Genomic DNA, 57,671 nt, shown 5'->3' with positions numbered 1-57,671 from the left:
GCGCACCATCCAGAAGCTCCGCGACCTCATCGACAAGGCCCGCCGCGACCCGGACGCCCCGTCCTGCCTCCGACCGCCCACCCGCCCGGCGAGGGCCGCCTTCGCCGCCGCCGCGTCCTCCACCCCCAACGACCCCTGCAACCTCTACCGCGACCTCGACGACCTCCCGTTCGAGAAGCTTGAGGACATCGAGAAGCGGTACGGCACGGAGGTCGCCGACGGCGTCGAGTACAACTGGGGGAAGATGCAGGAGAAGGACGCCGACGGCTTCCCGACGAAGAACGCCAAGGACCACGCGATTCCCGGTATCGGCACGAACGTCGAGGAACTGGCGAAGTACTGGGCGAAGTGGCGTGGCAAGGAGACCCACATCGACCCCGTCACCAAGCACACCGTCGCCTACGACGACACCAAGGGCGTGGTCATCATCATCCTCACGGGCCGGAACATCCACGGCTACAAGATGACCCACGACAAGTTCCTGTCGAAGTTCCTTCCGTTGCCGCCGAAGCCGTAGGGGATGATCACACACACCATGGACACGAAGATCGACCTGACGGCCGAGGGGGAGGCGTTCACCGCGCGTCTCACCTGGGCACAGGCCCGCCTGATGCGCGAGGCGCTGGAGTGGTGCTCGGACGACCGCTACACGGACACGGCGGTCGCGGTACGGCTGCACGCCGGCCGGGGTGAGGTCCGACGGCTGGCCGACCGGCTCGCCTGCGAGCCCGGTTCCACGCTGACCGTCGTGCTGAGCCTGGACGAGCTGCACGTGATCCACGCGGCGCTGACCGGCCTGACCACGACCTTCCTCTCGGACCGGGGCTTCTCGGTGGAGAGCTTCCGGGAGCGGATCGGCTTCTTCCCGGAGAACGTCGAGACGGTGGCGGTCTCGCTGGTGCTCGCCGCGTCGGCCGCGTCGGAAGGAGGGCCCGCAGCATGAGGACCTTCACCCGGGCGACCAAGGTGGGCGAGTCCTACCGGCTCTACCTCAGCTGGGTGCAGGCGGACCTCATGGTCCGGGCCCTGCGCGTGCTGGCCGAGCAGGACGTACCCGAGGCCGTACTCGCCGTACGGCTCCTGGCGGACCGCGAGGATGTCACCGGCCTGATCGACCGGCTCACCCCACCCGACCGGTCCCCCCGGGACGTCACGCTCACCTCGCGTGAGCTGCACGTCATCCATTCCGCACTGGTGAACCTGCCGCTGAGTCTCAGCACGAAGGCGGGCGTCTCCGAGGAACGGATCCACGAGGAGACCACCTTCTACCGCGAGAACTTCGAGGGCATGGCCCTCGGCCTCCTCGCGGCGGTCTCCGGCGCGGCCGGCTCCTAGGGGAACGCCGGTGGCCCTCCCCCATACCCCGGAGGAGGGCCACCGGCGCACCGGCCGGGCGCGGCGTGATCTGTGACCCCTGTCACTGGCGCCTCCTACAATGCGGGGAACCCACACCACCGATGGAGAGGCACGGGATTTTGCTGCCCTCGGAACCGCCACCCCCGCCCCCCGATCCGGACCCCGCACCGGATCCCGCACCGGCACCGGCCCCAACGCCGGCCCCGGCAGCGGCAGCGGGCCCGGAATCCGGTTCCGAGCCGGCGCCCTTACCCCCACGGCCGTCCCGCGTACGCCGGGCGCGGGAGTGGTTCGACGGCCTGTCCGAGATCGGCAAGGCCACCATCGTCGCCGCCGTGATCACGACCGTCGGCGGAGGTGTCTTCGGCGTCGTCAATGCGAGCATCGCGGTGCTGGCCGGTGGCGACAAGGACGACAAGCCCGGCGCGGCGGCCTCACCGAAGCCCTCACCCAGCGACCGTCCCTCGGGACCCGGCGCGGGCGAGGGCGAATCGAGCGCGGAGCCGAACACCCGTCTCACCGACTGCCGGAACTCCACCGACCAGTGGAATCGGCTCCCGGAGATCCCCGGAGCGAAGGATTTCGCCCCCATGACCCAGCGCGTCGACTTCGCCGACATCAACGGCGACGGACGCGACGACTACCTGGTGGTGGACGCCGGCACCGGAGCGGTGAGGGTGTGGGAGAACCGGGGGACCAAGAGCGGCGCGGGCTTCGCCTGGGGGCCCGGCTCGCACCTCATCACCGCCACCACCCTCGCCCCCGGGAGGGAGTACGTCGACTTCGCCGATGTCGACGGCGACGGTTTTGACGACCATCTGGTGGTGAACAGCGAGAACGGTTCGGTCAGGGCGAGGAAGAACCATGACGGCCGCCTTTCGGGCACGGAATGGAAGGCCGACGCCAAGGCCCTCCACAAGAAGGGAACGAACCCCGGCATTGTGTTCGCCGACATCGACGGCGACCGACGGGACGACTACCTGGCGTTCGATCTGGCATCCGGCGATGTGGCGGCGCTGCTGGGACTCTTCGACCGTTCCGGCCCCCGGCCCGACCCGGAACACCTCGCCCAGGTCGTCACCGTCGACCTGGGCGAGGGAGAACGACTCGCCTTCCACAACGTCGACTGCGACAGCCGCGCGGACGCCCTGATCAGCGATGAGAACGGCCCGCTGAGGGCCCGGATGCACCTCGACCACGACGGCGGTGGAGGCCTCGTCTGGGCGGAGGAGAAGCAGATCGCCACCGGAGACGAACTCGACCGCCGGACCCAGTACCGCGATTTCGCCGACCTCGACGGGGACGGCCGCGCGGACTCCCTGTGGGTGAACCGCACGACCGGGGAGGTCACGCCCTGGCTCAACCGGGGCGGCGACTGATCGCCTGAGACCGTCGGCCCTCCTCCCCGCGCGGGGAGGAGGGCCGTCGCGTCATACGGCCCGGCTCTTCGCGAACGACACGAAGTGGGACCACTGGGCGGCGGGGAAGACGAGCGCGGGGCCCGCCGGGGACTTGCTGTCACGTACGGGGACGCGACCCGACGCGGCGGCCACCAAGGGAGCCCACTCCACGCAGTTCGGGCCGGTGACGCCGGACCTTCGATCCGAACAGATGTCGGGCACTCCTTCTCGGCTGAACCTTCTTCGATCTTCCCACTCCGGCTCCTCCCACAATCCATCCCGGGACAGAAATCCCTGGAAATCCGGTGGACAGAGGAAGACTCTGGGAGTGAACTCATTGATCACAAGGGGAAGTTGGAAAAATACTCCGCACGAACGACCCTTCCGAACGAATTCACTTCCCACTTAAACGCAACCATCCAGTTGCGGTATTCGCCATGCAGTGCAACCCTGAAATTGCACCCCACAACCAGGAGGCACCGCCATGAGCACCAAGGACCGGATCGAGAAAGAGATCTTCATCGCCGCACCCCCCACCCGCGTATGGGCGGTGATCACCGAGCCCGAGCACGTCGGAAGCTGGTTCGGCCAGGGCGAGCCAGCCCCCGTCGACCTGCGCCCCGGCGGGACGATGTTCCTCGACCACGGGGAGTACGGCCAGTTCCCGACGACCATCGTGGACGTCGACCCGCCACGCCGCTTCTCGTACTACTGGGCCTCCGCGTACCCCGGCGAACAGGCCACGCCCCAAAACGCCACCCTCGTGGAATTCACGCTCACCCCCGAGGGCGACGGAACCCGCCTCCACGTCGCGGAATCCGGATTCGCCGCGCTCACCATTCCCGAGAACCGTCAGGAAACCGCCTCGTACGAGAGTCATGACGGCGGCTGGGCCGGGCAGGTCGAGAACATCCGGGACTACACGGAGAAGCTGGCCGGATGATCACGGGCGACGCCGAGGTCTCCCAGGTGCTGTCCGCGCTGGCGGATCCCACCCGGCGGCGGATACTCGACGCGCTGGTGCGGCAGGGCGGGTCGACCGCGACCGTGCTGGCGGAGGAGTTGCCCGTCACCCGGCAGGCGATCGTGAAACATCTGGGGGTGCTGGCCCGGGCCGGTCTGGTGGTCGCGCGGCGGGAGGGACGGGAGGCCCGGTACAGCGTGGTGCCGGGGCCGCTGGACGCGACCGCGCGGTGGATGGAGCGGACGGCCTCGATCTGGGGCTCCCGGCTCGCGGCGATCAGAAAAATCTCGGAAGCCACCGACCGGCAGGCAACCGATCATGGCCGGAATCCCTCATGAGAAATGGAACCGCCCCCGTCCCGGCGTGGGGGCCGAGACGGGGGCGGGTTCTTGGGGGCTGTGATCAGCCCGGCTGGGCAGGTCAGCCCATGTGCGGGTAGGAGTAGTCGGTCGGCGGGACCAGCGTCTCCTTGATGGCGCGGGTCAGCGTCCAGCGCATCAGGTTCTGCGGGGCGCCGGCCTTGTCGTTGGTGCCGGAGGCGCGACCGCCACCGAACGGCTGCTGGCCGACGACCGCACCGGTCGACTTGTCGTTGATGTAGAAGTTGCCGGCGGCGAAGCGCAGCTTCTCCATCGTGTACGCGGCGGCGGCACGGTCGTTGGAGATGACCGCACCCGTCAGCGCGTAGTCGGAGACCGACTCCATCTGGGTCAGCATGGCGTCGTAGCCGTCGGCCGACTCGTCCTCGTAGACGTAGACCGCGAGGATCGGGCCGAAGTACTCGGCCTTGAAGACCTCGTTCTCCGGGTCGGTGCACGCGATGACGGTCGGGCGGACGAAGTAGCCCACCGAGTCGTCGTAGGTGCCACCGGCGATGATCGTGCAGGTCGGGTCGGCGGCGGCGCGGTCGATCGCGGCCTTGTTCTTCGCGAAGGAACGCTCGTCGATCACGGCGCCGATGAAGTTCGACAGGTCCGTGACATCACCCATGGTGATGCCGTCGACCTCGGCAGCGAACTCCTCCTTGAAACCGGAGTTCCAGATGGAGGCCGGGACGTACGCGCGGGAGGACGCCGAGCACTTCTGGCCCTGGAACTCGAAGGAGCCACGGGTCAGTGCGGTCTTCAGGACAGCGCGGTCGGCGCTGGGGTGCGCGACCACGAAGTCCTTGCCGCCGGTCTCGCCGACGATGCGCGGGTAGGAGCGGTACTTCTCGATGTTGTTGCCGACCGTCTTCCACAGGTGCTGGAAGGTGCGGGTCGAGCCGGTGAAGTGGATACCGGCCAGGTCGCGGTGGTTCAGGGCCACCTCGGAGACGGCGATGCCGTCGCCGGTCACCAGGTTGATGACACCCTTCGGCAGGCCGGCCTCCTCCAGGAGCTGCATCAGCAGCACGGCGGAGTGGGTCTGCGTCGGGGACGGCTTCCACACGACCACGTTGCCCATGAGGGCCGGGGCGGTCGGCAGGTTGCCGGCGATCGCGGTGAAGTTGAAGGGCGTGATCGCGTAGACGAAGCCCTCCAGCGGGCGGTGGTCCATGCGGTTCCACACGCCGGGGGCGTTGGCCGGGGGCTGCTCGGCGAGGATGTCGCGGGCGTAGGCCACGTTGAAGCGCCAGAAGTCGATCAGCTCACAGGGAGTGTCGATCTCGGCCTGCTGCGCGGTCTTGGACTGGCCCAGCATCGTGGACGCGGCCAGCGTCTCGCGCCAGGGGCCGGCCAGCAGCTCGGCGGCGCGCAGGATGATCGCGGCGCGGTCGTCGAAGGACATCGCGCGCCACGCGGGGGCGGCGGCCAGGGCGGCGTCGATCGCGTCCTGGGCGTCCTGCTGGGTGGCGCCCGCGAAGGTGCCGATGACGGCCTGGTGGTTGTGCGGCTGCACGACGTCGACGCGCTCGCCGCCGCCCATGCGCTTGACGCCACCGATGGTCATCGGCAGCTCGATCGGGTTCTCGGCCAGCTCCTTGAGCTTCGCCTCAAGACGGGCGCGCTCGGGGCTGCCGGGGGCGTATCCGTGTACCGGCTCGTTGACCGGCGCGGGGACCTTGGTCACTGCGTCCATGGGTCTCGTAACTCCTTGACCTAGTTCTTGGTGATCATCGAGCGGACGAAGAAGAGCAGGTTGGCCGGCTTCTCCGCGAGGCGGCGCATGAAGTAGCCGTACCAGTCCGTGCCGTACGCGGTGTAGACACGCATGCGGTGGCCCTCGGCGGCGAGCCGCACGTGCTCCTCGCTGCGGATGCCGTACAGCATCTGGAACTCGTACTCGTCCAGCTTGCGGCCCGCTCGGCGGGCAAGCTCCTGGGTGATGGCGATCAGGCGGGGGTCGTGGGACCCGATCATCGGGTACCCCTCGCCGTCCATCAGGGTCTTCAGAATGCGGACGTACGCCTGGTCGATCTCCGCCTTGACCTGGTAGGCGACCTCGGCGGGCTCCTTGTAGGCGCCCTTCACGATCCGGACCCGGCTGCCGTTGGCGGCCAGGCGGCGGGCGTCCTCCTCCGTACGGAAGAGGTACGCCTGGATGACGCATCCGGTCTGCGGGAAGTCCTTCCGCAGCTCCTCGTGGATGGCGAACATCGAGTCGAGGGTCGTGTGGTCCTCGGCGTCCAGGGTGACCGTGGTGCCGATGGCTGCGGCGGCCTCGACGACGGGGCGGACGTTGGCGAGGGCCAGCTCGTGGCCGCCCTCCAGCGCCTGGCCGAACATGGACAGCTTGACCGACATCTCGGCCCGCTCGCCCAGACCCAGCTCCTTGAGCTGCTCGATCAGCTCCAGGTAGGCGTCGCGCGCCGCGTGGGACTGCTCCACGGTGGTGATGTCCTCACCCACCACGTCGAGCGTGATCTCCAGGCCCTTGGCCGCGAGGTCCCGGACGATCGGGACGACCTGATCAACGGTCTCACCGGGGATGAAACGGTTCACCACGGGCTTGGTCACCGGCGCTGCCGAGACAATTTTGCGCATTCTGTCGCTGCGCGACGCGGCGAGAATCACGGGACCCAGCACTGGGCACCTCCACGGAAAGAACGAGACGGGTGCGAGCGATCCGGAACGGCGACGGCGAACAGCCGGCACACCTCCGGTCACGACACGAAGAACCACCGTGAAATTTAAGGATCGCTTCTTTGTGCGGCCATCGACAGCTGTCACGTATCCGTGGCCCGGATCTCAGACACTTGTCTGAAGGGCGTGCCAGAATGTCCGGGTGAAGGGCGATTACCAGGATCTGGTGGACGAGATCTCGGCGCTGCTGGCGGCCCCGGCCACGCTGGAGAACCGCGATTTCGGGCTGATCGCCTTCGGGGCGCACGACAGCGACGACGACAGCGCGATGGACCCCGTACGCACCCGATCCATCCTGACCAGGACGTCGTCACCGGCGGTGCGCGCCTGGTTCGAGGGGTTCGGGATCACCCGGGCGACCGGGCCGGTACGGATCCCGGCGGCGCCCGAGGCGGGCGTCATGCGGGACCGGATCTGCCTGCCGGTACGGCATCGGGGGGTCGTCCTCGGCTATGTCTGGCTGCTGGATTCGACGCCCGGGCCGACCGAGGAACAGCTTTCGGCGGCGATGGCGGTCACCGTCCGGATCGGCTCCCTGCTCGCCGACGAGGAACGGGCGGGAGCGGACGTCTCCCGGGAGCTGCGGGCCGTCCTCACGGCCGAACGCGGCTGGCAGTACGACATGGCGGTGGCGGCCCTCGGGACGGCGCTCGGCGGGGACGAGCGGGGGCCGACCGGGCCGCACGCCGTGCTCTGCGTGAGGCCCTGGCCAGGGGTGGACGCGCCCTCCGCGCGCTCCCTGCCGGGGGTCGCGGCGCTGTGCGTGATGGCGGGGGCGTGGACCGCCGGGCGGGACGAGCTTCCCGACGGCGGGGTGGAATCACCCGACCGGAGCAGCGCCGGCCCCGGCTCCGAGGGGCCGTCCGCCCTCGCCGTGCTGGTGCGGCTGCGGGCCACGGACACCCGGGGACCGGCCGTGACCGTCGCGGAACGGCTGCGCGCGGGCGCGGGTGAGCGTTCGACCGTGGGGATCGCCGCGCCCCGGCAGGGGCTGACCGGGCTGAACGCGGCCTGGCGGGAGGCCTCGGCGGCGGCCCGGGCGGCGGGGGCCGGTCCCGGGGCGGTGGCGCAGTGGGCCGACATCGGGCCGTACCGGCTGCTGGCGGCGCTGCCGGCGGACCAGGCGCGGGACCCTGCGGTACGGGCGCTCCTGGAGCCCGCGCACGCCGAGCTGGCGCGGACCGCCGAGGTGTTTCTCGACTGTGCGGGGCAGGCGGGGCGGACGGCGTCCGTCCTCGGGATCCACCGGCAGACGCTGTACTACCGGCTGTCGCGGGTGGAGCAGCTGACGGGGCTGCGGCTGGGCGAGGGCGAGGACCGGCTGCTGCTGCACATGGCACTCAAGGCGGCCCGGCTGCCTTAGACCCCCGTCCGGGCCTCGCGCTGCCCGCCCGCGTCGGTACGTGTGCGTGACGCTCGTCCGGGGCCTGCGGTGGCCCGCCCGTGTCGGTACGGGGTCCCGCACCCTTTTACCCCCGGCTTGGGGTACCGGTCTGCTGCGCTGGCTTCGTGGGTGGGGGGTGCAGGGTCGCCCCCGCAGGGGATCGGCGGTAAGTCCGGCGTGCGCTGACCGTAAACCTTCGGTCCGCCGACCCCGAGGAGGTGAGCCCGGAGGCCACCACCAACCCGCACCACACCCGGGGCCGGGACCACCCGAACAAATCCAGCCCGTCCGGCGCTTGAGGACGGACCCAGCACCCTGCCCCGCCGCACAGGCGAAAAACCCCGCAGCGTGCGGGCCCTCGTCGGGGACCAGTCCCCGAACCCCTGCGCCTCAAACGCCGGCGAGGCTGGATTTTGCCCAGGTCGCCGCAGGGGCGGACAGGCCCCCGGGCACACGGCATGTGCGGCCTCTCGTCGGGGGCCGGCCCCCGAGGCCCCCGCGCCTCAAACTCCCCCAGACTCCGTCCGGGGGGACCCCCACGAGGCTGGATTTTGCTCGGGTAGGCCGATGCTGAGGCGGGTTTGTGCGGGTCGGCCCGGGACCGGGTGGTGGTGCGGGTTGGCGGGGCCTCCGGGCTCACCTCTTCGGGGTCGGCGAGCGTACTCACCAGGTTGGGTGCGGGTCGGCCTCCGCCGATCCCCTGCGGGGGCGACCCCGCACCCCCACCCACAGACCACGCAAAGGGCAGCCGGTACCCCCGGCGGGGGAAAGACGGGCGCGGGACCCCGTACCGACACGGGCCGGACAGCCGGGACCCCGGACGAGCGCCACCCGCCCGCATCGACGCGGGCCCCGCAGCGCAAGGCCTGACCGAGAGGCCGACACGGGCGGGCCCGGCGCACCGTGTGGGTGGGCCGGGCCCGGGGGATCCGCGCGGGTCGCGGAGAGGGATCAGTCGACGAGATTCACCGAACGCGCCGAAGCCGCGCCGATCTCGTCGGAGATCTCCGCCACGACCCCCGGCGGCACCGTGTCGTCCACGGTGAGGACGACCAGCGCCTCGCCGCCCTCCTCGTGCCGGGAGACCTGCATGCCGGCGATGTTCAGGCCGGCCTCGCCGAGGATGCGGCCGACGGTGCCGACGACGCCGGGGCGGTCCTCGTAGCGGAGGACGAGCATGTGGTCCGCGAGGGCGAGGTCGACGTCGTGGTCGCCGATGGCGACGATCTTCTGGTGGTTCTTGGGGCCGGCCAGGGTGCCGGAGACCGAGATCTCCTCGCCGCCCGAGAGGGTGCCGCGGACGGTGACGACGTTGCGGTGGTCCGGGGACTCCGAGCTGGTGGTCAGCCGGACCTCGACTCCGCGCTCCTGGGCGAAGAGGGGCGCGTTGACGTAGGAGACCGTCTCGTCGACGACGTCCTCGAACACGCCCTTCAGCGCGGAGAGTTCGAGGACCTTGACGTCGTGCTGGGTGATCTCGCCGTAGACCTCGACGTCGAGGCGGACGGCGACCTCGCCGGCGAGCGCGGTGAAGATGCGGCCGAGGCGTTCGGCGAGCGGCAGGCCGGGCTTGACGTCCTCGGCGATGACGCCGCCCTGGACGTTGACCGCGTCGGGGACGAGTTCGCCGGCGAGGGCGAGACGGACGGAGCGGGCGACCGCGATGCCGGCCTTCTCCTGGGCCTCGTCGGTGGAGGCGCCCAGGTGCGGGGTGCAGACGACCTGGTCGAACTGGAAGAGCGGGGAGTCGGTACAGGGCTCGGTGGCGTAGACGTCGAGGCCCGCGCCGGCGACCCGGCCCTCCTTGAGGGCGGAGTACAGCGCTTCCTCGTCCACGATCCCGCCGCGTGCGGCGTTGACGATGCGGACGGTGGGCTTGACCTTGTGCAGGGCCTCGTCGCCGATGAGCCCGAGCGTCTCGGGGGTCTTCGGGAGGTGCACGGTGATGAAGTCGGCGACGGCGAGCAGCTCGTCCAGGCTCAGCAGCTTGACGCCCATCTGCGCGGCGCGCGCGGGCTGGACGTAGGGGTCGTACGCCACGATCTTCATGCCGAACGCGGACATGCGCTGGGCGACCAGGACGCCGATGCGGCCGAGGCCGACGACGCCGAGGGTCTTCTCGCTCAGCTCGACACCGGTGTACTTGGAGCGCTTCCACTCGCCGTTCTTCAGGGCGGTGTTGGCCTGGGGGATGTTCCGCGCGGTGGCGACCAGGAGGCCGCAGGCCAGCTCGGCGGCGGTGACGATGTTGGAGGTCGGGGCGTTCACGACCATCACGCCGGCCTTGGTGGCGGCGGACACGTCCACGTTGTCGAGGCCGACACCGGCGCGGGCGATGACCCGCAGCTTGCGGGCGGCGGCGATGGCCTCGGCGTCCAGCTTGGTGGCGGAGCGGACCAGGACGGCGTCCACATCGGCGAGGGCCGGGAGCAGCTGGGCGCGGTCGGCGCCGTTGCAGTGCCGGATCTCGAAGTCCGGGCCGAGCGCGTCCACCGTGGCGGGGGACAGCTCTTCGGCGATGAGTACCACTGGCTTCTGGCTGGGGTTCGAGCTCACGTGAGTCCTCACATGTCCATGGGGGCCCCGCCCGTGCTCCCGGAGTCACAGGGGGAGGCACGGCCGTCCCGACGGCCGCAGGCGGTGGAGGGGCAAGCCGCGTGGAAGACGCACGACACTGTGGGCCTGACGCGTGTGTTGTTGAGCAGTGTAGTGGTGATCGGGGCCGCGTCTTGCGCCATTGCGGCAGGATCACCCGTCCGGGGCCGGACGAAGTGGAGAGGTCCGCGCGGGGGCGGCGACAGCGGGCGGGGCGCAATGGCGAAGGGCCGGGACTGTGGCGTCCCGGCCCTCGCTCGTGCCTACTTGTCGTCGTTGTCGACCCAGCTCATGAGCTTGCGCAGCTCCTTGCCGGTGGTCTCCAGCAGGTGGCCCTCGTCCTGCGTCTTGTACTCGTTGTACTTCTTCAGGCCACCGTGGTACTCGTCCATCCAGGTGCGGGCGAAGGTGCCGTCCTGGATCTCGGTGAGGACCTTCTTCATCTCGGCCTTGGTCTGGTCGTTGATGATCCGCGGGCCGGTGACGTAGTCGCCCCACTCGGCGGTCTCGGAGACCGACCAGCGCATCTTCTCCAGGCCGCCCTCGTACATCAGGTCCACGATCAGCTTCAGCTCGTGGAGGCACTCGAAGTACGCGATCTCGGGCTGGTAGCCCGCCTCGACCAGGGTCTCGAAGCCGGCCTTGACCAGGGCGGCGGTGCCGCCGCAGAGGACGGCCTGCTCGCCGAAGAGGTCGGTCTCGGTCTCCTCGGTGAAGGTGGTCTTGATGACGCCGGCGCGGGTGCCGCCGATGCCCTTGGCGTAGGAGAGGGCCAGCTCGAACGCCTTGCCGGTGGCGTCCTGCTCGACGGCGGCGATGCAGGGGACGCCGCGGCCCTCCTCGTACTGGCGGCGGACCAGGTGGCCGGGGCCCTTGGGGGCGACCATGGCGACGTCGACGCCCGCCGGGGGCTTGATGAAGCCGAAGCGGATGTTCAGGCCGTGGCCGAAGAAGAGGGCGTCGCCGTCGTTGAGGTGGGGGGCGATGGACTCCTCGTAGACCTGGCCCTGGATCGGGTCCGGCACCAGGATCATGATGACGTCGGCCTCGGCGGCCGCCTCGGCGGGGGTGACGACCCGCAGGCCCTGCTCCTCGGCCTTGGCCTTGGACTTGGAGCCCTCGTGCAGACCGACGCGGACGTCGACGCCCGAGTCACGCAGCGACAGCGCGTGGGCGTGGCCCTGACTGCCGTAGCCGATGACCGCGACCTTGCGGTTCTGGATGATGGACAGATCGGCGTCGGCGTCGTAGAACAGCTCGGCCACTGGGATATCTCCTTGGTGTACAGGTGTACCCCCCACCGTACGGGGGGACGGGATGAGAACGATCTCGGGTCCGGTATCCGGCGGTCCGGGCCGGTCGCGGCGGGGCCGATCGGGCGCCGCGGGCCGGGTGGTCCGCTGGTCGCGGGTCACCGCTTGTGGCGGTTGTGCCGCTGGTGGCGGGGTGGGGCCACCGGATATCGGTCGGGTACTGCGGGCCGGTCGGGCATCGGGTGGTGCGGGCCGGGGTCGGGCGTCGGGTACTGCGGGGCGGTCAGGCTTCGGGTACCGCGGGCGGGTCAGGCTTCGGGTGGTGCGGGCCGGGTCAGGCGCTGCGGTCGAGGGCGCGCAACGACCGGTCGGTGATGGAGCGGGCCCCCCGTCCTATGGCGATCGTGCCGGACTGGACCAGTTCCTTGATGCCGAACTGCTCCAGCATCTTCAGCATCGCCTCCAGCTTGTCGCTGGAGCCGGTGGCCTCGATGGTGACGGCGTCGGGCGAGACGTCGACGGTCTTGGCGCGGAAGAGCTGGACGATCTCGACGATCTGGGAGCGGGTCTCGTTGTCGGCGCGGACCTTCACCAGGACCAGTTCGCGCTGGATGGCGGCGCTGGGCTCCAGCTCCACGATCTTCAGGACGTTGACCAGCTTGTTGAGCTGCTTGGTGACCTGCTCCAGCGGAAGGTCCTCGACATTGACCACGATGGTGATGCGGGAGATGTCGGGGTGCTCGGTGACGCCGACCGCGAGGGAGTCGATGTTGAAGCCCCGGCGGGAGAACAGGGCGGCGATCCGGGCCAGGATGCCGGGCGTGTTCTCGACCAGGACGGAGAGCGTGTGCTTGGTGGACATGGGGGTCATACCTCTTTCTCGGCTCTCGCGGTCTCAGTCGTCTTCGCCGTCGCCGAAGTCGGGGCGGACCCCGCGGGCGGCCATGACCTCGTCGTTGGAGGTGCCGGCGGCGACCATCGGCCAGACCATGGCGTCCTCGTGGACGATGAAGTCGACGACGACGGGGCGGTCGTTGATCGCGTTGGCCTCGGCGATGACCTTGTCCAGGTCCTCGGGGGACTCGCAGCGCAGGGCGACGCAGCCCATGGCCTCGGACAGCTTGACGAAGTCGGGGACGCGGGTGCCGCCGGTGGGCTCTCCCTCACCGGCGCCACCGGAGTGGAGGACGGTGTTGGAGTAGCGCTGGTTGTAGAAGAGGGTCTGCCACTGGCGGACCATCCCGAGGGCGCCGTTGTTGATGATGGCGACCTTGATGGGGATGTTGTTCAGGGCGCAGGTGGTCAGTTCCTGATTGGTCATCTGGAAGCAGCCGTCGCCGTCGATGGCCCACACCGTACGGTCGGGCCGGCCGGCCTTCGCGCCCATCGCGGCGGGGACGGCGTACCCCATCGTCCCGGCGCCGCCGGAGTTCAGCCAGGTGGCGGGCTGCTCGTACTCGATGAAGTGGGCGGCCCACATCTGGTGCTGGCCGACGCCCGCCGCGTAGATGGTGTCCGCCGGGGCGAGCTGTCCGATGCGCTGGATGACCTGCTGCGGCGAGAGGGTCCCGTTCTCGGGCTGCTCGTAGCCGAGGGGGTAGGTGTCGCGCCAGCGGTTGAGGTCCGTCCACCACAGGCCGTAGTCGCCGACGTGGCCGTCGCTGTGCTCGGCCTGGACCGCCTGGACGAGGTCGGCGATGACTTCGCGGGCGTCGCCGACGATGGGGACGTCGGCGGCGCGGTTCTTGCCGATCTCGGCGGGGTCGATGTCCGCGTGGACGATCTTGGCGTGCGGGGCGAAGCTGTCGAGCTTGCCGGTGACGCGGTCGTCGAAGCGGGCTCCGAGGGCGACGATCAGGTCGGCCTTCTGGAGCGCGGTGACGGCGGTGACCGAGCCGTGCATGCCGGGCATGCCGACGTGCAGGGGGTGGCTGTCGGGGAAGGAGCCCAGCGCCATCAGGGTGGTGGTGACGGGGGCTCCGGTCAGCTCCGCGAGCACCTTCAATTCGGCCGTGGCACCGGCCTTGATGACGCCGCCGCCGACGTACAGCACCGGGCGCTTGGCCTGGACGATCAGCTTGGCGGCCTCGCGGATCTGCTTGGCGTGCGGCTTGGTGACCGGGCGGTAGCCGGGCAGGTCGAGCGCGGGCGGCCAGCTGAAGGTGGTGCGCGCCTGGAGGGCGTCCTTCGCGATGTCGACCAGGACCGGCCCGGGGCGGCCGGTGGCGGCGATGTGGAACGCCTCGGCGATGGTCCGGGGGATGTCCTCGGCCTTGGTGACGAGGAAGTTGTGCTTGGTGATCGGCATGGTGATGCCGACGATGTCCGCCTCCTGGAAGGCGTCGGTGCCGATGGCCTTGGAGGCGACCTGGCCGGTGATCGCGACGATCGGGACGGAGTCCATGTGGGCGTCGGCGATGGGGGTGACCAGGTTGGTGGCGCCCGGCCCCGAGGTCGCCATGCAGACGCCGACCCTGCCGGTGGCCTGCGCGTAACCGGTGGCCGCGTGGCCGGCGCCCTGCTCGTGCCGGACCAGGACGTGCCGCACCCGGGTGGAGTCCATCATCGGGTCGTACGCGGGGAGGATCGCGCCGCCGGGGATGCCGAAGACGGTGTCGGCCCCGACCTCTTCCAGCGAGCGGATGAGGGACTGGGCGCCCGTCACGTGCTCGACGGCGGGGACGGTGGGGTGTCCGCCGTTACGGGCCCGCGGCTGCGGATGGTGGGCCCCGGTGGCCTGCTCGGTCATCGGCATTCTCTTCTCGAAGCTGAGGGGCTGACGCTGAGGGTGAAGCTCGGTTGACGCTGAGGGTGACGCTGCTGGCTCTGCTGGTGCTGCTGGTGCTGCTGTCTCTGCTGGTGCGGCTCGTGTCGCTGGTGTGACCGGTGCGGCACGGGTACTGCGGGGTTCGGCGGGGTCTGACGGGTGCTTTGCCGGGTTTCTTGTGCTTGGGCGAGGGTGTCGGTGCAACAAAAAACCCCTCGTGCCGTGAGGCAAGCGAGGGGAGCGCGTCGGAGTGGGACAGCGGGGGCCTGGACCAGGTCCCCGCTCAGCCGACGCGCTTGCCAAGTACGAGAATTCGGGTGCGCATGGCTCCGACCCTCCCCCTGACGCGTTGTGCCTGTCAAGCGGATGGGATGCGGGTCTCACTATTTGGTCCACTGGGGGTGTTCGACCCGCCAGCGGTGCGGGACCGGCAGCGCGAGGCCGCCGGGCACCGTGAAGTCGTCCCTGACCAGGGCCCGGCGCAGCCGGTACTCGTCCAGCAGCCCGGCGAAGGCCATGCCCTGGCCATGGGTGCACCCCATGGCCCGCAGGGCGATGATCTGCTCCGGGGCGTCCACGCCGTCGGCCACCGACTGGAGACCGAGATCACAGGCGATCCGGAGCAGCCCACTGGTGATCTTGTGCAGCCGGGCGGACTCCACGATCCCCTCGACCAGCTCGCGGTCGAGTTTCAGCATGTCGACCGGGAGCCGGCGCAGGGCGCTGAAGGCGGCGTGGCCGCTGCCGAAGCCGTCGAGCGCGATCCGCACACCGAGCCGGCGCAGGCCCGCGAGCCGCTGCTCCAGCTCCTCGAACGGGATCCGGGGGTCGTTGTCCGACAGCTCGACGATGAGCGCGCCGGACGGCAGCCCGTACCGCGTGAGCAGGGCCTCGACCGTGGCCAGTGGCAGGGAGCGGTCGAGCAGTCGACGCGCGGAGACCCGGACGGACACGGGGACCCGATGTCCCAGCCGGTCCCGCTCGGCGGCCTGCTCCACCGCCTCCTCCAGCAGCCAGCGGCCCAGCTCGGCGGTGCGGTCCGCGTCGCCGGAGACCCGCAGGAACTCGGCCGGGGTGAAGAGGATCCCCTGCGCGGAGCGCCAGCGCGCCTGTGCGGTGATCGCCTCGATCCGGCCGGTGGTGAGGCTGACCACCGGCTGGTGCAGCAGCGCGAACTCGCCCTCGTGCAGGGCGCTGCGCAGCCGGGCGGCCAGCTCGCTGCGGCGTACCACCTCGGCCTGGAGCTGGGGCGCGTACAGCTCGACCCGGTCCTTGCCGCCGGCCTTGGCCCGGTACATCGCGAGGTCGGCGTTGCGCATGAGGTCGGTGGGGGTGATGCCCTTCTCGGCGAAGGCGACGCCGATGGAGGCGGCCACCCGCACGTCCTGGCCGTCGATGCGGTACGGCTGGGAGAGCGTGAGCCGCAGCCGTTCGGCGATCTCCACCACCTGGCTCTCCCGGGACGCCTGGTCGCGCAGGCCGTCGCCGAGGATGAGCGCGGCGAACTCGTCCCCGCCGAGCCGGGCGGCGGTGTCGCCGGAGCGGACCGAGTCGCCGAGCCGGTGGGCGGCCTGGATCAGCAGCTCGTCGCCGGCCTGGTGGCCGAGGCGGTCGTTGACCCCCTTGAAGCCGTCCAGGTCGATGAAGAGCACGGCGGTGCCGGGGTCGCCGGCCCGGCGGCCGGTGAGCGCCTGGCGGACCCGCTCGGTGAACAGGGCCCGGTTGGGCAGGTCGGTGAGCGGGTCGTGCTCGGCGCTGTGCTGAAGCTGGGCCTGGAGCCGGACGCGTTCGGTGACATCCCGGCTGTTGAAGATCAACCCGCCCTGGTGGCGGTTGACGGTGGACTCCACATTGAGCCAGTCGCCGGCGCCCGAGCGGAAGCGGCACTCGATCCGGGCGGTGGGCTCGTCGGTGGCGGCCGCAGCGAGGAATCTGCGGACCTCGTGCAGGACGCGGCCGAGGTCGTCGGGGTGGATCAGCGCGGAGAGCGGTGTCCCGATCAGCCCCTCGGCGTCCCGGCCGTAGACCCCGCTGGCCGCGGGGCTCACATAGCGCAGGGTGCCGCCGGGCGCGGCAATCATGATCACATCGCTGGAGCCCTGGACCAGGGAGCGGAAGTGGTTCTCCTTCTGGGCCAGCTCCTGGGTGAGGGCGATGTTGTCCAGGAGCATGATCCCCTGGCGGACGACGAGGGCGAGGACGACCCCGCAGCCGGTGAGGACGACGACTCGGTCGACGGTGCGCCCCTGGACGACGTTGTAGAGGATGCCGAGGGTGCAGACCGCGGCGGCGAGGTAGGGCGTGAGCGCGGCGAGCGAGCCCGCGACCGGGCGGCTGGGCCGGGGCCGGGGCGGGCGGACGGGCTTCGGCGGCTCGGCGCAGCGGCGGGCGCCCCAGGGCGCGTACGCCAGCAGCAGCGAGCCGGCGAACCAGCCCGCGTCCAGGAGCTGTCCCGAGCGGTAGCTCTCGCGCAGCAGCGGGGAGGTGAAGAGCGCGTCGCACAGGACGGTCAGGGCGAGCGCGCCGATGGCGGTGTTGATGGCGGAACGGTTGGCGGCGGAGCGCCGGAAGTGCAGTGCCAGGACCATGCTGACCAGCACGATGTCCAGAAGCGGATAGGCGAGGGAGAGCGCGGCGGGTGCGACGCTCTCGCCCTGGACGCGGGTGGTGTGGGCGAGCGCGAGGCTCCAGGAGAGGGTCAGCAGCGAGCCGCCGATCAGCCAGGCGTCGAGGGCGAGACAGACCCAGCCGGCCCGGGTGACGGGGCGCTTGGCGAGGACGAGGAGGCCGATGATCGCGGGCGGGGCGAAACAGAGGAAGAAGAGATCGGCGAGGGACAGGCCCGGCACATCGCGGTCGAGGACGACCTCGTACCAGCCCCAGACCGCGTTGCCCGCGCTGGCCATGGCCGACGAGAGGGCGAAGAGCAGCCAGGCGGGGCGGTGCCGGGGCGGGCTGCTGCGGGCGTAGAGGAAGCAGGAGACGGAGGCAACCAGAGCACCGGCGCTGAGGCCGAAGTCCCCCATGATCACCGCGAGTTCGCGGGAACCCCAGCCGACGGCGGCGCCGACGGCGTATCCGGCACAGATCACCGCGAGGGCCAGCTGCGCGAGGAGTCCCGTGACGCTCGGGACCGAACCCCGCGCCAGCAGCGCCCCGGGCGCGCTCACCGCCCCGCTCCCCACGCGAGCGGGGGCTCCGCCGTGGCCTGCGGGCGCTCCACCGCGGCGGGTGGAGCGACCGGAGCAGGGGGCGGCGGAGCGGCCGCGCCAGGGGGCGGCTCCACGGCCGCTCCGGGGGCGAACGGTCGTCGCCTCCATCCCCACCAGGTCGGATCTTTGGTCCATTGGCCGTGCATCGCCCGTCGCCCCCCTCGAAGTCTGATCGGCAGTCAGGTCGCAATCCGCACCGCCACATGCTCCGGTGCGGCCCCCAGGTCCGGACGATACACCAGGACCGTCACTCAGGGACATAGCTCCTCTACTCTCAGTGACCATCATTCGCCACGCTGGCACGCGGAGCGATCGGATGACTTCGCAGAGTTTCCGGATGTGACGACATCGGGGCGCAACCGAACGGCATGGGTGCGGCACTGGGGCGGCGTGCCGCTGCCATGGTGCCCGGGGACGGCGGGACCGGGGAAGGCTGGAGTTATTCGGTGGTGAGTACGACGTTGGCCAATTCATCACCCGCCGCGAAGCGCCGCAACTGGTCCGCGAGGAGCCGTCGGGCCCGCGGGAAGAAGGCCGAAGTGGAGCCACCGACATGGGGACTGATCAGCACCCCAGGAGCGTCCCAGAGGGGGTGACCGGAAGGCAGCGGCTCGGGATCGGTGACATCGAGTGCGGCGGTGATCCGGCCGGTTTTCACCTCCGCGAGCAACGCCTCGGTGTCCACGACGGGCCCCCGGGCGACATTGACCAGAAGTGCCCCGTCCTTCATCCGCGCCAGGAAGTCGCGGCTGACCAGGCCCCTCGTGGCAGCGGTCAGAGGGGTCGAAAGGATCACTACATCGGCTTCCGGGAGCAGAGAGGGCATTTCGCTCAGCGGGCGCACCTCCCCGTGCGCCGTGGTGCGGGCGGAGCGCGCGACGCGCACGACCCGCGCGCACTCGAACGGAATCAGACGCTCCTCGATGGCCGCGCCGATCGCCCCGTACCCCACGATCAGTACCGAACGGTCGGCGAGGGCGGGGTGGAAGCCGCTCCGCCAGTCGTGGGCGTCCTGGCGGCGCACGAAGCCGGGCAGCCCGCGCAGCGAGGCGAGGGTGAGGGCGAGGGCCAGCTCGGCGGTGGACGCCTCGTGCACCCCCCGGGCGTTGCAGAGGCGTACGCCGGAGTGCATCGTTCCGAGGGCGGAATCGAGATGGTCGGTGCCTGCGGAGAGTGTCTGAATGACCCGCAGGGAGGTCATCCCGGGGAGCGGGCGGGTGACGGTCTCCACTCCTTTGAGGTACGGGACGGTGTAGAAGACGCAGTCGGCCGGGTCCGCCGGAAAGTCCGGGCCGCCGTCCCAGAAGCGGTAGCGGAAGCCCGCCTCGGCGGGCGAGGGCAGTCCCGGGAGCTCCTCGACGGGGTACGGAAGCCATATGTCGGTCGTCATGGACACGAGGGTAGGCCGTGTCCCGCGGATCGGGCCGGGGGTGGGGCGTCCGGTGCGGAGAGGGGTGCTCCGCATTGGTTAGTTTGGTGGGCGGCCAAGGGAGGGGTACGGGAGTTGGAGCGCAGGACACTCGGTGCGTCGGCTCTGGAGGTGGGTGCGGTCGGGCTCGGCTGCATGCCGATGAGCTGGGCGTACACCACCTCCCAACAACGCGGGGAACGGTCGGTGCGCACGGTCCACGCCGCGCTGGACGCGGGCTCCACGCTGTTGGACACGGCCGATATGTACGGGCCCTTCACCAATGAGCTGCTGATCGGGCGGGTGCTGCGGGAGCGGCGGCGGGACGCCTTCGTCTCGACCAAGGTCGGGCTGCTCGTCGGGGACGGGCATGTGGTCGCGAACGGGCGGCCCGGCTATGTGCGACGGGCGTGCGACGCGTCGCTGCGGCGGCTCCAGACGGACGTCATCGACCTGTACCAGCTGCACCGGCCGGATCCCGAGGTCCCGGTGGAGGAGACCTGGGGCGCGATGGCCGAGCTGGTGAGCGCCGGGAAGGTACGGGCGCTGGGCGTGTGCGCGATGGGGGTACGGGAGACGGGCGCGCGGGCCGTGGGGACGCGGACCGCCGGAGTACGGGCGGGGGGCGTGCGGACGGCGGGCGTGCGGACGGCGGGCGCAGGGACGGCGGGCGCGGCGCGGGGCGGCGGGGGGCAGGGCGTGCGGTGGGGGGCCCGGGAGCCCGGCCGTGCGGACGATCTCTACGAGGGAACGATCCGCCAACTGGACCGGCTCCAGCAGGTGTTCCCGGTGAGCGCGGTCCAGGCGGAGCTGTCGGTGTGGTCGGCGCGGGCGCTGGGGCGGCTGCTGCCGTGGTGCGAGGCGCGCGGGGTGGGGTTTCTCGCGGCGATGCCGCTGGGGAGCGGGTTCCTCACGGGGACGATGACGCCGGGGCAGGGGTTCGAGCCGGACGACGCGCGGGCGCGGCACCCGCGGTTCACGGCGGAGATGATGGCGGCGAACCAGCCGCTGGTGGCGGGGTTGCGGCGGATCGCGGAACGGCACGGGCCGGGGTGGACGCCGGCGCAGGTGGCGCTGGCGTGGGTGCTGGGGCGGGGGCGGAACGTGGTGGCGGTGCCGGGGGCCAAACGGGTGGAGTGGGCGGTGGAGAACGCGGGGGCGGCGCGGCTGGGGCTTTCGCCGCGGGACGTGTGGGAGATCGAGGGGCTGCCGGAGGCGCTGGGGTCCTGGGACTGAGGGCGGGCGGGGCGGGGCGAGGCGGGGCGGGGCGAGGCGGGGCGGGGCGTTGGGTCGGCGGTCGGGTCGGGGCGGGTGACGGGTCGGGGCGTTGGTCAGCGTGTTGGCCTGGGCATTGGTCAGCGTGTCGCCCGGGGCGTGGACCTGCGCCTTTCGGAGCGTCGGGCGTGGAGTGGGAACCTCCGGGGGCCGGGCGGCGTATGAAGGGCGGGGAGCCGGGCAGGACCGGCGGCCACGGGGAAAGGAAGCGCACCATGGGAGCCAGGGGACCAAGGGGACTTGGGCGACTTACGCGACTGACAGGACTCACGGGACTTGCGCGACTCACGCGACTCGTCGATCGGGCAGGGCCGCGCTCGCGGAGAGCCGGCGGGGCGGGTGGGGCGGTCGTGGTGGCCGCGGTGGTGGCACTGCTGGCCACGGGGTGCTCGGGCGACGAGGGCGGGGGCGGGGGCGGCTGGCCGTTGGCGGAGAGTTCGTCCCCGGCGCGGGCCTCGCCGTCCGGTCCGGCATCGGGGTCGGCGCCCGGGGAGCCGCCCGCCCCGTCCGGATCGGGCTCACCGCCGGCGCCCCCGCCGGCGCGGGGATCGGTCCGGGTGGCGGACACGCTCACCGAAGGGCTGAAGTCGCCCTGGGGCGCGGCCGCCCTGCCCGATGGGGATCTTCTGATCTCCTCGCGGGACGAGGCCACGATCACCCGGGTCGACACGGAGACCGGACGGAAGACGGAGATCGGCTCGGTGCCGGGGGTCTCGTCCGGCGGCGAGGGCGGCCTGATGGGGCTGGCGCTCTCCCCCTCCTTCGCCTCCGACCGCCAGGTCTACGCGTACTTCACGACCGGCTCGGACAACCGGATCGCCCGCCTGCGGTTCGACGAGCGCGCGCCCGCGGGCCGGCAGCTGGGCGCACCGGACACGGTGCTGCGGGGCATCCCCAAGGGCGGCATCCACAACGGCGGACGGATCGCGTTCGGCCCGGACGGGATGCTCTACGCGGGGACGGGCGAGGCGGGTGAGACCGGGCTCTCGCAGGACCCGAAGTCCCTGGGCGGCAAGATCCTGCGCATGACCCAGGAGGGCCGCCCCGCCCCGGACAACCCGGACTCCGGATCGCTGGTGTACTCGCTCGGCCACCGGAATGTGCAGGGCCTGGCGTGGGACGCGGAGGGCCGGCTCTGGGCGGCGGAGTTCGGGCAGAACACCTGGGACGAGCTGAATCTGATCGAGCCGGGAAAGAACTACGGCTGGCCGGAGGCCGAGGGCAAGGGCGGCGGCCCGCGCTTCGTGGACCCGGTGGCCCAGTGGCGCACGGAGGAGGCGTCGCCCAGCGGTATCGCGTACGCCCGTGGCTCGATCTGGATGGCGGGACTCCGGGGCGAACGGCTGTGGCGGATCCCGCTCGACGGACCGGAGCCGGTGGCGCGGCCGGAGGCGTTCCTGACGGAGAAGTACGGCCGGCTGCGCACGGTGCTGCCGGCGGAGGCCTCCGGGCTCTGGCTGATCACCAGCGAGACCGACGGCAGGGGGTCCCCCGGCGGCGGTGACGACAGGGTCCTCCGGCTGGAGGTGACCTGAGCCGTGTCGTCCGGGGCGAGCCTGCCGGGCCCGGACCGATCCGAAAGGGAGCACTTACGCTGGAAAACACACAGGGCGCACCGGACTGAGGCCAGGGGGCAGAACCGATGTTCAACGTCTTCGAAGAGATCTTCGCGCCGGGCAGCAAGCATCTGACGGACGAAAGGAAGAGGCTGGAGCTGACCCGGGAGGACGCCGGCTCGGCGGACCCGTGCAAGGGCCCCATCGACCTCTCGTCGGGCGTGGTCCTGGTCCGCCGCGAGGAGCCCGTCGACGCGGAGGCCCAGGATCCCCCGCCGGCCCCCTGACCCCGCCCGACCGCCGACAGATGCACCGGTGGCCCGTACCTGTACGCATGAGCCCTCGCGCTGCCCGACCCGCGTCGATCCGGAGACCTCGGCCTCCCGTCCAGGGCCCTGGCCGCCCAACCGGTGTCGGTACGTGTGGGCGGCGCTCGTCCGGGGCTCCGGTGGCCCGCCCGCGTCGGATACGGGGTCCCGCACCCTTTTCTTCCCGTCCGGGGTTCCGCCCTGCCTGGCCCGTGTCGACGGGGTGGCCCACACCCCTTCTTTCCCCCGGCTCGGGGTACCGGCCGCCTCCGCCGGCTTCGTGGGTGGGGGGTGCAGGGTCGCCCCCGCAGGGGATCGGCGGCAAGTCCCGCTCGCGCTGACCGTGGGCCTTCGGTCCGCCGACCCCGAGGAGGTGAGCCCGGAGGCCCCCACCAACCCGCACCACACCCGGGGCCGGGACCACCCGAACAAACCAGCCTCGTGGGGGTCCCCCCCCGGACGAAGTCTGGGGGAGATTGAGGCGCGGGGGCCTCGGGGGCCGGCCCCCGACGACAACCCGCGCAAAAGACGACCCGCACCCCCAGTCGTCAGGCCGACACTCGATCGTCCGGACCGGACGAGGAAGGAAAGAGCCGCAACCGGTGGGCCAGCGCAGCGGCCTCGCCCCGGCCCGAGACGCCCAGTTTGGCGAGGATGTTCGAGACATGGACGCTGGCGGTCTTGGGTGAGATGTACAGCGCCTCGGCGATCTGGCGGTTGCTGCGGCCGTCGGCGACCAGGCGCAGCACGTCCTCCTCGCGCGGGGTCAGCCCGAGGCCGGGCCCCTGTCGCGGGGCGATGGCGGGGGCGGAGTCGCCGGAGGCCAGGGTGAGGCGGGCGCTCTGGGCGGTGAGGGCGATGTCCTCGGCCAGGGGGCGGTCTCCCACCCGCTGGGCTGTCGCGGCGGCCCGGCGGAGCAGCGCGGTGGCCTGTTCGCGGTCCACCGGCAGCAGGGTCTGGGCCCGGCGGGTGCGGACCATGGCGTGTTCGCGGGGGAAGCCGACCCCGTCGAACGCGGCGTCGGCCTCGGCCCAGTCCGCGGCGGTGTCCTCGCCGGTGGCGCGGCGCAGCTCGGCCCGGACCCAGGTCTCGTGGGCCTGCCACACGGGGACTGCCGCGGCCAGCGTGGTGACGGTGCGGCGGATGAGGTCCAGGGCCTCGGCCCGGCCGGGCTCGGCGGCGGGCAGCCCCCGGGTGTCGGCCTCCAGGGTCGCGGCGGCGCGTACCAGTGGCCAGGCGTAGCGGTGGACGCAGGGCTGCACGCCGTCGCGGACGGCGTCGGCGAAGGCGGCGCGGGCGTCGGCCACCCGGCCGTCGGCTGCCGCGATGCCCAGTTCGACGCGGGCAAGCGGCAGGGAGGACTGGGGCATGGGGTCGTGGGTACCGAAGTGGGCTCGGGCGGCGGCCAGTTGTCCGGCCGCGGCGGCGGCGTCGCCCCGGGCCAGGGCGAGGAGGGCGAGCTGGACGGCGGCGTAGCCACGGGGGCGGGGGCTGAGGGCCTTGCGGACGGCCTGTTCGGCGGCGGTGACGGCGTCGTCCCAGCGGCCGAGGGAGTAGCAGGACTCGGCGAGGTAGCCGAGGATCCAGGCCTCGGAGTCGAGCAGGCCGTAGTGGTGGGTCAGCGCGATGCCTTCGGTGATCAGGTCGACGGCCTGCTGGGAGCGGCCGAGTCCTTCGAGTACGGCGGGGAGGTTCACATGGAAGCGGCCGATGAGGCTGGGCAGCCCGAGGCGGACGGCGCGCTCCCGGGCGGCGTGGATCTCGGCGAGCCCGCCGTCGATGTCGCCGGCGTCGGTCATCAGGACGCCCAGGATGAAGCGGGCCTTCAGCTCGATCTCCTCCTCGGAGACCATGCGGGCGTACGAGACGGCCCGTTCGGCGGTCTCCAGGCTCTCGGGACCGGGGGCGTGCAGCCGCTGCCAGCCGACGACCTCGGCCAGGACCTCGGCATGCACGGCGGACGGCGGCAGGCCGCGTACGAGGGACTGTGCTTCGGCGAGTTCGGCCCAGCCGTCGCCCCGGCCGAGGGCGGAGACCAGCCGGTAGCGCTCGACGGCGAACCAGGCGGCACGCAGCGGGTCGCCCTCGTCGACGGCCATCCGGCGGCCTCGGGTGGCGATCTTCAGGGCCCGCTCGCGTTCGCTGCTGAGCCGGCCGGCGACGGTGGCCTCCGCCATCAGGTCGAGGAAGCGCAGGGGGGTGGCCGGGTCGCAGCCGCAGGCCGGGTAGACCTCGGCGTAGTCGAGGGGGCGCAGGCCGCCGCGGATGTCGTCGGGGGCGGCGTCCCACAGCTCCATGGCCCGCTCCAGGAGCCGCAGCTGCTCCGCGTAGGCATGGCGGATGCGGGCCTCGACGGAGGCGCGCAGGACGGCGGGGAGTGCCTTGGCGGGGACCTGGGCGTGGTACCAGTAGCTGGCGAGGCGGGTGGCCCGCTCGTCGTCCCGGACCAGGGCCGGGTCGGCTTCCAGCGCCTCCGCGTACCGGCGGTTGATGCGGGGGCGCTCACCGGGCAGCAGATCGTCGGCGACGGCCTCCCGGGCGAGGGAGTGGCGGAAGCGGTAGCCGTCGCCGTCCGTGGTGGCCAGCAGGATGTTCGCGCCGACGGCGGAGCGCAGCGCCTCGATGAGGTCGTCCTCGGAGAGCCGGGTGACGGCGAGCAGCAGCCCGTACTCCACGGTGGAGCCGCCCTCGGCGACGATCCTGGCCACCTTCTGCGCGTCCTCGGGCAGGGCCTCGACGCGGACGAGGAGGATGTCGCGCAGCGAGTCGGGCAGGCCGCAGGGGCTGCCGTCGGCGATGCTGCGGGCCAGTTCCTCGACGAAGAAGGCGTTGCCGTCGGAGCGGTCGAACACCCGGTCCACCATGGTGGCTTCCGGTTCGGCGGCGAGGATGCCGGCGAGCTGGTGGTGGACCTCGTCGCGGGTGAAGCGGGTCAGCTCGATCCGCTGGACCGTGCGCATCCGGTCGAGTTCCGCGAGGAAGGGGCGGAGGGGGTGGCGGCGGTGGACGTCGTCGGAGCGGTAGGTGGCGACGACGACGAGCCGGCCCCGGCGGAGAGTTCGGAAGAGGTAGGCGAGGAGATGGCGGGTCGAGGCGTCCGCCCAGTGCAGGTCCTCCAGGACGAGGACGACGACATGGTCGGCGGCGATCCGCTCCAGCAGCCGGGCGGTCAGCTCGAAGAGGCGGGCCCTGTCGTCCTCGCCCCGGCCCGCGTCACCCCGGGGGCTCCGGGGGGCCAGCTCGGGCAGGAGCCGGGCCAGCTCGTCCTCCTGGCCGAGGGCGGCGGCGGCCAGCTCCTCCGGAAGCAGCCGGTGCAGCGTGCGCAGGGCGCTGGAGAACGGGGCGAACGGCAGCCCGTCGGCGCCGATCTCGACGCATCCGCCGACCGCGACGACGGCGCCCCGGCGGCGGGCCTCCGCGAGCGCCTCCTCGATCAGCCGGGTCTTTCCGACGCCGGCCTCCCCGCCGACCAGCAGCGCCTGCGGCTCCCCCTGGCCGCCCGAGCCGGGGCAGCCGACACGGTCGAGCGCGCCGGTGAGCACGGACAACTCACCGGCGCGGCCGACGAACACCGGACTGACGGACCTGGTCTCCACGGTCCCGAGCATCGCACAGCGGTCCGACAGCGCGGCCCGGGGGCTCCGGGCCAGGACGAGGGCGGACACGGCTCAGGCGGCCGGCGCGTACCGCTCACGATCGCCGCCGGGCCGTCCCTCGCCGTCGCCGCCGTCCCCGTCCCGGGCGGCCGCCCGGCGGGCCTTGCGGACGCTGCGTGCCAGGCGGTATGCCTCGGCCTCCTGGACGAGTTCGGCGTGGCGCAGGCGCGGGGCGTGCGGGAGCTGGTGGTGGGTGGTGTCGAACACGGTGTCCTCCTGGACGGATCGAGTGCGGCGGGTTGCCGTGGCACCAATCTCGTCGGCCAGGGGGGTGCGGCGCATCGGGAGGGTTCCGCATGTTCCCGGGGGGTGGGGCCTTAGGCGTGCGTGGGGGAGGTCCGCCCGGCGCCTAAGGCCCTCCGGGTGCGGGCCGTCTCCTGAGGCGCCGGCCCACGCCTGGCGGGGGTCGGCCTTGCGCAGTCCGCCCGCGTCGGTACGGTTTGCTCGCGCTCGTCCGGGGTCCCGGTGGCCCGTACCTGTACGAGGTCGGCCTCGCGCTGCCCGCCCGTGTCGGTACGGGTACGTCGCGCTTGTCCGGGGTCCCGGTGGCCTGGGCCGCGTCGGAACGGGGTCCCGTACCCTCCTTCCCCCCGCCGGGGGTACCGGCCACCCTCCGGCTGGTCCGTGGGCGGGGGTGCAGGGTCGCCCCCGCAGGGGATCGGCGGAGGCCGACCCGCACGGGACCTGGTGAGTACGCTCGCCGACCCCGAGGAGGTGAGCCCGGAGGCCCCGCCAACCCGCACCACCACCCGGCGCCGGGCCGACCCGCACAAACCCGCCCCGTCAACGTCGCCCCGCACAAACCCGCCTCGCCGACGATCACCCGGCAAAAACCAGCCTCTTGGGGGTCCCCCGGACGAAGTCTGGGGGAGATTGAGGCGCGGGGGCTCGGGGGCTGGCCCTCGACGCGGGGCCGCACATGCCATGTGCCCGAGAACCTGTCCGCCCCTGCGGCAACCCGGAAAACTCAGCCTGGCCCGCGATGAGCCCGCACAAATCCCGCCTCGCCGTCGACCCGAGCAAAAACCAGCCTCGCCGGCGATTGAGGCGCAGGGGTTCGGGGACTGGTCCCCGACACAGGCCCGCACACTGCGGGACGTTCGCCTGTGCGGCGGGGCAGGGTCCTGGTCCGTCCTCAAGCGCCGGACCGGCTGGATTTGCTCGGGTGGTTGTCGGGGGCCAGCCCCCGAGGCCCCGCGCCTCAATCTCCCCCAGACTTCGTCCGGGGGGACCCCCACGAGGCTGGTTTTGTTCGGGTGGTCCCGGCGCACCGTGTGGTGCGGGTTGGCGGTGGCCTCCGGGCTCACCTCCTCGGGGTCGGCGGACCGAAGGCCCACGGTCAACGCACGCCGGACTTACCGCCGATCCCCTGCGGGGGCGACCCTGCACCCCCCACCCACACAGCCGGCACAGCAGACCGGTACCCCGAGCCGGGGGAAAAGGGGTGCGGGACCCCGTACCGACACGGGCGGGCCACCGGAACCCCGGACGAGCGCGACGGCCTCGTACCGACCCGGGCCGGCCACCGCGACCCGTCAGGAGCCCGCCTTCGGCAGGGCGAGGAAGAGGTCGAAGTACATGCCCACCGCCAGAAACGCACCGATCGCGCCGAGCACCGCGCCCGCGATCGCCCATGCGCGGACCCACGCGGGGCGTTCGGGGCGGGTGAGGACGGCGATGGCGATGATCAGGGCGATCAGGGCGAAGACGCCGTTGACCAGGGCGGTGGTGTGCCAGGCGTCGCCGTAGATCGCGGAGATCTGGGCGGCGGGCGTGCCGCCCTGGGAGGTTTCGAGCTGGCCGATCAGGGTCTGGCGTTCGGCGGCGATCCGGCCGATCCAGCTGCCGCTGAGGCCGACCATGCCGAGTGCGGCCGCGACGACAGCGCCGGCGGCGGAGAGCAGTCCCGCCGCTGACGAGGTGGCCTCGGCCTCGTCGGCGAGGTCCGCGTCGTCGTCCCTGTCCGCCGCGTCGTTCTCGGCATCGTTCTCGGTGTCGTTCTCCAGGACGTCCGGGGTGTCCGTCCCGGTCGGTGCGTCGCTGGTCTTGTCGGTCTTCGTGAGGTCCATACGGCGCACGCTAGGCGGCCCGTCTGAGAGGGGCCTGAGAGGGACCTGAGAGGCGGCGGCAGGGGGAGGCGGTCAGGCGCGGGCGCGCAGTTCGCGCCACTCGGGTGCGAGCACGGACCAGATCTCCAGGTCGTGGCGTTCGCCCCGGTGGAGGTCGGCGTCCCGCAGTACGCCGTCGCGCCGCATGCCGAGGCGTTCGGCGGCGCGGATGCTCGCTTCGTTGGCGGCGGAGGTGTGCCATTCGACGCGGTGCATCCCGCGCTCCTCGACGGCCCAGTCGATCAGTACGCGGATCGCGCGGGTGATGAGCCCTTGTCCGGTGGCGGTCGCCTCCAGCCAGCAGCCGACCTCGCAGAGGCCCTCGGAGGTGTCGAAGATCCGGAACAGCACCCCGCCGACGAGCGTGCCGTCCTGCCAGATGCCGTGGATACGGCCGGTGTCGGTGGCCTGCTTCTGCGCATACCGGGTCAGGAACGCCCGGGATTCGTCGAGAGTGCGGTTGACGTCCGTGAGGGGGGCGTGGCGGCCGATGTGTTCGCGGCCCCGGTCGATGTGGGCGAAGAACTCCTCGGCCTGCCAGGGCTCCAGGGGGCGCAGCTCCGCCTTCAGGTCGGCGGGGCCGAGGGGTATCGCGAACATGGTGCTCTCTTCTCAGACTTCTCAGACGTTCTCGCGCACGGGCGGAACGATCTTCGCACGGGCCTCGTCGGCGGGCGGCTCCCCGGCCGGCCGGGGTTCCCCGGTGGCCGGCGGCTCGATGGTGATCCGGGGCAGCAGCCGGTCCAGGGAGCGCGGCAGCCACCAGTTGGCGCCGCCGAGGAGGTGCATCAGGGCGGGGACCAGGAGGGTGCGCAGGACGAAGGCGTCCAGGGCGACGGCGGCGGCGAGGGCGATGCCGAACATGGCGATGATCCGGTCGCCGGTGAGGACGAAGGCGAGGAAGACCGAGATCATGATCACGGCGGCGGAGTTGATCACCCGCCCGGTCTCGGCGAGTCCGACGCGTACCGCCCGCCGGTTGTCGCCCGTGGCGAGCCATTCCTCGTACATCCGGCCGACCAGGAAGACCTGGTAGTCCATGGAGAGACCGAAGAGCACCGAGACCATGATCACGGGCAGGAAGGGTTCGACCGGGCCCGCAGCGCCCAGCCCCAGCGGCTCGCTCCCCCAGCCCCACTGGAAGACCGCGACCACGACGCCGAAGGCGGCGGCGACGGCGGCCACGTTCATCGCGGCGGCCTTCAGGGGTATCGCGAAGGAGCGGAACGCGAGGAGCAGCAGGAGGGAGCCGAGGCCGATCACCACGCCGACGAAGGGCGGCAGCTTGCCGATGATCAGGGCGGCGAAGTCGTCGTAGCCGGCGGTCACTCCGCCGACGTACACGCGGGGCCCGGTGTCGCCGGTGGCGGCGGGCAGGACCTCGGTGCGGAGCCGGTCCACGAGGTCGCTGGTGGCCTTCGACTGGGGCGAGGAGGTGGGGACGACGGTGAGCAGCGCCGTATCCCCGGCGCGGTTGTGGACGACGGGGCCGGTGGACGCGACGCCCCGGGTGTCGGCGAGGACGGCGGGCAGCCGGTCGAGGGCGGCGCGGTCGGCGGGGCCGTCGATCCGGGCGACGAGGGTGAGCGGGCCGTTGACGCCGGGGCCGAAGCCGCCGCCCTGCGGTGCGGAGCCGGGGCCGCCGTGCGCGAGCAGGTCGTACGCGGCGCGGGTGGTGGAGCCCGCGGGGTGGTTGCCCTGGTCGGAGGTGCCGAGGTGGAGCGAGAGCGCGGGCAGTGCCAGGACGGCCATGAGGACGGTGGCGACGGCGCCCAGCAGCCGGGGCCGCCGTTCCACGACTGCGGACCAGCGGGCGGCGAGGCCGCTGGTGGGGTCGTCGGGCCGGGGGCCGTGTTCGCGCAGTGCCCGCCGTTCCCGGCCGCTGAGCGCGCGTTCGCCGATGAGGGAGAGGAGCGCGGGCAGCAGGGTGACGGACGCGGCGACGGTGCAGACGACGGTGAGCGACGCGGAGATCGCGACCCCGTCGAGGAAGTCGAGTCGCAGGACGAGCATGCCGAGGAGGGCGATGCAGACGGTGGCCCCGGCGAAGACGACGGCGCGGCCGGTGGTGGTGACGGCCTCGTGGGCGGCCCGGTCGACGGGGAGGCCGGCGCGCAGTCCCCGGCGATGCCGGGTCACGATGAAGAGGGCGTAGTCGATGCCGACGCCGAGTCCGACGAGGAGGCCCAGCATGGGGGCGAAGTCGGCGACGGTCATGGCGTGGCCGAGGAGGACGGTGCCCGCGTAGGCGGTGCCGACCGAGATCAGCGCGGTGACGATGGGGAGCAGGCTGGCGGCGAGCGAGCCGAAGGCGAGGAAGAGGACCACGGCGGCGACGGCGACGCCGACCATCTCGGCCGTGTGCCCGCCGGGGGTCTGCATCCGGCCGGCGGCGGGGCCGCCGGTCTCGACCTGGATCCCCTCGCTCGCGGCGGCCCGCGCGGTGTCGACGACCGCGTCGATCCGTTCCGGGGCGAGGTCGGCGGCCCGCTGTTCGTAGGTGACGGTGGCGTACGCGGTCCGCCCGTCGGGGCTGACCTGTGCCTCGCCGCCGCTCCGGTACGGGCCGGTCACGGAGGCCACCGACGGCAGTGCGGCGAGGTCGGCCAGCATCCGGTTCATGGGTTCGCGGACCTGCGGGTCGCGTGCGGAGCCGCGTTCGGTGTGCCAGACGACGGTGTCGCTGTCGCCGTCCTGGCCGGGGAAGCCCTTGGCGAGCAGGGCGGCCGCGCGGCCGGATTCGGTGCCGGGGACGTCGTAGTCGTTGGAGTAGGCGGTGCCCGCGGTGAGGGCGCCGAGGGCGGTGCCCGCGCAGACGAGGACCCAGAGCAGGACGGTGACGAGTCGGTGCCTGACGCACCACCGGGCTACGGCTGCCAATGGACCTGCTCCCTGGAGAGGTGTCGGTCTTCCCTCGGGAACGGCCCGGAAAGAACTTCTGACCTGCTGAACGCCTGACCTGCTGAACGTCCGGCCTGCCGACCTGCCGGCCGGCTGGCCTGCTTTCACCGCACTCTCTCAGTGTTTGGAGATCGTTGGTCGGCCGGGCGGGGATTCGTGGGGCGGATCACAGCCCTCCGCCCGGTCCCCCGGGGCGCCCGGGCGGCCGAACGGCCTTGGGCGGAGCGGACGTTGTCGGTGGCGGCTGGCACGATGGACGGCATGGAGACGACAGGGAGCAGCCATCCGATGCTCGCGCCCGGCGATGCCGCCGCGTTCGCCCTGACGCTGCACGACTCCCCCGGGCCGCACCTGGGACGGCCCCCGGTGCCGGTGCTCGCCCTGGAGCCGGGGGCCACGCTCCGGGAGCGCCGGGAGTCCTTCCAGGGGGTGTACGGGGAGATCGTCGCCCGGATCGGGGAGCCCACGCTGTACGGGGGGTCCGCGCACGGCCCCGGGGTCCGCTGGCGGGACGACCGCCGGACCGTGCTGCTCGCCGGGGACCGGTACGGGGCCCGGCTCTCCGTCCACGACACCGGCCTGCTGGAGGCGGCGGAGCTGCGGGTCTTCGCCTGGGGCGGGGCCTGGGCCGCCGATGAGCCGCACGACTTTGATCTGCTGCCGTACATCTGGCAGCTGGACCGCGGCGGGCCGGGGGAGCCTCCGGCGGAGCGCACCGGCGGGCGGATGGCGTCCTCGCTGGAGCACTTCGGGTACGCGCTGGAGCTGATGCTGACCGCGTGGGTGGAGCAGTTGCCGGCGCAGGTGGGGGGCGACTGGGCCGGGTTCTGTGTGACGAGCGGGGCGGACCGGGGGCGTCGGGTGCAGCTCAGTTACGGTCTGGCGGACGGGCTCCAGGTGTCGGTGGACGACCGGGACGGGGCGGACACCCCGGAGCGGGCCGGGGTGATGCGCGCGCGGGGCTGGCATTCGCGGGACCGGGGGTGGTGGCAGGCGGAGTTCCCGGATCCGGAGCGCGCTCAGACGGCGGAGGCGGCCCGGCTGGCGCTGGCGGAGCTGCGGGCGCGGGGCACCACCCACCCCAAGGAGCTGCGGGCCCGGGATGTGAGCTGCAAGGACCGGGGGGAGCTGCTGCTGCCGGGGCTGGGGATACGCCACTGAGCGCCACTGAGCCATACGCCGCTGAGCCGGGGGGTGCCCGCTTGCGTCGGCGCCGTCCGGGCCCGCGTCCGGCCGCGGGCGGGGTGCCGCGGGCCGGGTGGCACAGGCCGGGTGCCGGATACGCCACGGGAGCGGCCGCTCCCTGATGGGTGCGACCGCCCCCGGGCGGCTTGCGCGTGCGCGGGACGGGGACGTCAGCCCTCCGTCACGCCCAGCTTCTCCAGGATCAGTTCCTTGACGCGGCCCGCGTCGGCCTGGCCCCGGGTGGCCTTCATGACCGCGCCGACGAGCGCGCCCGCCGCCGCGACCTTGCCGCCACGGATCTTGTCCGCGATGGCCGCGTTCTGCGCGATGGCCTCGTCCACGGCGGTGCCGAGGGCCCCGTCGTCGGAGACGACCTTCAGACCGCGTCCGGCGACGACCGCGTCGGGGTCGCCCTCGCCCGCGAGGACGCCCTCGATGACCTGGCGTGCCAGCTTGTCGTTGAGGTCACCGGAGGAGACCAGCGCGGCGACCCGGGCGACCTGCGCCGGGGTGATGGGCAGCTCGTCCAGCGCGCGGCCGGAGTCGTTGGCGTTGCGCGCCAGCTCGCCCATCCACCACTTGCGGGCCGCCTCGGCCGGGGCGCCCGCCTCGGTCGTGGCGACGATCAGGTCGACCGCGCCCGCGTTGAGGATGGACTGCATGTCCTGCTCGGCGATGCCCCACTCCTCACGGAGCCGGTTGCGGCGCACGCGGGGCAGCTCGGGCAGGGCCGCCCGCAGCTCCTCGACCCAGGCACGGGCGGGGGCGACGGGGACGAGGTCGGGCTCCGGGAAGTACCGGTAGTCCTCGGCGTTGTCCTTGATCCGGCCGGAGGTGGTGCTGCCGTCGTCCTCGTGGAAGTGACGGGTCTCCTGGACGATCTTCCCGCCGGACTCCAGGACGGCGGCGTGCCGCTGGATCTCGAACCGGGCGGCGCGCTCGACGGAGCGCAGCGAGTTGACGTTCTTGGTCTCGCTGCGGGTGCCGAAGACGGTGGCGCCCTTGGGCATCAGGGACAGATTGACGTCGCAGCGCATCTGGCCCATCTCCATCCGGGCCTCGGAGACGCCCAGCGCCCGGATGAGTTCGCGCAGCTCGGCGACGTACGCCTTGGCGACCTCGGGGGCACGCTCACCGGCGCCGGTGATCGGCTTGGTGACGATCTCGATCAGCGGGATGCCGGCCCGGTTGTAGTCGAGCAGGGAGTGGGACGCGCCCTGGATACGGCCGGTGGCGCCGCCGACGTGGGTCGACTTGCCGGTGTCCTCCTCCATGTGGGCGCGCTCGATCTCCACGCGGAAGATCTCGCCGTCCTCCAGCTGGACGTCCAGATAGCCGTTGAAGGCGATCGGCTCGTCGTACTGCGAGGTCTGGAAGTTCTTCGGCATGTCCGGATAGAAGTAGTTCTTCCGGGCGAAGCGGCACCACTCGGCGATCTCGCAGTTCAGCGCGAGACCGATCTTGATGGCCGACTCGATCCCGATCGCGTTGACGACGGGGAGGGAGCCGGGCATGCCGAGACAGGTGGGGCAGGTCTGCGTATTGGGCTCGGCACCCAGCTCCGTGGAGCAGCCGCAGAACATCTTGGTCCTGGTGCCGAGTTCGACATGGACCTCCAGGCCCATGACGGGGTCGTAGCCGGCGAGGGCCGCTTCGTACGACACCAGTTCAGTGACGGTCACGGTGAAACTTTCCCTCTCAGCCCAGCAGGACGTCGTCGTCGCCGATGCGCTTCAGTTCGCGCAGCAGCAGGGCGATGCCCGTGACAATGGCGGCACCGGTGATCGCGGCGTCGAGCAGGCGGAGCGTGTCGTGCTCGCTGCGGGCGGCCTTGATCTGCTTGGCGACGCCGAGGGCGCCGAAGGCGGTGGTGCCGATCGACAGATACGTACCGGCCTTTGACTTCTTGAAGCTCTTGGCCTTGGTCAACGCGCTCATAGCGAGGGTGCCTCCTCAAGCAGGGTGTGCCCCCACCTTTCCACGAAAGCGGCCTCGACGGCCGCGCCGACCTTGTACAGCCGGTCGTCCTTCATCGCGGGGGCGATGATCTGGAGCCCGACCGGGAGGTTGTCCTCCGGGGCGAGCCCGCACGGCAGCGACATCGCCGCGTTCCCGGCCAGGTTGGTCGGGATGGTGCACAGGTCGGCCAGGTACATCGCCATCGGGTCGTCGGCGCGCTCGCCGATCGGGAAGGCGGTGGTCGGGGTCGTCGGCGAGACGATCACGTCGACCTGCTCGAAGGCGGCGTCGAAGTCCTGCTTGATCAGCGTGCGGACCTTCTGGGCGCTGCCGTAGTACGCGTCGTAGTAGCCGGAGCTGAGGGCGTACGTGCCGAGGATGACGCGGCGCTTGACCTCGTCGCCGAAGCCCGCCTCACGGGTGAGGGCGGTGACCTCCTCGGCGGACCTCGTGCCGTCGTCGCCGACCCGCAGGCCGTAGCGCATGGCGTCGAAGCGGGCCAGGTTCGAGGAGCACTCGGAGGGCGCGATCAGGTAGTACGCCGACAGGGCCAGGTCGAAGGAGGGGCAGTCCAGCTCGACGATCTCGGCGCCCAGCTCCTTGAGCAGGGCGACGGACTCCTGGAACCGCTGCACCACGCCGGCCTGGTAGCCCTCGCCGCCGAACTGCTTGACGACGCCGACGCGCAGGCCGGCGACGCTGCCGTTGCGGGCGGCCTCGACCACCGGGGGCACCGGGGCGTCGATCGAGGTCGAGTCCAGCGGGTCGTGACCGGCGATGACCTCGTGCAGCAGGGCCGCGTCCAGGACCGTGCGGGCGCAGGGCCCGCCCTGGTCGAGGGAGGAGGAGAAGGCGACCATGCCGTAGCGGGAGACCCCGCCGTAGGTGGGCTTGACGCCGACGGTGCCGGTGACGGCGGCGGGCTGGCGGATCGAGCCGCCGGTGTCCGTGCCGATGGCGAGGGGCGCCTCGTACGCGGCGAGCGCCGCACTGGAGCCGCCGCCGGAGCCGCCGGGGATCCGGGTCAGGTCCCAGGGGTTGCCGGTGGGGCCGTAGGCGCTGTTCTCGGTGGAGGACCCCATGGCGAACTCGTCCATGTTGGTCTTGCCGAGGATGACGACACCGGCCTCCTTCAGCTTGCGCGTCAGGGTGGCGTCGTACGGCGGGATCCAGCCTTCGAGGATCTTGGAGCCCACGGTGGTGGGCACGCCCTCGGTGGTGAAGATGTCCTTCAGTGCGAGCGGTACGCCCGCGAGCGGGCCGAGCTTCTCGCCGGCGGCGCGCTGCGCGTCGACGGCGCGGGCCTGCGCGAGGGCACCCTCGCGGTCGACGTGGAGGAAGGCGTGGACCTTCTCGTCCACGGCCTCGATCCGCGCCAGGTGGGCCTCGGTGACCTCGACGGCGGTCAGCTCGCCGGAAGCGATCTTCGCGGCGATCTGGGCCGCGGTGAGCTTGATGATGTCCGTCATGATCAGTCCTCCCCCAGGATCTGCGGCACCTTGAAACGCTGCTGCTCCTGGGCCGGGGCGCCGGAGAGCGCCTGCTCGGGGGTGAGCGACGGACGGACCTCGTCCGCGCGCATGACATTGGTCAGCGGCAGCGGGTGGGAGGTCGGGGGCACGTCTTGGTCGGCGACTTCGGCGACGCGGGCGACCGCGCCGATGATGTCGTCGAGCTGACCGGCGAAATGGTCGAGTTCGTCGCCGGAGAGTTCCAGGCGTGCCAGCCGGGCGAGGTGGGCGACCTCCTCGCGCGTGATGCCAGGCATGCAGCGATCCTCAGGGTGAGTGTGTGTGGTTTGGGGCCAATCCTAGGGGGCACGGACCCCTGACCACGAAACGGTTTGCCCCGGCCCGCCCCCGCCCGGCCTCCCGGGGGCACCCGGACCGCTCCCCGTACGCGCCGCCGGTCACCGGGCCGCCCGACGGCACGGGCCTCCCGGACCGCCCTTCCGTACCCGCTAGGGAGTGTCTTCACAGTAGCGTCGTCCGCCCGGAGGGCGGGCCCGGCGGAGTCTGGTGCATGGGGTCTCCCCAGGCCCGCCAGGGCCGAGGGGACGGATCGCAAGGCGGAGGATGGGGGTACCTCCCGGGCCGCCAGGCCCAGGGGGCGAGTCCCTGCGGTGGGGGTACTCCCCCTGGCTCCGCCGGTGGCACCCCCACCCGGGCCGCCAGGCCCAGGGGGCCATCGGCGACTGACGACAACGCGGCGTGGGGGTACTCCCCCTGGCTCCGCCGGTGGCACCCCCACCCGGGCCGCAAGGCCCAGGAGGAGTGCCGTGCCAGGGCACGCCGGGCAGACGGGACTGTGAAGACACGACCTAGGGGACGACCTGGCCGGAGGGTTCGTCGGCCGCCGCCGGGGCGGGCGGCGGGGACGGCGCGCCGGGCGCGGGCGCCGGCGGGGGCTGCGGCGCGGGCGGCGCGGGCTCGATGGAGCGGGGCTGGCGGTGCCAGCCGTGCTCGCCCCGGGCCCGCAGCCAGGCGGTCGTCTCCTGCGGTGGCATGGCGGCGGCGACCAGCCACCCCTGGACGGCGTCGCACCCCAGGTCCCGCAGGCGCTCCCAGGTCTCGTCGTCCTCGACGCCCTCCGCGACGACCAGCAGGCCCAGCGAGTGCGCGAGGTCCACGGTGCAGCGGACGATCTCCGCGTCCTCGGTGTCCACGGCGAGCCGGGCCACGAAGGAGCGGTCGATCTTCAGCTCGCTGACCGGGAGGCGGCGCAGATGGACCAGGGAGGAGTAGCCGGTGCCGAAGTCGTCCAGCGACATCCGCACCCCGTGGTCGGTGAGGCCCGCGAGGGTGTCGGCGGCCCGCTGGGGGTCCTCCAGCAGGACGTGTTCCGTTATCTCCAGCTGGAGCGCCCCGGCGGGGACCCCGTGCCGGGCGAGGCGGGCGGCGACGGAGCCGGCGAAGCCGGGGGTGTGGACGTCGCGCGGGGAGACGTTGACCGCGACGGGGACCTTGAGGCCCTGCGCCCGCCAGACGGCGACCTGGGCGAGGGCGGTGTCGAGGACGTACTCGGTGAGGTGCGGCATCAGCCCGGAGGACTCGGCGATGGCGATGAACTCGTCCGGCGGGACCCGGCCCCGGTCCGGGTGGACCCAGCGGACCAGGGCCTCCAGACCGGCGACATGGCCGTCGAAGCGCACCTTCGGCTGGTAGTGCAGTTCGACCTCGTGGGCGTCGAGGGCCCGGCGCAGGTCCCCGAGGAGCCCCAGCCGGTCGGGGGTGTTGCTGTCGCGCTTGGACTCGTAGACCTCGACGCCGGTGCGGTCCCGCTTCGCCTGGTACATCGCCACGTCGGCGCGGCGCAGCAGGCCCTCCGCGTCGAGCGCGTGCTCGGGGAAGACGGCGACGCCGGCGCTGGCCTCCAGGACCAGGGTCAGCCCGTCCAGGTCGAGCGGGGAGGACAGCTCCCCGGCGAGCTGGCGGGCGACGCGCTGGGCGCTGGTGATGGAGTCGGCGACGGGCAGCAGCACGGCGAACTCGTCGCCGCCGAGGCGGGCCGCCTCCGCGCCGCGCGGCAGGGCGTGCCGCAGCCGCTGGGCTATCTGCAACAGGAGCCGGTCCCCGGCGAGATGGCCGAGGGTGTCGTTGACGGAGCGGAAGCGGTCGAGGTCGATGAGGACGAGGGCGGAGCGGGTGCCGTGGCTCTCGGCCTCCTCCAGCGCGGCCCAGGTGCGCTCCAGCAGCCACTGCCGGTTGGGCAGGCCGGTCAGCGGGTCGCGCAGCTGTTCCTCGGCGCGGGCGCGGGCGATCCACAGGGTGGAGTCCAGGGCGATCAGCGGTACGGCGAAGAGCGGCAGCACCAGCGGCAGCGCGACGGCGACCACGCAGATCAGCGGGGCGATGCCGAGGAGCGCGACCGCGACAAGGCCCTGCCGCAGCAGGGCCGTCCGGGCGATGGTGGGCAGTCCCCCGCCCTGGGGGGTGAGCACATACCACAGAAGCAGCCGGGTGACCCCGAGATAGGCGGCGGCCGCGAGGACCACTTCGGGCGCGGCCCCGATGCCCCAGTCGAGTGGCTCCCAGGGCTGCTCCACGGTGGGTTCCACACCGAAGGCGGTGAGGACGAGGGTGGCGGCGCCGATGCCGAGGACGTCGGCGGCGCCGTGCAGCAGCCCGTGGCGGCGCCGCTGTCTGCGGACGGTGCCGACGAGGGCGACGACGGCCAGCGAGACCAGGACGGCGGGCACCCAGCCGTAGAGCAGGAGCACGGCGAGGGTGAGGGCGGCGCCGGAGCCGGTGCCGCCCCACCAGCGGTCGCGGCCGAGGGCGACCAGATGTCCCACGATGATCCCGGTGAGGACGGCGAAGGCCCAGCCCACGGTGGAGCCGGGGAAGAGGGCGCGCTCGTCCCTGACCGCTCCGGTGATCCCGGTGGCCAGGACGAGCGCGGCCGCGCCGACGACGGCGACGGGCAGCCCGGGTGTCATCCCCGCCAGACCCGCCAGGGCCGCGAAGCCACGCGGCCGGGGGACCGGGGCGGCGCTCTCGGTCGGTTCCATTCCCGTCCCTCTCACAGCCGGCGGTGCCGATGCCTGGCGATGGTCCTTTTCGTCATGCCACACGACTTCGTCATGCCACCACGACTGAAATTCCCACCACGCGGCCGTGCACGACTGGCGCACATCTCAACAGTAGGCGGCGTTGGGCTCCGACGGGCAGCGCTCTACAGCTCTTGCCCGAATGCGACCCGACCACCCTTATCCATCTGCTATGCGCTGAACGGGTGACCTGTACCGGTCGTTCCGGATCCTCCTACGGCGTCTTGTTCCCGCCGTTGGTACGCCGGAGGGCTGCCGGGACAAGCCCTCTCCGGCCCCCGCGTACGCCCCCCTTTGTCACGCCTCTTCCGGCACAGCCGCCTCACGCGCCGCGTCAGGTCCTTGTTCGAGCAGAATTCCGAAACCTTCCTCGTCGAGAACTGACACCTTCAACTGCATGGCTTTGTCGTACTTGGAACCGGGGTTGTCCCCGACCACCACGAACCCCGTTTTCTTGGAAACAGAACCGGTCACTTTCGCGCCAAGGCTCTGAAGGGCCTCTTTTGCGCCATCCCTCGTGTAGTTCACGAGCGTTCCGGTGACCACGACGGTGATCCCCTCCAGCGGGCGGGGGCCCCGGTCCTCGTCCGCGCCCTCCTCCGCCATCCGCACCCCGGCCGCCTCCCACTTGCGCAGGATCTCCTGGTGCCACTCCTCGGCGAACCACTGCTTCAGCGAGGCGGCGATGATCGCGCCGACGCCGTCGGTCGCGGCCAGCTCCTCCTCGCTCGCCTCCTGGATCCGCTGGATCGAACGGAACTCCCGGGCCAGCGCCTCGGCGGCGACCGGGCCGACATGGCGGATGGAGAGCCCGGTGAGGATCCGGGCCAGGGGCCGGCTCTTGGCCGCCTCGATGTTCCGCAGCATCGCCACGGCGTTCTTCCTCGGCTCGCCCTCCTGGTTGGCGAAGACGGTGGCGATCTTCTCCTCGCCGGTCTTCGGGTCCCGCTTGGGCAGCTTGCTGTCCGGATCCAGGACATACGCCCGGATCGGCAGCAGCTGCTCGATGGTGAGCGAGAACAGGTCGCCCTCGTCCCGCAGCGGCGGCTCGGCGGGCTCCAGCGGCCGGGTGAGCGCGGCGGCGGCCACATAGCCGAAGTGCTCGATGTCGAGGGACTTGCGGCCGGCCAGATAGAACAGCCGCTCCCGCAGCTGCGCCGGGCAGGAGCGGGCGTTGGGGCAGCGGAGGTCGATGTCGCCCTCCTTCATCGGCCGCAGCCCGGTGCCGCACTCGGGGCACTCGGCGGGCATCACGAACTCCCGCTCGGTCCCGTCCCGCAGCTCGGCCACCGGGCCCAGGATCTCCGGGATCACGTCACCGGCCTTCCGCAGCACCACGGTGTCCCCGATGAGGACGCCCTTGGCCTTCACCACGTCCTGGTTGTGCAGGGTCGCGAACTCGACCTCGGAGCCCGCCACCTGCACCGGCTCCACCTGCGCGTACGGCGTGACCCGCCCGGTGCGGCCGACACCGACGGTGATGTCGATCAGCTTGGTGTTGACCTCCTCCGGCGGGTACTTCCAGGCGATGGCCCAGCGCGGCGCCCGCGCCGTGGAACCCAGCCGGCCCTGGAGCGGGATCTCGTCCAGCTTGACGACCACGCCGTCGATCTCGTGCTCCATGGAGTGGCGGTTCTCCCCGTAGTGGGCGATGAACCGGCGCACGCCCTCCAGGGAGTCCACGACCTCGTAATGCCGCGACGTGGGCAGCCCCCACTCGCGCAGCAGCTCGTACGCGTGGGACAGGCAGTCGATGCCGAAGCCGTCCCGGGCGCCGATGCCGTGGACCACCATGTGCAGCGGCAGGGTCGCGGTGACCTTGGGGTCCTTCTGCCGCAGCGAGCCCGACGCGGAGTTGCGCGGATTGGCGTAGGGCTGCTCCCCCGCCGCCACCCGTCTCTCGTTGAGCTGCTGGAACTGGTCCATCGGGAAGTAGACCTCGCCGCGGATCTCCACGAGGTCCGGGACGCGGTCGCCGAGCAGCCGGTCGGGGATGTCCGCGATGGTGCGGATGTTCGGCGTGATCTCCTCGCCGACCCGGCCGTCGCCCCGGGTCGCCGCGCGGGTCAGCCGCCCCTTCTCGTAGGTCAGATTGACGGCGAGGCCGTCGACCTTCAGCTCGCAGAGGAAGTGGAAGTCGCTGCTCCCGACCTCCCGCTCGACGCGCTCCGCCCAGGCCGTCAGCTCCTCCTCGTCGAAGGCGTTGTCCAGCGAGAGCATGCGCTCGCGGTGCTCGACCTTCGCGAGGTCCGTCTCGTACTGCCCGGCGACCTTCTGGGTCGGCGAGTCGGGCGTCCGCAGCGCCGGGTGGCGCTCCTCCAGCTCTTCGAGGGAGCGCAGCAGCCGGTCGAACTCGCTGTCGCTGATGACCGGCTGGTCCTTCACGTAGTAGCGGAAGCGGTGCTCCTCGATCTGCTCGGCGAGGTCCGCGTGCCGCTCCCGTGCCTTCGCGGGCAGCTCCGGGGTGTCCTGCGCGGGCAGCTCGACCCGCTCCCCGGAGTCCTTCCCGGGCTCCGCCGCGGACCGCTCCCCGGAGCCCTGCCCCGGCTCCGCTCCGGACCGCTGCCCGGACAGCTCCGACTCCGTACGCTCTTCGCCAGCCACCGTCTTCGTCCTCCCGTGTCCCGATACCCCTTACTCAGGGTTGTCCGCGAGCGATCTCGCGGCACGGGCGCAGTGGGCGAGCGCGGCCCTGGCGTACGCCGGGGATGCGCCCGCCAGACCACAGGTCGGGGTGATCACGACGGACTCCGCCAGAGTCCCCGGATTCAGCCCCAGCCTGCGCCACAGCGTCCGTACACCCATGACGCTACCTCCCGGGTCTGACAATCCCGCCGAGGCCGGGTCCGTGGACGGCACCACCCCGGCGAAGAGCTGCGTACCGCCTTCGACGGCCTCCCCGATCGCCTCTTCGTCACGCTCGGTGAGGAGGGTGAAGTCGAAGGAGACGGCGGCGGCACCGGCCCGGCGGAGCAGGGCGAAGGGGACGTCCGGGGCGCAGGAGTGGACGATCGCGGTCTCGTCCCCGATCACCTCGCGGAGGGTGGCCTCGACCACCTGCCGGTCGGTGGCCCGGTGGGTGCGGTAGCCGGAGGCGCTGCGGACCTGCCCGCGCAGGACGGCGGTGATCGACGGCTCGTCCAGCTGGAGCGCGACCCGCGCGCCGGGCACCCGGCGGCGCACCTCCGCGAGGTGGTCGCGGAGCCCCTCGGCGAGCGAGCCGGCGAGGTCGCGGCAGGCGCCGGGGTCGGAGAGGACGGCCTCGCCCCCGCGCAGCTCCAGCGCGGCGGCGAGCGTCCAGGGGCCGACGGCCTGGACCTTCAGCGGGCCCTCGTACCCCTGGGTGAACTCCTCCAGGGCGTCCAGGTCCTCCCCCAGCCAGGAGCCGGCCCTGCGGGTGTCCCGGCCGGGCCGGTCGCTGATCCGCCAGCCGCTGGGTTCGACATGGGCGTACATCTCGACCAGCATCCCGAGGGTCCGGCCGATCATGTCGGCGCCGGGGCCCCGGGCGGGCAGTTCGGGCAGGTGGGGGAAGTCCTCGAAGGACCCGGTGACGGTCTTCGCCGTCTCGCGGGCGTCCCCGCCGGGCATGGAGCCGACACCGCTGGCCGGACCCCATTCAAACGCTCTTGTCTCGCTCACCCGGGAAGGGTACGCGGGAAGGTAGCCGCAGGGGGCGGCCCGGCGGTACGGCCGGCGGTACGGGGCGGTCCGCCCCGGCTGCGGGCGGGCGGGTCCCCGGGGCGGGGCACCTCAGGGTCCGGGCCGGGGCTCCTCAGGGTCCGGGGCGGGGCACCTCAGGGTCCGGGGCGGACCATCAGGTCCTCGATCGCCGCGTCGCGCGGCAGGTCGATCGCCGTGAGCACGGTCGTCGCGACCGACTCCGCGTCCATCCAGCGGGACGGGTCGTACTCCCGCCCCTCCTGCGCGTGCACCCTGGCCTGCATGGGGCTCGCGGTGCGCCCCGGGTACACGGAGGTGACCCGGACACCGTTCTCCCGCTCCTCCTCGCGGAGCGCGTCGGCGAGCGCCTTCAGGCCGTGCTTGGCGGCGGAGTACGCGCCCCACTCGGCGTAGGTGTGCAGCCCGGCGCCCGAGTTCACGAAGACGACCTGGCCGCGGGTGACGCGCAGCTGGGGCAGGAGCAGCCGGGTCAGCTCGGCGGGGGCGACCAGATTGGTGTTGAGCTGCTCGTGCCAGGTCCTGGGGCGCAGTTCGCCGACCTTGCCGAGGTCGACGATGCCCGCGCTGTGGATCAGGGAGTCGACCCGGTCCGGCAGCTCCTGGTGGGAGAAGGCCCAGGAGATCCGGTCCGGGTCGGCCAGGTCGGCGACGAGGGTGCGGGCGCCCGGGTGGGCGGCGGCCAGTTCCCTGGCGCGGCCGGCGTTCCGGGCCAGCAGGACGAGATCGTCGCCCCGGTCGCGCAGCCGCCGGGCGACGGCCGCACCGATGCCGGAGCCCGCTCCGGTGATCACATGAGTTGCCATGCCGACCATGGTCCCACTGCGGGGGCGGTCATCCGCGCCCGGCGGCCCGCTCCAGACACTCCAGGGCCTGGTGCCCGTCCTCGGCGAAGAACACCAGGTCGGCGAGGGGCACCGGGAGGAAGCCCTCCGCGTCCATCCGCCGGAACTGTTCCTTCAGTCCGTCGTAGAAGCCGTTCGTGTTCAGCAGGACGACCGGCTTGGTGTGGTGCCCGTGCTTCTTCAGCTCCAGGATCTCGGTGGCCTCGTCCAGCGTCCCGGTACCCCCGACCATGATCACCACGGCGTCCGCCCGGTCCAGGAGCAGCGCCTTGCGTTCGGCGAGGTCCCGGGCGATCACCATCTCGTCGGCGTCCTTCCGGGCGGAGCCGGCGAGAAAGGCGACGGATACGCCGACCAGCCGGCCGCCCGCCTCCTGGACCCCGTCGGCCACCACTTTCATCAGTCCGCTGTCGGAGCCGCCCCAGACCAGCGTATGGCCGCCCTTTCCGAGCAGGGTGGCGAATTCCCGGGCGGGGCGGGTGTAGCGCTCGTCCAGATCGGCGGCGGAGAGAAAGACGCAGATGTGCATGGGAGCACCGTAACCGGCCCGGCAATTCATTCATGAACTGTCGCTCATTCAACGGAAGTTGTGGAAAGAATCTTGCCCGGCGGCGATGAGTTCCGCACCGGCCGCCGGTCGGCACCGGCATGGACAATATGAGCCGTACGCTCGCGAAGGCCCGCTCCGGGGACGGCACGCTCATCGCGTACGAACAGTGGGGCGACGGCCCGCCGGTGGTCCTCGTGGGCGGCCCGCTGGGCACGGCGGCGACGGACGCCCCCCTCGCCGCGCTGCTGTCGGCCCGCTTCCGGGTCGTCACCTACGACCGGCGGGGCCGGGGCGCCAGCGGCGAGTCGGGCACGTACCGCGTGGAGCGCGAGATCGACGATCTGGCCGCCGTCATCGAGGAGACGGGGGGCAGTGCCTCCGTACACGGCATGTCGTCGGGGGGCGTGCTCGCGCTGCGGGCGGCGGCGGCCGGGGTGCCCGTCACCCAGCTGTCCGTGTACGAGCCCCCCTTCCATCCGGCGGTGCGTCCGGCGCAGCGCCCGCCGGAGCAGGTGCGGCGGATGCGGCTGCTGCTGGCGGCGGGCCGGCGCGCGGACGCGCTCGCGCTCTTCCTCACCGATGCCGGGACGCCGCCGGAGACCCTGGCCCGGATGCGTGGCTCGGCGCTGTGGGAGGTGCTGGAGTCGGTGGCGCACACCCTGCCGTACGACCACGAGGTGATGGGCAACGGCTCCGTGCCCACGGGGCTGCTGGGCCGGGTGGCGACCCGGGTGATGGTGGTCGACGGCGGCGCCAGCCCGCCCTGGACGCGGGACGCCGCCCGGCTGGTGGCGCGGGCCCTGCCGCGCGGCCGGCACCGGACGCTGACGGGGCAGACGCACGAGGTGGCGCCGCATGTGCTGGCGCCGCTGCTGGTGGACTTCCTGAGCGCGTAGGCCCTGCGGGGGCGGCGGGGCGCCGTGCGCGGGTCCCCGCCGGGCGGGGCGCCGTGGGCGATCGGCGCTCCGGGCCCGCGGCGGACGCCGTCCCGTACTCCCCGCCGGGGTGCGAGGGTCCGGCGCGGGCGGCCTCAGAGCGGCGGAATGCGGACCACGTTGACGGCCTGCGGACCCTTGGGCCCCTGGATGAGCTGGTACTCGACCCGGTCGCCCTCCTCCAGGGAGCGGAAGCCGCTCCCGAGGACGCCGGTGTAGTGGACGAAGACGTCCGGGCCGCCGTCGTCCGGGGCGATGAAGCCGTAGCCCTTGTCCACGCTGAACCATTTGACCGTACCGAAGTTGATCAATGCACGCGGCTCGGCGGAGTGGCCCGGGGCCAGGGCCGCCGAGGGGGCCGCCGCTGCCGGGCCGCCGCCCGCCAGGGTGCCCAGGACAGCCAGGAGGCCGATGATTCCCGCGGTGATACGCCGGGTGGAGAACATGGGTTGCCGGTCCCTTTCTCGCGCGCAGGGGAACGCGTACGCCCGCCTGGCCGGATCCCCCGGGTGACGGCTGTCACCGGGGCCCCAGTGTCACCACGGCCCCCGGCGGCGCGCACCCGGTGGCCCGCCGCGTTCGCCCGGACAGGGCGGACTCCGCCCGGGTGGCGCCGGGGAGTGGTGTCGGCGGGTCCGGATCCGGCCCGACCCGGCCGGATCAGGCTGAAGCGGTCGCCGTCGCGGCCGTGCGGCGGACGGTCGAGGCGATCGTCGCCGACCCGACCACCCGGGTGCCGTCGTAGAGCACGATCGCCTGCCCGGGCGCGACCCCGCGCACCGGCTCGGCGAACGCGACCCGCAGCTCCTCGCCCACCGGCTCGGCCGTCACCGCCGTCTCGCCGCCGTGGGCGCGCAGCTGCGCGGTGTACGCGCCGGAGCCCACGGGAGCGGCCCCGCACCAGCGCGGCCTGATCGCGGTCAGCCCGACCACGTCCAGCGCCTCGGCGGGCCCCACGGTGACGGTGTTGTCCACAGGGGAGATGTCGAGGACGTAGCGCGGCTTGCCGTCGGGGGCCGGGTGGCCGATCCGCAGCCCCTTGCGCTGCCCGATGGTGAAGCCGAAGGCCCCTTCGTGGCTGCCGACGCGGGCGCCGGACTCGTCCACGATGTCGCCCTCGGCCCGGCCGAGGCGGGAGGCCAGGAAGCCCTGGGTGTCGCCGTCGGCGATGAAGCAGATGTCGTGGCTGTCGGGCTTCTTCGCGACGGCGAGACCGCGCCGCTCGGCCTCCGCGCGGATCTCGTCCTTGGTGGTCAGGGTGTCCCCGAGCGGGAACAGGGCGTGGGCGAGCTGCCGCTCGTCCAGCACCCCGAGGACGTACGACTGGTCCTTGGCCATGTCGCTGGCGCGGTGCAGCTCACGGCCGCCGTCCGGGCGGGTCACCACGGTCGCGTAGTGGCCGGTGCAGACCGCGTCGAAGCCGAGGGCGAGCGCCTTGTCCAGCAGCGCCGCGAACTTGATCTTCTCGTTGCAGCGCAGGCAGGGGTTGGGGGTCCGGCCCGCCTCGTACTCGGCGATGAAGTCCTCGACCACGTCCTCGCGGAAGCGTTCGGCGAGGTCCCACACGTAGAAGGGGATGCCGATCACATCGGCGGCACGCCGGGCGTCGCGCGAGTCCTCGATGGTGCAGCAGCCGCGCGCGCCCGTGCGGAACGACTGCGGGTTCGCGGAGAGCGCCAGATGCACACCGGTCACATCGTGGCCGGCCTCGGCGGCACGGGCGGCGGCGACGGCGGAGTCCACACCGCCGGACATGGCGGCGAGCACACGGAGGGGGCGCGGGGAAGTCTGAGTCATAGCCCTACCAGAGTACGGGCCCGGGGAACGGTACGGACCCGGGGGAACCATGGGCTCGCACGTCCGCGTTGTAGAGCGCATGGGAAGCGATACGGACCGGGCCGACACCCCCGGCGGCGGGAGCGGGTCCCGGCACGGGCGCCCGGCGGGCCGGCGGGTCAGCCGCCGGGGGCTGCTGATCGGCGGGGCCGCGGCGGTGGCCGGCGGGGGCGCGGCCCTCGCCCACGACGAGCTGCGGCGGCTGTGGTGGCAGGTGCCCGGGGTGTCGAAGCCGCGCAAGGAGGGCGAGCTGGACCACCCGGGCGCCCAGTGGACGGCGGCGTCCCCGGCGAACTGGCGGCTGGCCGACCGCCCCGACGACTACCGCATCGACCGGGTGATCATCCATGTGGTGCAGGGCAGCTTCCCGGTGGCGCTGAAGGTCTTCAGGAACCCGGGGCACGGGGCGGCCACCCACTACGTCGTCCGCAAGGACGGCCATGTCGCCCAGATGATCCGCGAGCTGGACGTCGCGTTCCACGCGGGCAACCGGGGGTTCAACGAGCGCAGCATCGGGATAGAGCACGAGGGGTTCGTGGACCGGCCCCAGGACTTCACGGCCGCGATGTACGCGGGGTCCGCGCGGCTCACGGCCGGCATCTGCGTGCGCTACGGGCTGCCGGTCGACCGCGAGCACATCATCGGGCATGTGGAGGTGCCGGGGACGGACCACACGGATCCCGGCCCGCACTGGGACTGGGACCGCTATCTGAAGCTGGTGCGGGAGGCCCTGCCGGCGGCCCGCCGGGCACACGGCTGACCCGGGCACGGGGCCGGGGCGCAGCCGTGCGGATCAGCTGAGGCCAGCGGCGCGGGCCCGGGCCACGGCCGGGCCGATCGCCCCGGCGACCGCCGCCACGTCCTCCCGGGTGGAGGTGCGCCCCAGGCTGAAGCGGAGGGTGCCGCGCGCCAGCTCCGGATCGGTGCCGGTGGCGAGCAGCACATGGCTCGGCTGGGCGACGCCCGCCGTGCAGGCGGAGCCGGTGGAGCACTCGATGCCCTGGGCGTCGAGGAGGAGCAGCAGCGAGTCGCCCTCGCAGCCGGGGAAGGAGAAGTGGGCGTTGGCGGGGAGCCGGTCCACGGGGTCGCCGCCGAGGACGGCGTCCGGGACCGCCGCGAGGACGGCCCGGACGAGTTCGTCGCGGAGCGCGCCGACCTCGCGGACGTAGGTGTCGCGGCGTTCGGCGGCGAGCCGTGCGGCCACCGCGAAGGCGGCGATCGCGGGGGTGTCGAGGGTGCCGGAGCGGACGTGCCGCTCCTGACCGCCGCCGTGCAGGACGGGTACGGGGGTGTACTCGCGGCCCAGCAGCAGCGCCCCGATGCCGTACGGGCCGCCTATCTTGTGGGCGGAGACGGTCATCGCGGCGAGCCCCGAGCCGGCGAAGGCGACATCGGTCTGGCCGACGGCCTGGACCGCGTCGGAGTGCAGGGGCACCCCGAACTCGGCGGCGACGGCGGCGAGGTCCCGGACCGGCATGACGGTGCCGATCTCGTTGTTGGCCCACATCACGGTGGCGAGGGCGACGTCGTCGGGGTCGCGCTCGATCGCCTCGCGCAGGGCCTCGGGGTGCACCCGGCCGTAGCGGTCCACGGGCAGGTACTCGACGGTCGCGCCCTCGTGCTCGCCGAGCCAGTCGACGGCGTCGAGGACGGCGTGGTGCTCCACGGGGCTGGCGAGGACCCGGGTCCGGGCGGGGTCGGCGGCACGGCGCTGCCAGTAGAGGCCCTTGACGGCGAGGTTGTCGGCCTCGGTGCCGCCGGAGGTGAAGACGACCTCGCTGGGGCGGGCGCCGAGGGCTTCGGCGAGGGTTTCGCGGGCCTCCTCGACGGTCCGGCGGGCCCGGCGTCCCGCTGCGTGCAGTGCCGAGGCGTTGCCGACGGCGGTGAGCTGCGCGGTCATTGCCGCGACGGCCTCCGGCAGCATGGGCGTGGTCGCGGCGTGGTCGAGGTAAGCCATGGTGGCCACGATTCTACGAGGCTCCCTCGGGGCGCGGACGCGGCGCAGGGGGGTACGGGGGTGCGCGCCCCTGCCCGGCCGTCACCGCGCGGGCGCACGGCCGGGCGACGGAGTGGTCCCGGCGGAGGGCGGGGCGGGGAGGCGGGAGCAGGCGGGGCGGCGCGGAAGGCGGCCGCTTCGGCGGCCCGGCGGGCACGGACGCGGCGGGCCGGCGGGCGCGGACGCGGCGGGCCGGCCCGCCGAGTGGGCGGGGCGGAGGGCCGCGCTCACGGGCCGGGCCCACGCCGGGCGGGACGGTTCGATCGCGCTCACGAGCCGGGCCCGGGCCGGACGACACGGAAGGCCGTGCTCACCGGCCGAGCCACGGCCGGGCGGGGCGGTTCGGTCGCGTTCACGAGCTGGAACCACGCCGGACGACGCGGAAGGCCGCGCTCACCAGCCGGGCCCGCGCCGGACGAGGCGATTCGGTCGCTTTCACGAGCTGGACTCACACCGGACGAAGCGATTCGGTCGCCTCCACGAGCCAGGCCCACGCCGAACGGGACGGAAGGCCATGCTCACCAGCCGGGCCCGCGCCGGGCGGGCCCGATCAACGCGCTCCGTCCGCCGTGGTCCGGGCTCAGCGGTCCGGCAGTTCGGCCGCCAGGGCTTCGATCCGGTTCCGCCAGGCGGCCAGGACGTCCGGAGCCGATTCCTCCGGGGCCAGGTCCGCGGTGAGGACCAGCCGGGCGCCGTGGCCCGTGCCCGTTCCGAGCCGCCAGCGGACCGCGCCCGCCGGGGGCCGTTCGTACGCGAGGAGCCGGGGCGGGCGGAGTGCGGTGATCGGGCCCGGCCGTTCCCCGGGGGCGGTGAAGCCCGGCGGCGGGGGCCCGCCGAGGAGTGGCGTCGCGGACCCGGACAGCGCGGCCCAGACCGTCTCGGCGGGCCGGACGAGCTGGCGTTCGTAGCGGATGGACGGGCCGCCGTCGCCGGTCGTGACCGTCCCGCCGTCCAGGCCCAGCAGCCGGACGTACCTCTCGTGCAGTTCCCCCGACGGGTCCATGACGACGCTCTCCCGGCCGGTGAGGAGAGCGTCGAGCGCGGCGAGGCAGCGGTCCCAGCCGGCGGCGAAGCTGGCCGCGCCGTAGTGGTCGCCGAAGGTGTGCGTCAAGGTGAGCAGCGTGTCGTCCCCGGCGGGTGCCGACGCGAAGCGGAGTTCGTCTTCGCCCCAGGTGAAGGCGAGGAGCCGGGGTTCGGCCAGCTCGGTGACGGTCCCGGTGGTGTCGGGTCCTTCCGCTGCGGAGAAGTGGAAGACGAGGGCGGCACCGGGGGTGGGTGCCGGGGTCACCCGGGCGGGGAACCATCCGGCGATCAGCTCCGGCTCGGTGAGGGCCGCCCAGACCCGTACGGGGGGCGCGGCGATCACGCGCTCCATGCGCAGCGCGGTCCGTCCGGCGCCGGCGGGGGTGAGGGCGTCGGGGGGCGGGGCGGGGTGCGCGTCCATGAGGAGTCTCCTCCCTGGGGCCTGACCTGGGCTGGGCCGACCTGGGCCGACCTGGGCTGCCCGGGACCGCCCGGGGCCTGTCTTCCGGATCCCGCCGCTCGCGTGCCGCCCGGCGGCGGCGCTCTCCCCCGGCTTCGCTCCCCGGTCCAGCCTGATCCACCGGAGGGGACTTCGCACCCCGGCCGTGCCCGGTGCGGGGCACGGCCGGGATGCGCGGGGCGAGCCCCCGCGTCGGAGGCGATGTCAGAGGGGCGCCTTCGCGAGCTGCCGGGACTGGGCCACCAGCCGGTCGCGGCTGTCCCAGATCTCCGCGTCCTCCTCCAGGAAGCCGCCGGCGAGATTACGGGTGGTGATCGCGACCCGCAGCGGCCCCGGCGCGGGCCGGCTGCGGACGTGGACGGTGAGTTCCACCGTCGGCGTCCATCCCTTCAGCCCCAGGTCGAAGGAGGTGGGCGGCAGCGCGTCGACGGCGAGCAGCAGGGCGAGGGGATCGGGGTCGCGGCCGTCGGCGAGGCCGAACCAGCCGCGTGTCTCGCCCTTGCCGGAGGGGGCGCCGACCGCCCAGCCGACGGTCGCCGGGTCGAGCCGGACGGCGAGCCGGTCCATGATCGCGGAGCTGCCGCTGAAGGGGGCCGGCGCGGTGTCGGTGCCGAAGCACTGCTCGTACGGGGGGATCCCGGGCGGCCGGGCGGAGGTGCGGACCTCGTCGCTGAGGGCGCCCAGGTCGCCGTAGGTGGCGAGGACCCGGACGCGTTCGGTCTCGGTGCCGTCGTCCTCGTACTGCACCAGGGACGCCTGGCCGGTGGAGAGCGTACGACCGGTCCGGATCGTCTCGGTCCGGATCACCGCGGGGCCGGGCCGGGAGGCGCTGAGGTAGTGGGCCGAGACGGTGAAGGGGTCGGAGTGGGGCAGTGCCTCGCCCAGCGCCCGGCCGAGGAGCGCGAGCAGATAGCCGCCGTTGACGGCGCGGATGATGGTCCAGCCGGCGGAGAGGTCCGCGTCGTAGACGCCCGGCGCGCGGAGGGTGACGGCGGTGTCGCGGTCGAACTCGCTGTCCCCGATGGATGCCTGAACTACCTGTGCCATGGCGGCACCGTACAGCAGTTCCATACTGAGCGGTAGCTTAATCCGCCGGCCCTCCCGACCCGTGGACCCGTCACCCACCTGCGGCTATCGCATGATCACTGTCCGTCGTCGGCGGTCGCCGAGCGGCGGTTCCAGGCGCGGGGCGCCCGCAGATTGAAGCGGAGGGCGAGCAGCCGCAGGGTGAAGGCGGCCAGCGCCGCCAGCGATGCGGTGACCCCGTTCAGGGCGTCGAAGCGGATGCAGAGGGCGACGACGGTGGCGCCGACGATCGCGGGGACGGCGTAGAGGTCGCGGTCCCAGCGGAGCAGCGAGGGCACCTCGTTGGCGAGCACGTCCCGCAGCACACCGCCGCCGACGGCGGTCGCGAGCCCGAGCACGGCGGACATCGTCAGGCCGAGGCCGTACTCGTACGCCTTGACCGTGCCGGTCACACAGAAGAGGCCGAGGCCGGCGGCGTCGAAGACATTGACGCCCACCTGGATCCGCTCCACCTCGGGGTGGAGGAAGAAGACCAGGGCCGTGGCCACCAGGGGCATCAGGAAGTAGCCGAGGTCGGTGAAGGCGGCCGGCGGGACCGCCCCGATGATCAGGTCACGCAGCAGCCCGCCGCCCAGCGCGGTCACCTCGGCGAGTACCGCCATGCCGAAGACGTCGAAGTTCTTGCGGACGGCGAGAAGCGCGCCGGAGATCGCGAAGACGAAGATTCCGGCGAGGTCGAGCGCATGCTGGACGGAGGGCGTGAACAATTCTTGGAGCACCGGACAGTTCTACCCTGTCCCGCGCGGAACTCCGCCCGGTGCTCCTCGTCCGTGTTCCCTGCCGTACTCCCTGTCGTACTCCCCGCCGGATTCCCCGCCGGTATTCCCCGCCGTACTCTCTGCCCGCGGTCAGCTCTTCGGGGACGCCTTCCCGTCGGCGGCCTCCGCGCCCTCCGCAACCTCCGCGCCCTCCGCATCGGGCGCGGCACCCTCGGCACCGGACGGCTCGCGCTCCCCCTGCGCCGGGATCGCCACCGACAGCGGATCGGCGACCTTCTCCGTGACCTCGGCCTCCTTCGCGACGACGGCCGCCGTGGCGACGACCGCCTCGATACCCGTCGACCGCGTCTGCTCGACCGTGCCCGCCTCGATCTCGCGGGCGAAGTGGCAGGCCACCCGGTGTCCGTCCCCGAGGTCGACGAGGGTCGGGCGCTCCGTGCCACAGCGGTCCTGCGCCCACGGGCACCGGGTGTGGAAGCGGCACCCGGCGGGCGGGTTCGCCGGCGACGGCAGGTCCCCGGCGAGCAGGATCCGCTCGCGCCGGTCCTCCACCTCCGGGTCGGGCACCGGCACCGCCGACATGAGCGCCTTGGTGTACGGGTGCTTCGGCGCCGCGTACAGGGCGTCGCTCGGCGCCTCCTCCACCAGGCCGCCCAGGTACATGACCCCGATGACGTCCGAGATGTGCCGGACGACGGCGAGGTCGTGGGCGATGACGAGATAGGTCAGGCCCAGCGACTCCTGGAGTTCCTCCAGCAGATTGATGACCTGTGCCTGCACCGACACGTCCAGCGCGGAGACCGGCTCGTCGCAGATGATCACGTCCGGTTCCAGGACGAGCGCGCGGGCGATGCCGATGCGCTGGCGCTGGCCGCCGGAGAACTCGTGCGGATACCGGGACAGCGCGTTCGCCGGGAGACCGACCTTCGCCAGGATCTCCTTGATCTTCTCGCGGCGTTCGGCCCGGTCCTCGCCGATCTTGTGGGCGGCCATGCCCTCGCTGAGGATCGACTCGATGTTCTGGCGCGGGTTGAGGCTGCCCAGCGGGTCCTGGAAGACCATCTGGAGCCGGCGGCGGAAGGTCCGCATCTCCTCGTCGGGCAGCTTCGCGAGGTCCGTCCCGTCGAAGACGACCTGGCCGCTGGTGATGTCCGTGAGACGCAGGACGGCACGCCCCAGGGTCGTCTTGCCGCAGCCGGACTCGCCCACGAGCCCGTACGTCTGACCGGCCTCGACCTTGAGCGAGACGCCGTCGACGGCGTAGACATGGCCGACCGTACGGTCGAACAGGATGCCCTTCCGGACCGGGAAGTGCACCTTCACGTCGTCGAGTTCGAGCAGGCTCATGCCGAGACCTCCGCCTGGGGCGTGGGAAGGACCGGGTTGACGCAGCGCACCTGGTGGCCCGCGGCGCGTGGTTCGGTCAGTTCGGGCGTGCCCGTCAGGCACTCCATCGTGTAGTGGTCGCAGCGCGGGGCGAAGGCGCAGCCGTCGGCCCAGGCGATGCGGTCGTTGATGGATCCGCGGATCGGGTTCAGCGGCTCGCCGCGGGGGGCGTCGAGCCGCGGGATGGAGCCCAGCAGACCGTGCGCGTACGGGTGGGTCGGGTGCCCGAACAGCTCGCGCCGGCCCGCCGACTCGACCGCCCGGCCCGCGTACAGGACGTTGACCTCGTCGCAGATGCCGGCCACGACACCGAGGTCATGGGTGATCATCAGCAGGGCGGTGCCCTCCTGGTCGACCAGTTCCTTGAGCAGTTCGAGGATCTGGGCCTGGATGGTCACGTCGAGGGCCGTGGTCGGCTCGTCGGCGATGAGCATGCGGGGCGCGCAGGCGACCGCCATGGCGATCAGCGCGCGCTGGCGCATTCCGCCGGAGAGCTGGTGCGGGTACTCCTTCAGACGCCGGTCCGGGTCGGGGATGCCGACCCGGTCCAGGAGCTGGGCGGCCTCCTTGCGGGCCGGCTCCCCCTTCAGACCGCGGTGGCGCTGGAGGATCTCGGTGACCTGGACGCCGATGGGGACGACCGGGTTCAGTGAGGACAGCGGATCCTGGAAGATCATCGCCAGCTGGCTGCCACGCAGGTCGCGCCGCTTGCGGGGGTTCATGGTCAGCAGGTCCTGGCCGTCGAAGAGGGCCCGGCCGCCGACCTTGACGCCCTTGCCGGGCAGCAGGCCCATGAGGGCCAGCGAGGTGACGGACTTGCCGCAGCCCGACTCGCCCACCAGGCCGACGACCTGGCCCTGGTCGACGTCGAAGGAGACGCCGTCCACGGCGGTCGCGTCCTTGCGGCCCTTGGCGGTGAAAGTGACGCTGAGTTCGTCGACAGAGAGCAGTGCCATGGGACTTCAGCCTCGCAGCTTCGGGTCGAGGGCTTCGCGCATGGCCTCGCCGAGCAGGGTGAAGCCAAGGGCGGTGATGATGATTCCGACCGCCGGGTAGACCGCCATCATCGGCTCGTTGTCGAAGAAGCGCTGTGCCTGGGAGAGCATGACGCCCCACTCGGGGATGGCGGGGTCGGGGTTGCCGAGGCCGAGGTAGGACAGGGCCGCGGCCTCGATGATCGCGGTGGCGAGGCTCAGCGTGGCCTGGACGATCACCGGGCTCAGCGAGTTGGGCAGGATCTGGGTGAGGACGATCCGCTTCTTGCGCACCCCGAGCGCCTTCGCGGCGAGTACGTAGTCCGCGCCGCCCTGGGCGAGCATCGAACCGCGCAGCAGCCGTGCGAAGACGGGGATCTGGACGACACCGACGGCGATCATCACGGTGGTCAGGGACTGGCCCATGACCGCCGCGATCGAGACCGCCAGCAGCAGCGACGGCAGCGACAGCATGATGTCGGTGATGCGCATGATGACGGTGTCGAGGCGCTGTCCGGCCTTGCCGCCGAGGGTGGCGGCCGCGCCCGAGACGATGCCCACCAGGGCTCCGGCGATCAGTCCGATGAGCATCGAGACGACGCCGACGAGGAGGGTCTGCCGGGCGCCGACGAGCATCCGGGAGAACATGTCACGGCCGAGGTGGTCGAGACCGAACCAGTTCTCGGCGCGCATGCCGACGAACTTGCCCTGGTTGGCGAAGACCTCGCCGCGCCAGGTCTGCGCGGTGGGGGTGTGCGGGGCGATCCAGGGACCGATGATCGCGAGCACCACGAACACCGCGATGACGGCGGCGCCGATGATCGCCATCTTGCTGCTGCGCAGCCGCCGCGCGGCCTCGCGCCACAGGCTGGCGCCGGTGGTGGCCTCGGAGGACTGCATCAGCTCCGCAAGCCGGTCGACCTTGTCGGCCTTCTTGGTCATGATCGTCACGTCAGTGCACCCGCACTCTCGGGTCGATGAGGCTGTACGCGAGGTCGACCAGGAGGTTGATCACCACGTACACCATCGCGATGAAGAGGATGAAGCCGACGAGCACCGGGTAGTCGCGCGCGTCGATCGAGGTGCGGATGAAGGAGCCGACGCCGCCGAACGAGAACACCGACTCGGTGAGGACCGCGCCGGACAGGAGGCTGCCCGTCAGCAGGCCGACGGCGGTGACGACGGGGAGCATCGCGTTGCGCAGCACATGGCGGCCGCGGACGACGCGCTTCTCCAGGCCCTTGGACTCGGCGGTGCGGACGTAGTCCTCGCCGAGGACTTCGAGGACGCTGGCGCGGGTCATGCGGACGATCACCGCGAGCGGGATCGAGGAGAGCGTGACCGCGGGCAGGATCAGATGCATGATCGCGTCCCAGCTCGCGTCGAGTTCGCCGGTCAGCAGGCCGTCGAGGATCGCGAAGCCGGTGACGTCCGTGGCGTTCAGGCCCGTGGAGAGCCGGCCGTAGCTGGGGAACCAGCCCAGTTCCACGGCGAAGATGCCCTTGAGCAGCAGGGCGAGGAAGAACACCGGGATGCAGATGCCGACGAGCGATCCGGAGACGGCGGCGACATCCAGCCAGCCGCCGCGGCGCTTGGCGGCCAGGTATCCGAGCGGGATGCCGGCCACGACGGCGATCAGGATCGCGGCGACGCCGAGTTCCACGGTCGCCGGGAAGCGCAGGGCGAACTCGTCCCACACCGGCTGTCCGGTCTGGGTGGACGTGCCGAGGTCGAGTTCGAAGATGCGCTTGAGGAAGCGCCAGTACTGGACGTGGATGGGTTCGTCCAGGCCGAGCGCCCGGTTGATCCGTGCCACTTCGGCTTCCGTCGCCCGCTCGCCCAGGATCGCCGACGCGGGTCCGCCGGGCAGTCGGTTCAGCCACAGGAAGAGCAGTACCGACAGGCCGAGCAGGGTGGGAATGAGCTGTAGCAGTCTTCTGACGACGAGTCGCAGCACCCCGCATGCCCCTTTCTCACGTGCGTTGTTGCGGGACCGCCCGGCCACCGAGGAACTGTGGCCGGGCGGGTCCCGCAGGGGTTTCTCGTCTTACTTGAAGGAGACCTCGGCGAAGTTCTCCTGCGTCAGCGGGGAGACCTTCGGCGGGTTGACGTTCTTGCCGAACGCGATGGCCGGCGGGGAGGACGAGACCGGGATGCCCGGGACGTACTCCATGATCGCCTCGTTGGCCTTCTTGTACGCCTCGGTACGGCCGTTCGGGTCGGTGATCTTGGAGGCGGCGTTCACCGCGTCGAAGACCTTGGCGTCCTTGAAGCCCCACTGCTTGTCCGGGCCGGCGAACCAGGTGCCGATGAAGTTGTAGCCGTCGTTGAAGTCACCGGTCCAGCCGAGGAGGTGCAGGGCGCAGGAGCCCGCCTCGGTCGCGTCCAGGTAGTCCGGGGCCCACTTCATGGCCTTCGGGGTGACGGTGATGCCGGCCTTCTCCAGGTCGGCCTTCATCAGCTCGAACATGTCCTGCGGGGCGGGCATGTACGGGCGGGTGACCTCGGTCGGGTAGCAGAAGTCGACCTTGAGCTTGCTCTCGCCGGCCCCCTTGAGGAGGTCCTTCGCCTTGTTCGTGTCAAACGGGTACGTCTTCACCTTGTCGGAGAAGCCGGCCACCGTGTCCGGCATGAACTGGGTCGCCGCCTTGCCGCCCTCGGGCAGCTGGGTCTTGACGAGGTTCTCGCGGTCGATGGCGTGCGAGATCGCCTGGCGGACCTCGCGCTTCTTCAGCGCCGGGTTCGCGCTCTGGCTCATGCCGACGTAGAAGATGTTGAAGACATCACGGGTCGGGACCTGGTAGCCCTCGCCCGACAGGGTCTTCACATCGGCCGGCGCGACGAGGTCGTAGCCGTTGATGTCACCGGCCTGGAGCGCCTGGCGGCGGCCCTCCTCGGTGTCGATCGTGCGGAAGACGAGGTTCTTGACCTTCGCCTTCTCACCCCAGTAGTCGTCGAAGCGCTCCAGGGAGACTTCCTTGTTGCCCTTGTTCCACTTGGTGATCCGGTACGGGCCGGTACCGGCGACCGTGCCGGCCTCCTGGCTGTACTTGGGGTACGTGATCGCGTCGCCCTTGGCGCTCGCGTCCTGCTTCGCGTACTCCTGGAGCGCCTTCGGCGAGTGGATCGCGAGGGCCTGGAGGGAGAAGCCGCCGGGGAGGTTGGCCGAGGGCTCGTTGACCTCGATGACGGCGGTGCTGTCGTCCTGCGCGGTGCAGGACTTGTAGTTCGCCTTGGGCGCCTCGGCGTCCTCGTTCTTCGCGAACCCGCCCATGATGG

The 57,671-nt window shown here is 72.4% G+C and carries 47 protein-coding genes (2 of these 47 cut by a window edge); 13 read left to right on the top strand and 34 right to left on the bottom strand.

What is annotated here, in order from left to right:
* The 4 genes from SYYSPA8_RS11185 to SYYSPA8_RS11170 all read left to right on the top strand — a co-directional run.
* Positions 1-517: the 3' end of a hypothetical protein gene (locus tag SYYSPA8_RS11185; protein ID WP_323446887.1), read on the top strand. It extends 3,470 nt beyond the left edge of the window; the window shows 517 of its 3,987 coding nt (coding positions 3,471-3,987); its start codon lies off the left edge, out of view; the stop codon is at positions 515-517.
* An 18-nt stretch (positions 518-535) separates the two neighbouring features.
* Positions 536-943, top strand: coding sequence for a hypothetical protein (locus SYYSPA8_RS11180; protein WP_323446886.1), 408 nt, complete (start codon positions 536-538; stop codon positions 941-943).
* Positions 940-1,335, top strand: a complete 396-nt coding sequence (locus tag SYYSPA8_RS11175) for a hypothetical protein (protein WP_323446885.1) — start codon at positions 940-942, stop codon at positions 1,333-1,335. The genes SYYSPA8_RS11180 and SYYSPA8_RS11175 overlap by 4 nt, the downstream gene beginning before the upstream one ends.
* Positions 1,336-1,691: 356 nt before the next feature.
* Positions 1,692-2,735, top strand: a complete 1,044-nt coding sequence (locus SYYSPA8_RS11170; protein ID WP_323446884.1) for an FG-GAP repeat domain-containing protein — start codon at positions 1,692-1,694, stop codon at positions 2,733-2,735.
* A gap of 51 nt (positions 2,736-2,786) precedes the next feature.
* Here SYYSPA8_RS11170 and SYYSPA8_RS11165 read toward each other — a convergent pair whose 3' ends face one another.
* The gene (locus SYYSPA8_RS11165) at positions 2,787-2,978 is read right to left on the bottom strand and encodes a DUF397 domain-containing protein (RefSeq protein ID WP_323446883.1); all 192 of its coding nucleotides are present in this window, start codon (positions 2,976-2,978) and stop codon (positions 2,787-2,789) included.
* 262 nt (positions 2,979-3,240) lie between these two features.
* Here SYYSPA8_RS11165 and SYYSPA8_RS11160 point away from each other — a divergent pair, with 262 nt between their 5' ends.
* Both SYYSPA8_RS11160 and SYYSPA8_RS11155 read left to right on the top strand, forming a co-directional pair.
* Entirely contained in the window at positions 3,241-3,699 is a 459-nt protein-coding gene (locus tag SYYSPA8_RS11160) for an SRPBCC family protein (RefSeq protein WP_323446882.1), read from the top strand.
* On the top strand, positions 3,696-4,058 hold the full coding sequence (locus tag SYYSPA8_RS11155) for an ArsR/SmtB family transcription factor (protein WP_323446881.1): 363 nt from the start codon (positions 3,696-3,698) through the stop codon (positions 4,056-4,058). The genes SYYSPA8_RS11160 and SYYSPA8_RS11155 overlap by 4 nt, the downstream gene beginning before the upstream one ends.
* A gap of 82 nt (positions 4,059-4,140) precedes the next feature.
* Here the strand turns inward: SYYSPA8_RS11155 and pruA are convergent, their stop codons facing one another.
* The gene (gene pruA, locus SYYSPA8_RS11150) at positions 4,141-5,781 is read right to left on the bottom strand and encodes an L-glutamate gamma-semialdehyde dehydrogenase (RefSeq protein WP_323446880.1); all 1,641 of its coding nucleotides are present in this window, start codon (positions 5,779-5,781) and stop codon (positions 4,141-4,143) included.
* Between the two features lie 20 nt (positions 5,782-5,801).
* Complete coding sequence (locus SYYSPA8_RS11145; protein ID WP_323446879.1) at positions 5,802-6,728, bottom strand: proline dehydrogenase family protein; 927 nt, start codon at positions 6,726-6,728, stop codon at positions 5,802-5,804.
* Positions 6,729-6,927: 199 nt separating this feature from the next.
* Between SYYSPA8_RS11145 and SYYSPA8_RS11140 the strand changes: the two genes are divergently transcribed.
* Entirely contained in the window at positions 6,928-8,148 is a 1,221-nt protein-coding gene (locus tag SYYSPA8_RS11140; RefSeq protein WP_323446878.1) for a PucR family transcriptional regulator, read from the top strand.
* A gap of 972 nt (positions 8,149-9,120) precedes the next feature.
* Here the strand turns inward: SYYSPA8_RS11140 and serA are convergent.
* From serA to SYYSPA8_RS11110, 6 genes are all read right to left on the bottom strand, one after another.
* A complete protein-coding gene (serA, locus tag SYYSPA8_RS11135) occupies positions 9,121-10,725 on the bottom strand; it encodes a phosphoglycerate dehydrogenase (RefSeq protein ID WP_323446877.1) in 1,605 nt (534 codons plus the stop codon).
* 302 nt (positions 10,726-11,027) lie between these two features.
* Complete coding sequence (gene ilvC / locus SYYSPA8_RS11130) at positions 11,028-12,029, bottom strand: ketol-acid reductoisomerase (RefSeq protein ID WP_323446876.1); 1,002 nt, start codon at positions 12,027-12,029, stop codon at positions 11,028-11,030.
* A gap of 322 nt (positions 12,030-12,351) precedes the next feature.
* A complete protein-coding gene (gene ilvN, locus SYYSPA8_RS11125) occupies positions 12,352-12,879 on the bottom strand; it encodes an acetolactate synthase small subunit (protein WP_323446875.1) in 528 nt (175 codons plus the stop codon).
* A 33-nt stretch (positions 12,880-12,912) separates the two neighbouring features.
* On the bottom strand, positions 12,913-14,772 hold the full coding sequence (locus SYYSPA8_RS11120; protein ID WP_323446874.1) for an acetolactate synthase large subunit: 1,860 nt from the start codon (positions 14,770-14,772) through the stop codon (positions 12,913-12,915).
* Between the two features lie 395 nt (positions 14,773-15,167).
* Positions 15,168-17,954 carry a putative bifunctional diguanylate cyclase/phosphodiesterase gene (locus tag SYYSPA8_RS11115; RefSeq protein ID WP_323446873.1) on the bottom strand — a complete coding sequence of 929 codons (2,787 nt, stop codon included), beginning with the start codon at positions 17,952-17,954 and terminating at the stop codon, positions 15,168-15,170.
* 481 nt (positions 17,955-18,435) lie between these two features.
* On the bottom strand, positions 18,436-19,386 hold the full coding sequence (locus tag SYYSPA8_RS11110) for a 2-hydroxyacid dehydrogenase (protein WP_323446872.1): 951 nt from the start codon (positions 19,384-19,386) through the stop codon (positions 18,436-18,438).
* A 114-nt stretch (positions 19,387-19,500) separates the two neighbouring features.
* Here SYYSPA8_RS11110 and SYYSPA8_RS11105 point away from each other — a divergent pair, with 114 nt between their 5' ends.
* From SYYSPA8_RS11105 to SYYSPA8_RS11095, 3 genes are all read left to right on the top strand, one after another.
* Positions 19,501-20,640 carry an aldo/keto reductase gene (locus SYYSPA8_RS11105; RefSeq protein ID WP_323446871.1) on the top strand — a complete coding sequence of 380 codons (1,140 nt, stop codon included), beginning with the start codon at positions 19,501-19,503 and terminating at the stop codon, positions 20,638-20,640.
* Between the two features lie 296 nt (positions 20,641-20,936).
* Positions 20,937-22,214, top strand: a complete 1,278-nt coding sequence (locus SYYSPA8_RS11100) for a PQQ-dependent sugar dehydrogenase (protein WP_407705979.1) — start codon at positions 20,937-20,939, stop codon at positions 22,212-22,214.
* 107 nt (positions 22,215-22,321) lie between these two features.
* A complete protein-coding gene (locus tag SYYSPA8_RS11095) occupies positions 22,322-22,522 on the top strand; it encodes a DUF6191 domain-containing protein (RefSeq protein WP_323446869.1) in 201 nt (66 codons plus the stop codon).
* Between the two features lie 569 nt (positions 22,523-23,091).
* On the opposite strand, the gene SYYSPA8_RS11090 is transcribed toward SYYSPA8_RS11095, so the two are convergent.
* The 5 genes from SYYSPA8_RS11090 to SYYSPA8_RS11070 form a co-directional block, all read right to left on the bottom strand.
* Positions 23,092-26,151 carry a helix-turn-helix transcriptional regulator gene (locus tag SYYSPA8_RS11090; RefSeq protein ID WP_323446933.1) on the bottom strand — a complete coding sequence of 1,020 codons (3,060 nt, stop codon included), beginning with the start codon at positions 26,149-26,151 and terminating at the stop codon, positions 23,092-23,094.
* A gap of 60 nt (positions 26,152-26,211) precedes the next feature.
* Positions 26,212-26,481: a hypothetical protein gene (locus SYYSPA8_RS11085; RefSeq protein WP_323446868.1), complete on the bottom strand. Its 270-nt coding sequence runs from the start codon at positions 26,479-26,481 to the stop codon at positions 26,212-26,214.
* 1,253 nt (positions 26,482-27,734) lie between these two features.
* Entirely contained in the window at positions 27,735-28,268 is a 534-nt protein-coding gene (locus SYYSPA8_RS11080) for a hypothetical protein (RefSeq protein WP_323446867.1), read from the bottom strand.
* 72 nt (positions 28,269-28,340) lie between these two features.
* A complete protein-coding gene (locus SYYSPA8_RS11075) occupies positions 28,341-28,907 on the bottom strand; it encodes a GNAT family N-acetyltransferase (protein ID WP_323446866.1) in 567 nt (188 codons plus the stop codon).
* Positions 28,908-28,928: 21 nt separating this feature from the next.
* Complete coding sequence (locus SYYSPA8_RS11070) at positions 28,929-31,187, bottom strand: MMPL family transporter (RefSeq protein ID WP_323446865.1); 2,259 nt, start codon at positions 31,185-31,187, stop codon at positions 28,929-28,931.
* Positions 31,188-31,469: 282 nt separating this feature from the next.
* On the opposite strand from SYYSPA8_RS11070, the gene SYYSPA8_RS11065 reads away from it, so the two are divergent.
* Complete coding sequence (locus SYYSPA8_RS11065) at positions 31,470-32,369, top strand: hypothetical protein (RefSeq protein ID WP_323446864.1); 900 nt, start codon at positions 31,470-31,472, stop codon at positions 32,367-32,369.
* 194 nt (positions 32,370-32,563) lie between these two features.
* Here the strand turns inward: SYYSPA8_RS11065 and gatB are convergent, their stop codons facing one another.
* From gatB to SYYSPA8_RS11020, 9 genes are all read right to left on the bottom strand, one after another.
* A complete protein-coding gene (gene gatB / locus SYYSPA8_RS11060) occupies positions 32,564-34,075 on the bottom strand; it encodes an Asp-tRNA(Asn)/Glu-tRNA(Gln) amidotransferase subunit GatB (RefSeq protein WP_323446863.1) in 1,512 nt (503 codons plus the stop codon).
* 16 nt (positions 34,076-34,091) lie between these two features.
* A complete protein-coding gene (locus SYYSPA8_RS11055; RefSeq protein WP_323446862.1) occupies positions 34,092-34,331 on the bottom strand; it encodes a hypothetical protein in 240 nt (79 codons plus the stop codon).
* A complete protein-coding gene (gene gatA / locus SYYSPA8_RS11050) occupies positions 34,328-35,821 on the bottom strand; it encodes an Asp-tRNA(Asn)/Glu-tRNA(Gln) amidotransferase subunit GatA (RefSeq protein WP_323446861.1) in 1,494 nt (497 codons plus the stop codon). The genes SYYSPA8_RS11055 and gatA overlap by 4 nt, the downstream gene beginning before the upstream one ends.
* Before the next feature lie 2 nt (positions 35,822-35,823).
* A complete protein-coding gene (gene gatC, locus SYYSPA8_RS11045) occupies positions 35,824-36,120 on the bottom strand; it encodes an Asp-tRNA(Asn)/Glu-tRNA(Gln) amidotransferase subunit GatC (RefSeq protein WP_003955854.1) in 297 nt (98 codons plus the stop codon).
* Between the two features lie 552 nt (positions 36,121-36,672).
* Positions 36,673-38,862, bottom strand: coding sequence for a putative bifunctional diguanylate cyclase/phosphodiesterase (locus SYYSPA8_RS11040; protein ID WP_323446860.1), 2,190 nt, complete (start codon positions 38,860-38,862; stop codon positions 36,673-36,675).
* Between the two features lie 336 nt (positions 38,863-39,198).
* Positions 39,199-41,382, bottom strand: coding sequence for an NAD-dependent DNA ligase LigA (gene ligA, locus SYYSPA8_RS11035; RefSeq protein WP_323446932.1), 2,184 nt, complete (start codon positions 41,380-41,382; stop codon positions 39,199-39,201).
* Positions 41,383-41,535: 153 nt separating this feature from the next.
* The gene (locus tag SYYSPA8_RS11030; RefSeq protein WP_323446931.1) at positions 41,536-42,492 is read right to left on the bottom strand and encodes a methionine synthase; all 957 of its coding nucleotides are present in this window, start codon (positions 42,490-42,492) and stop codon (positions 41,536-41,538) included.
* 206 nt (positions 42,493-42,698) lie between these two features.
* Positions 42,699-43,397: an SDR family oxidoreductase gene (locus SYYSPA8_RS11025; RefSeq protein WP_323446859.1), complete on the bottom strand. Its 699-nt coding sequence runs from the start codon at positions 43,395-43,397 to the stop codon at positions 42,699-42,701.
* 19 nt (positions 43,398-43,416) lie between these two features.
* Positions 43,417-43,956, bottom strand: a complete 540-nt coding sequence (locus SYYSPA8_RS11020; RefSeq protein WP_323446858.1) for an LOG family protein — start codon at positions 43,954-43,956, stop codon at positions 43,417-43,419.
* Between the two features lie 119 nt (positions 43,957-44,075).
* Here SYYSPA8_RS11020 and SYYSPA8_RS11015 point away from each other — a divergent pair, with 119 nt between their 5' ends.
* Entirely contained in the window at positions 44,076-44,873 is a 798-nt protein-coding gene (locus tag SYYSPA8_RS11015) for an alpha/beta fold hydrolase (RefSeq protein ID WP_323446857.1), read from the top strand.
* Between the two features lie 134 nt (positions 44,874-45,007).
* On the opposite strand, the gene SYYSPA8_RS11010 is transcribed toward SYYSPA8_RS11015, so the two are convergent.
* The gene (locus SYYSPA8_RS11010; protein ID WP_323446930.1) at positions 45,008-45,220 is read right to left on the bottom strand and encodes a cold-shock protein; all 213 of its coding nucleotides are present in this window, start codon (positions 45,218-45,220) and stop codon (positions 45,008-45,010) included.
* 352 nt (positions 45,221-45,572) lie between these two features.
* Positions 45,573-46,709, bottom strand: a complete 1,137-nt coding sequence (gene mnmA, locus SYYSPA8_RS11005) for a tRNA 2-thiouridine(34) synthase MnmA (protein WP_323446856.1) — start codon at positions 46,707-46,709, stop codon at positions 45,573-45,575.
* 79 nt (positions 46,710-46,788) lie between these two features.
* On the opposite strand from mnmA, the gene SYYSPA8_RS11000 reads away from it, so the two are divergent.
* On the top strand, positions 46,789-47,508 hold the full coding sequence (locus tag SYYSPA8_RS11000; protein WP_323446855.1) for an N-acetylmuramoyl-L-alanine amidase: 720 nt from the start codon (positions 46,789-46,791) through the stop codon (positions 47,506-47,508).
* 33 nt (positions 47,509-47,541) lie between these two features.
* On the opposite strand, the gene SYYSPA8_RS10995 is transcribed toward SYYSPA8_RS11000, so the two are convergent.
* The 9 genes from SYYSPA8_RS10995 to SYYSPA8_RS10955 form a co-directional block, all read right to left on the bottom strand.
* Positions 47,542-48,705, bottom strand: coding sequence for a cysteine desulfurase family protein (locus SYYSPA8_RS10995; protein ID WP_323446854.1), 1,164 nt, complete (start codon positions 48,703-48,705; stop codon positions 47,542-47,544).
* Positions 48,706-49,324: 619 nt separating this feature from the next.
* Positions 49,325-50,188, bottom strand: coding sequence for an SRPBCC family protein (locus SYYSPA8_RS10990; protein WP_323446853.1), 864 nt, complete (start codon positions 50,186-50,188; stop codon positions 49,325-49,327).
* A gap of 243 nt (positions 50,189-50,431) precedes the next feature.
* On the bottom strand, positions 50,432-51,289 hold the full coding sequence (locus tag SYYSPA8_RS10985) for a thioesterase family protein (protein ID WP_407705978.1): 858 nt from the start codon (positions 51,287-51,289) through the stop codon (positions 50,432-50,434).
* Between the two features lie 80 nt (positions 51,290-51,369).
* Complete coding sequence (locus SYYSPA8_RS10980) at positions 51,370-52,032, bottom strand: trimeric intracellular cation channel family protein (protein WP_323446851.1); 663 nt, start codon at positions 52,030-52,032, stop codon at positions 51,370-51,372.
* Positions 52,033-52,161: 129 nt separating this feature from the next.
* Positions 52,162-53,379, bottom strand: coding sequence for an ABC transporter ATP-binding protein (locus SYYSPA8_RS10975; RefSeq protein WP_323446850.1), 1,218 nt, complete (start codon positions 53,377-53,379; stop codon positions 52,162-52,164).
* Positions 53,376-54,374 (bottom strand): ABC transporter ATP-binding protein, encoded by a 999-nt coding sequence (locus SYYSPA8_RS10970; RefSeq protein WP_323446849.1) that lies wholly within the window; start codon positions 54,372-54,374, stop codon positions 53,376-53,378. The genes SYYSPA8_RS10975 and SYYSPA8_RS10970 overlap by 4 nt, the downstream gene beginning before the upstream one ends.
* 6 nt (positions 54,375-54,380) lie before the next feature.
* Positions 54,381-55,334 carry an ABC transporter permease gene (locus SYYSPA8_RS10965; protein WP_407705977.1) on the bottom strand — a complete coding sequence of 318 codons (954 nt, stop codon included), beginning with the start codon at positions 55,332-55,334 and terminating at the stop codon, positions 54,381-54,383.
* 10 nt (positions 55,335-55,344) lie between these two features.
* Positions 55,345-56,349: an ABC transporter permease gene (locus tag SYYSPA8_RS10960; protein ID WP_323446847.1), complete on the bottom strand. Its 1,005-nt coding sequence runs from the start codon at positions 56,347-56,349 to the stop codon at positions 55,345-55,347.
* A gap of 90 nt (positions 56,350-56,439) precedes the next feature.
* Positions 56,440-57,671, bottom strand: the 3' portion of a protein-coding gene (locus SYYSPA8_RS10955) for an ABC transporter substrate-binding protein (RefSeq protein WP_323446846.1). 439 nt of this gene lie beyond the right edge of the window; 1,232 of the gene's 1,671 nt are visible here — the last part of the coding sequence; its start codon lies beyond the right edge, outside the window — the gene reads right to left on this strand; its stop codon occupies positions 56,440-56,442.

The sequence above is a fragment of the Streptomyces yaizuensis genome (assembly GCF_034961445.1).
In the GTDB taxonomy this organism is placed as follows: Bacteria; Actinomycetota; Actinomycetes; order Streptomycetales; family Streptomycetaceae; genus Streptomyces; species Streptomyces yaizuensis.
Note: the sequence above shows the minus strand (reverse complement) of the source record. Positions and strands in the feature narration are given on the sequence as shown.

What these genes read in the sequence shown, in the direction of transcription:
- SYYSPA8_RS11180 (WP_323446886.1), top strand. Translation starts at nt 536, where the DNA reads ATGGACACGAAGATCGACCTGACGGCCGAGGGGGAGGCGTTCACCGCG.
- SYYSPA8_RS11175 (WP_323446885.1), top strand. Translation starts at nt 940, where the DNA reads ATGAGGACCTTCACCCGGGCGACCAAGGTGGGCGAGTCCTACCGGCTC.
- SYYSPA8_RS11160 (WP_323446882.1), top strand. Translation starts at nt 3,241, where the DNA reads ATGAGCACCAAGGACCGGATCGAGAAAGAGATCTTCATCGCCGCACCC.
- SYYSPA8_RS11155 (WP_323446881.1), top strand. Translation starts at nt 3,696, where the DNA reads ATGATCACGGGCGACGCCGAGGTCTCCCAGGTGCTGTCCGCGCTGGCG.
- pruA (WP_323446880.1), bottom strand. Translation starts at nt 5,781, where the DNA reads ATGGACGCAGTGACCAAGGTCCCCGCGCCGGTCAACGAGCCGGTACAC.
- ilvN (WP_323446875.1), bottom strand. Translation starts at nt 12,879, where the DNA reads ATGTCCACCAAGCACACGCTCTCCGTCCTGGTCGAGAACACGCCCGGC.
- SYYSPA8_RS11120 (WP_323446874.1), bottom strand. Translation starts at nt 14,772, where the DNA reads ATGCCGATGACCGAGCAGGCCACCGGGGCCCACCATCCGCAGCCGCGG.
- SYYSPA8_RS11110 (WP_323446872.1), bottom strand. Translation starts at nt 19,386, where the DNA reads ATGACGACCGACATATGGCTTCCGTACCCCGTCGAGGAGCTCCCGGGA.
- SYYSPA8_RS11095 (WP_323446869.1), top strand. Translation starts at nt 22,322, where the DNA reads ATGTTCAACGTCTTCGAAGAGATCTTCGCGCCGGGCAGCAAGCATCTG.
- SYYSPA8_RS11090 (WP_323446933.1), bottom strand. Translation starts at nt 26,151, where the DNA reads ATGCTCGGGACCGTGGAGACCAGGTCCGTCAGTCCGGTGTTCGTCGGC.
- SYYSPA8_RS11085 (WP_323446868.1), bottom strand. Translation starts at nt 26,481, where the DNA reads ATGCGCCGCACCCCCCTGGCCGACGAGATTGGTGCCACGGCAACCCGC.
- SYYSPA8_RS11080 (WP_323446867.1), bottom strand. Translation starts at nt 28,268, where the DNA reads ATGGACCTCACGAAGACCGACAAGACCAGCGACGCACCGACCGGGACG.
- SYYSPA8_RS11075 (WP_323446866.1), bottom strand. Translation starts at nt 28,907, where the DNA reads ATGTTCGCGATACCCCTCGGCCCCGCCGACCTGAAGGCGGAGCTGCGC.
- SYYSPA8_RS11065 (WP_323446864.1), top strand. Translation starts at nt 31,470, where the DNA reads ATGGAGACGACAGGGAGCAGCCATCCGATGCTCGCGCCCGGCGATGCC.
- SYYSPA8_RS11055 (WP_323446862.1), bottom strand. Translation starts at nt 34,331, where the DNA reads ATGAGCGCGTTGACCAAGGCCAAGAGCTTCAAGAAGTCAAAGGCCGGT.
- gatA (WP_323446861.1), bottom strand. Translation starts at nt 35,821, where the DNA reads ATGACGGACATCATCAAGCTCACCGCGGCCCAGATCGCCGCGAAGATC.
- gatC (WP_003955854.1), bottom strand. Translation starts at nt 36,120, where the DNA reads ATGCCTGGCATCACGCGCGAGGAGGTCGCCCACCTCGCCCGGCTGGCA.
- SYYSPA8_RS11040 (WP_323446860.1), bottom strand. Translation starts at nt 38,862, where the DNA reads ATGGAACCGACCGAGAGCGCCGCCCCGGTCCCCCGGCCGCGTGGCTTC.
- SYYSPA8_RS11030 (WP_323446931.1), bottom strand. Translation starts at nt 42,492, where the DNA reads ATGCCCGGCGGGGACGCCCGCGAGACGGCGAAGACCGTCACCGGGTCC.
- SYYSPA8_RS11025 (WP_323446859.1), bottom strand. Translation starts at nt 43,397, where the DNA reads ATGGTCGGCATGGCAACTCATGTGATCACCGGAGCGGGCTCCGGCATC.
- SYYSPA8_RS11020 (WP_323446858.1), bottom strand. Translation starts at nt 43,956, where the DNA reads ATGCACATCTGCGTCTTTCTCTCCGCCGCCGATCTGGACGAGCGCTAC.
- SYYSPA8_RS11015 (WP_323446857.1), top strand. Translation starts at nt 44,076, where the DNA reads ATGGACAATATGAGCCGTACGCTCGCGAAGGCCCGCTCCGGGGACGGC.
- mnmA (WP_323446856.1), bottom strand. Translation starts at nt 46,709, where the DNA reads ATGACTCAGACTTCCCCGCGCCCCCTCCGTGTGCTCGCCGCCATGTCC.
- SYYSPA8_RS11000 (WP_323446855.1), top strand. Translation starts at nt 46,789, where the DNA reads ATGGGAAGCGATACGGACCGGGCCGACACCCCCGGCGGCGGGAGCGGG.
- SYYSPA8_RS10995 (WP_323446854.1), bottom strand. Translation starts at nt 48,705, where the DNA reads ATGGCTTACCTCGACCACGCCGCGACCACGCCCATGCTGCCGGAGGCC.
- SYYSPA8_RS10990 (WP_323446853.1), bottom strand. Translation starts at nt 50,188, where the DNA reads ATGGACGCGCACCCCGCCCCGCCCCCCGACGCCCTCACCCCCGCCGGC.
- SYYSPA8_RS10975 (WP_323446850.1), bottom strand. Translation starts at nt 53,379, where the DNA reads ATGAGCCTGCTCGAACTCGACGACGTGAAGGTGCACTTCCCGGTCCGG.
- SYYSPA8_RS10970 (WP_323446849.1), bottom strand. Translation starts at nt 54,374, where the DNA reads ATGGCACTGCTCTCTGTCGACGAACTCAGCGTCACTTTCACCGCCAAG.
- SYYSPA8_RS10965 (WP_407705977.1), bottom strand. Translation starts at nt 55,334, where the DNA reads ATGACCAAGAAGGCCGACAAGGTCGACCGGCTTGCGGAGCTGATGCAG.